At 68.6% G+C, this 57,671-nt stretch carries 46 protein-coding genes, 2 pseudogenes and 1 riboswitch (1 of these 49 running past the window's edge); of the genes and pseudogenes, 28 read left to right on the top strand and 20 right to left on the bottom strand.

Features of this window, described 5'->3' with window-relative positions:
* The 6 genes from boxC to ACTWQR_RS40000 form a co-directional block, all read left to right on the top strand.
* Positions 1 to 862: the 3' end of a 2,3-epoxybenzoyl-CoA dihydrolase gene (gene boxC / locus ACTWQR_RS40025; RefSeq protein WP_443232176.1), read on the top strand. The gene continues 869 nt to the left of window position 1, outside the view; only the last 862 of its 1,731 coding nucleotides appear in the window; its start codon lies beyond the left edge, outside the window; the stop codon is at positions 860 to 862.
* A 4-nt stretch (positions 863 to 866) separates the two neighbouring features.
* Entirely contained in the window at positions 867 to 2,288 is a 1,422-nt protein-coding gene (boxB, locus tag ACTWQR_RS40020; protein WP_443232175.1) for a benzoyl-CoA 2,3-epoxidase subunit BoxB, read from the top strand.
* A 10-nt stretch (positions 2,289 to 2,298) separates the two neighbouring features.
* On the top strand, positions 2,299 to 3,897 hold the full coding sequence (locus tag ACTWQR_RS40015; protein ID WP_443232174.1) for a benzoate-CoA ligase family protein: 1,599 nt from the start codon (positions 2,299 to 2,301) through the stop codon (positions 3,895 to 3,897).
* Positions 3,898 to 3,968: 71 nt separating this feature from the next.
* Positions 3,969 to 5,000 (top strand): NAD(P)/FAD-dependent oxidoreductase, encoded by a 1,032-nt coding sequence (locus tag ACTWQR_RS40010; RefSeq protein WP_443232173.1) that lies wholly within the window; start codon positions 3,969 to 3,971, stop codon positions 4,998 to 5,000.
* Positions 5,001 to 5,022: 22 nt separating this feature from the next.
* Positions 5,023 to 5,364 (top strand): ferredoxin, encoded by a 342-nt coding sequence (gene fdxA / locus ACTWQR_RS40005; protein WP_443232172.1) that lies wholly within the window; start codon positions 5,023 to 5,025, stop codon positions 5,362 to 5,364.
* 27 nt (positions 5,365 to 5,391) lie between these two features.
* The gene (locus ACTWQR_RS40000) at positions 5,392 to 6,249 is read left to right on the top strand and encodes an amidohydrolase family protein (protein ID WP_443232171.1); all 858 of its coding nucleotides are present in this window, start codon (positions 5,392 to 5,394) and stop codon (positions 6,247 to 6,249) included.
* 135 nt (positions 6,250 to 6,384) lie between these two features.
* Here the strand turns inward: ACTWQR_RS40000 and ACTWQR_RS39995 are convergent, their stop codons facing one another.
* On the bottom strand, positions 6,385 to 7,284 hold the full coding sequence (locus ACTWQR_RS39995) for a PaaX family transcriptional regulator (protein WP_443232170.1): 900 nt from the start codon (positions 7,282 to 7,284) through the stop codon (positions 6,385 to 6,387).
* A gap of 222 nt (positions 7,285 to 7,506) precedes the next feature.
* On the opposite strand from ACTWQR_RS39995, the gene ACTWQR_RS39990 reads away from it, so the two are divergent.
* The 4 genes from ACTWQR_RS39990 (at position 7,507) to ACTWQR_RS39975 (ending at position 14,642) form a co-directional block, all read left to right on the top strand.
* Positions 7,507 to 8,031, top strand: a complete 525-nt coding sequence (locus tag ACTWQR_RS39990; protein ID WP_443232169.1) for a gamma carbonic anhydrase family protein — start codon at positions 7,507 to 7,509, stop codon at positions 8,029 to 8,031.
* Between the two features lie 39 nt (positions 8,032 to 8,070).
* Positions 8,071 to 9,663 (top strand): phenylacetic acid degradation bifunctional protein PaaZ, encoded by a 1,593-nt coding sequence (gene paaZ / locus ACTWQR_RS39985; RefSeq protein ID WP_443232168.1) that lies wholly within the window; start codon positions 8,071 to 8,073, stop codon positions 9,661 to 9,663.
* A 375-nt stretch (positions 9,664 to 10,038) separates the two neighbouring features.
* Positions 10,039 to 10,758 (top strand): transposase, encoded by a 720-nt coding sequence (locus tag ACTWQR_RS39980; RefSeq protein WP_443232167.1) that lies wholly within the window; start codon positions 10,039 to 10,041, stop codon positions 10,756 to 10,758.
* Between the two features lie 317 nt (positions 10,759 to 11,075).
* Positions 11,076 to 14,642, top strand: a complete 3,567-nt coding sequence (locus tag ACTWQR_RS39975) for a CHAT domain-containing protein (RefSeq protein WP_443232166.1) — start codon at positions 11,076 to 11,078, stop codon at positions 14,640 to 14,642.
* 686 nt (positions 14,643 to 15,328) lie between these two features.
* Here the strand turns inward: ACTWQR_RS39975 and ACTWQR_RS39970 are convergent.
* On the bottom strand, positions 15,329 to 15,712 hold the full coding sequence (locus ACTWQR_RS39970) for a hypothetical protein (protein WP_443232165.1): 384 nt from the start codon (positions 15,710 to 15,712) through the stop codon (positions 15,329 to 15,331).
* A 396-nt stretch (positions 15,713 to 16,108) separates the two neighbouring features.
* Here ACTWQR_RS39970 and ACTWQR_RS39965 point away from each other — a divergent pair.
* The 6 genes and pseudogenes from ACTWQR_RS39965 to ACTWQR_RS39940 form a co-directional block, all read left to right on the top strand.
* A pseudogene (locus tag ACTWQR_RS39965) lies at positions 16,109 to 16,186 on the top strand (hypothetical protein); the annotation flags it as partial.
* 207 nt (positions 16,187 to 16,393) lie between these two features.
* Entirely contained in the window at positions 16,394 to 16,663 is a 270-nt protein-coding gene (locus ACTWQR_RS39960; protein ID WP_443232187.1) for a hypothetical protein, read from the top strand.
* A gap of 572 nt (positions 16,664 to 17,235) precedes the next feature.
* Positions 17,236 to 17,913: a PIG-L deacetylase family protein gene (locus ACTWQR_RS39955; protein ID WP_443232164.1), complete on the top strand. Its 678-nt coding sequence runs from the start codon at positions 17,236 to 17,238 to the stop codon at positions 17,911 to 17,913.
* A gap of 8 nt (positions 17,914 to 17,921) precedes the next feature.
* Positions 17,922 to 18,575, top strand: coding sequence for a WbqC family protein (locus ACTWQR_RS39950; protein WP_443232163.1), 654 nt, complete (start codon positions 17,922 to 17,924; stop codon positions 18,573 to 18,575).
* 77 nt (positions 18,576 to 18,652) lie between these two features.
* The gene (locus ACTWQR_RS39945) at positions 18,653 to 19,246 is read left to right on the top strand and encodes a hypothetical protein (RefSeq protein WP_443232162.1); all 594 of its coding nucleotides are present in this window, start codon (positions 18,653 to 18,655) and stop codon (positions 19,244 to 19,246) included.
* Positions 19,246 to 20,121 carry a Gfo/Idh/MocA family protein gene (locus ACTWQR_RS39940; RefSeq protein ID WP_443232161.1) on the top strand — a complete coding sequence of 292 codons (876 nt, stop codon included), beginning with the start codon at positions 19,246 to 19,248 and terminating at the stop codon, positions 20,119 to 20,121. The genes ACTWQR_RS39945 and ACTWQR_RS39940 overlap by 1 nt, the downstream gene beginning before the upstream one ends.
* Here ACTWQR_RS39940 and ACTWQR_RS39935 read toward each other — a convergent pair.
* Together ACTWQR_RS39935 and ACTWQR_RS39930 are read right to left on the bottom strand one after the other, a co-directional pair.
* Positions 20,074 to 20,304, bottom strand: a complete 231-nt coding sequence (locus ACTWQR_RS39935; protein WP_443232160.1) for a hypothetical protein — start codon at positions 20,302 to 20,304, stop codon at positions 20,074 to 20,076. The genes ACTWQR_RS39940 and ACTWQR_RS39935 overlap by 48 nt on opposite strands.
* On the bottom strand, positions 20,261 to 20,746 hold the full coding sequence (locus tag ACTWQR_RS39930; protein ID WP_443232185.1) for a glycosyltransferase family 25 protein: 486 nt from the start codon (positions 20,744 to 20,746) through the stop codon (positions 20,261 to 20,263). Before ACTWQR_RS39930 ends, ACTWQR_RS39935 begins: the two co-directional genes overlap by 44 nt.
* Before the next feature lie 331 nt (positions 20,747 to 21,077).
* On the opposite strand from ACTWQR_RS39930, the gene ACTWQR_RS39925 reads away from it, so the two are divergent.
* The 3 genes from ACTWQR_RS39925 to ACTWQR_RS39915 are packed head-to-tail and all read left to right on the top strand — an operon-like array spanning position 21,078 to position 26,081.
* Positions 21,078 to 21,662, top strand: coding sequence for a hypothetical protein (locus tag ACTWQR_RS39925; RefSeq protein ID WP_443232159.1), 585 nt, complete (start codon positions 21,078 to 21,080; stop codon positions 21,660 to 21,662).
* Positions 21,659 to 22,006, top strand: coding sequence for a CU044_2847 family protein (locus tag ACTWQR_RS39920; protein ID WP_443232158.1), 348 nt, complete (start codon positions 21,659 to 21,661; stop codon positions 22,004 to 22,006). Before ACTWQR_RS39925 ends, ACTWQR_RS39920 begins: the two co-directional genes overlap by 4 nt.
* A gap of 1 nt (position 22,007) precedes the next feature.
* Positions 22,008 to 26,081, top strand: a complete 4,074-nt coding sequence (locus ACTWQR_RS39915) for an nSTAND1 domain-containing NTPase (RefSeq protein ID WP_443232157.1) — start codon at positions 22,008 to 22,010, stop codon at positions 26,079 to 26,081.
* Positions 26,082 to 26,088: 7 nt separating this feature from the next.
* On the opposite strand, the gene ACTWQR_RS39910 is transcribed toward ACTWQR_RS39915, so the two are convergent.
* A complete protein-coding gene (locus ACTWQR_RS39910) occupies positions 26,089 to 26,277 on the bottom strand; it encodes a DUF397 domain-containing protein (protein ID WP_443232156.1) in 189 nt (62 codons plus the stop codon).
* Positions 26,270 to 27,532, bottom strand: coding sequence for a cytochrome P450 family protein (locus ACTWQR_RS39905; protein WP_443232155.1), 1,263 nt, complete (start codon positions 27,530 to 27,532; stop codon positions 26,270 to 26,272). The genes ACTWQR_RS39910 and ACTWQR_RS39905 overlap by 8 nt, the downstream gene beginning before the upstream one ends.
* 705 nt (positions 27,533 to 28,237) lie before the next feature.
* On the opposite strand from ACTWQR_RS39905, the gene ACTWQR_RS39900 reads away from it, so the two are divergent.
* A complete protein-coding gene (locus tag ACTWQR_RS39900; protein WP_443232154.1) occupies positions 28,238 to 28,411 on the top strand; it encodes a hypothetical protein in 174 nt (57 codons plus the stop codon).
* A 300-nt stretch (positions 28,412 to 28,711) separates the two neighbouring features.
* Here the strand turns inward: ACTWQR_RS39900 and fxsT are convergent, their stop codons facing one another.
* From fxsT to ACTWQR_RS39880, 4 genes are read right to left on the bottom strand one after another with little or no spacing between them, the layout of a single operon-like run.
* Complete coding sequence (gene fxsT, locus ACTWQR_RS39895; RefSeq protein WP_443232153.1) at positions 28,712 to 32,572, bottom strand: FxSxx-COOH system tetratricopeptide repeat protein; 3,861 nt, start codon at positions 32,570 to 32,572, stop codon at positions 28,712 to 28,714.
* Entirely contained in the window at positions 32,556 to 33,833 is a 1,278-nt protein-coding gene (locus ACTWQR_RS39890; protein ID WP_443232152.1) for a TIR-like protein FxsC, read from the bottom strand. The genes fxsT and ACTWQR_RS39890 overlap by 17 nt, the downstream gene beginning before the upstream one ends.
* Before the next feature lie 27 nt (positions 33,834 to 33,860).
* Positions 33,861 to 34,736, bottom strand: a complete 876-nt coding sequence (locus ACTWQR_RS39885; protein WP_443232151.1) for a macro domain-containing protein — start codon at positions 34,734 to 34,736, stop codon at positions 33,861 to 33,863.
* A complete protein-coding gene (locus ACTWQR_RS39880) occupies positions 34,733 to 35,479 on the bottom strand; it encodes a TIR domain-containing protein (RefSeq protein ID WP_443232150.1) in 747 nt (248 codons plus the stop codon). Before ACTWQR_RS39880 ends, ACTWQR_RS39885 begins: the two co-directional genes overlap by 4 nt.
* A 164-nt stretch (positions 35,480 to 35,643) precedes the next feature.
* On the opposite strand from ACTWQR_RS39880, the pseudogene ACTWQR_RS39875 reads away from it, so the two are divergent.
* Positions 35,644 to 37,710, top strand: a pseudogene (locus tag ACTWQR_RS39875) (KGGVGR-motif variant AAA ATPase); the annotation flags it as partial.
* A gap of 585 nt (positions 37,711 to 38,295) precedes the next feature.
* On the opposite strand, the gene ACTWQR_RS39870 reads toward ACTWQR_RS39875, so the two are convergent.
* The 4 genes from ACTWQR_RS39870 to ACTWQR_RS39855 form a co-directional block, all read right to left on the bottom strand.
* Positions 38,296 to 38,946 carry a thymidine kinase gene (locus ACTWQR_RS39870; RefSeq protein WP_443232149.1) on the bottom strand — a complete coding sequence of 217 codons (651 nt, stop codon included), beginning with the start codon at positions 38,944 to 38,946 and terminating at the stop codon, positions 38,296 to 38,298.
* Between the two features lie 224 nt (positions 38,947 to 39,170).
* Positions 39,171 to 40,358, bottom strand: coding sequence for an alkaline phosphatase family protein (locus ACTWQR_RS39865; RefSeq protein ID WP_443232148.1), 1,188 nt, complete (start codon positions 40,356 to 40,358; stop codon positions 39,171 to 39,173).
* Entirely contained in the window at positions 40,358 to 40,945 is a 588-nt protein-coding gene (locus ACTWQR_RS39860; protein WP_443232147.1) for a DUF5998 family protein, read from the bottom strand. Before ACTWQR_RS39860 ends, ACTWQR_RS39865 begins: the two co-directional genes overlap by 1 nt.
* 41 nt (positions 40,946 to 40,986) lie before the next feature.
* Positions 40,987 to 43,791: a bifunctional acetate--CoA ligase family protein/GNAT family N-acetyltransferase gene (locus ACTWQR_RS39855; protein ID WP_443232146.1), complete on the bottom strand. Its 2,805-nt coding sequence runs from the start codon at positions 43,789 to 43,791 to the stop codon at positions 40,987 to 40,989.
* Positions 43,792 to 43,967: 176 nt separating this feature from the next.
* Here ACTWQR_RS39855 and ACTWQR_RS39850 point away from each other — a divergent pair, with 176 nt between their 5' ends.
* Positions 43,968 to 44,249 (top strand): HPr family phosphocarrier protein, encoded by a 282-nt coding sequence (locus ACTWQR_RS39850; protein WP_443232145.1) that lies wholly within the window; start codon positions 43,968 to 43,970, stop codon positions 44,247 to 44,249.
* 222 nt (positions 44,250 to 44,471) lie between these two features.
* On the opposite strand, the gene ACTWQR_RS39845 is transcribed toward ACTWQR_RS39850, so the two are convergent.
* The 4 genes from ACTWQR_RS39845 to ACTWQR_RS39830 all read right to left on the bottom strand — a co-directional run bounded on the left by ACTWQR_RS39845 (position 44,472) and on the right by ACTWQR_RS39830 (position 49,400).
* Positions 44,472 to 45,167 carry a GntR family transcriptional regulator gene (locus tag ACTWQR_RS39845; protein WP_443232144.1) on the bottom strand — a complete coding sequence of 232 codons (696 nt, stop codon included), beginning with the start codon at positions 45,165 to 45,167 and terminating at the stop codon, positions 44,472 to 44,474.
* A 255-nt stretch (positions 45,168 to 45,422) separates the two neighbouring features.
* A complete protein-coding gene (locus ACTWQR_RS39840) occupies positions 45,423 to 46,211 on the bottom strand; it encodes a M23 family metallopeptidase (RefSeq protein ID WP_443232143.1) in 789 nt (262 codons plus the stop codon).
* A gap of 13 nt (positions 46,212 to 46,224) precedes the next feature.
* Positions 46,225 to 46,390: riboswitch (cyclic di-AMP (ydaO/yuaA leader) on the bottom strand.
* A gap of 239 nt (positions 46,391 to 46,629) precedes the next feature.
* Positions 46,630 to 48,033: a M16 family metallopeptidase gene (locus ACTWQR_RS39835; RefSeq protein WP_443232142.1), complete on the bottom strand. Its 1,404-nt coding sequence runs from the start codon at positions 48,031 to 48,033 to the stop codon at positions 46,630 to 46,632.
* Positions 48,030 to 49,400 carry a M16 family metallopeptidase gene (locus ACTWQR_RS39830; RefSeq protein WP_443232141.1) on the bottom strand — a complete coding sequence of 457 codons (1,371 nt, stop codon included), beginning with the start codon at positions 49,398 to 49,400 and terminating at the stop codon, positions 48,030 to 48,032. Before ACTWQR_RS39830 ends, ACTWQR_RS39835 begins: the two co-directional genes overlap by 4 nt.
* Before the next feature lie 236 nt (positions 49,401 to 49,636).
* Here ACTWQR_RS39830 and ACTWQR_RS39825 point away from each other — a divergent pair, with 236 nt between their 5' ends.
* Positions 49,637 to 52,087: a DNA gyrase/topoisomerase IV subunit A gene (locus ACTWQR_RS39825; RefSeq protein WP_443232140.1), complete on the top strand. Its 2,451-nt coding sequence runs from the start codon at positions 49,637 to 49,639 to the stop codon at positions 52,085 to 52,087.
* 20 nt (positions 52,088 to 52,107) lie between these two features.
* Here ACTWQR_RS39825 and ACTWQR_RS39820 read toward each other — a convergent pair whose 3' ends face one another.
* The gene (locus ACTWQR_RS39820; protein WP_443232139.1) at positions 52,108 to 53,184 is read right to left on the bottom strand and encodes a CobW family GTP-binding protein; all 1,077 of its coding nucleotides are present in this window, start codon (positions 53,182 to 53,184) and stop codon (positions 52,108 to 52,110) included.
* A 352-nt stretch (positions 53,185 to 53,536) separates the two neighbouring features.
* Here ACTWQR_RS39820 and ACTWQR_RS39815 point away from each other — a divergent pair, with 352 nt between their 5' ends.
* The 4 genes from ACTWQR_RS39815 to ACTWQR_RS39800 all read left to right on the top strand — a co-directional run bounded on the left by ACTWQR_RS39815 (position 53,537) and on the right by ACTWQR_RS39800 (position 55,552).
* On the top strand, positions 53,537 to 54,070 hold the full coding sequence (locus tag ACTWQR_RS39815; protein WP_443232138.1) for a DUF6082 family protein: 534 nt from the start codon (positions 53,537 to 53,539) through the stop codon (positions 54,068 to 54,070).
* Between the two features lie 80 nt (positions 54,071 to 54,150).
* Positions 54,151 to 54,387 carry a hypothetical protein gene (locus ACTWQR_RS39810; protein ID WP_443232137.1) on the top strand — a complete coding sequence of 79 codons (237 nt, stop codon included), beginning with the start codon at positions 54,151 to 54,153 and terminating at the stop codon, positions 54,385 to 54,387.
* A gap of 84 nt (positions 54,388 to 54,471) precedes the next feature.
* Positions 54,472 to 54,744 (top strand): hypothetical protein, encoded by a 273-nt coding sequence (locus tag ACTWQR_RS39805; RefSeq protein ID WP_443232136.1) that lies wholly within the window; start codon positions 54,472 to 54,474, stop codon positions 54,742 to 54,744.
* Between the two features lie 100 nt (positions 54,745 to 54,844).
* Positions 54,845 to 55,552: a DUF6082 family protein gene (locus tag ACTWQR_RS39800; protein ID WP_443232135.1), complete on the top strand. Its 708-nt coding sequence runs from the start codon at positions 54,845 to 54,847 to the stop codon at positions 55,550 to 55,552.
* Between the two features lie 32 nt (positions 55,553 to 55,584).
* Here ACTWQR_RS39800 and ACTWQR_RS39795 read toward each other — a convergent pair whose 3' ends face one another.
* Positions 55,585 to 56,736, bottom strand: a complete 1,152-nt coding sequence (locus ACTWQR_RS39795; protein WP_443232134.1) for a citrate synthase/methylcitrate synthase — start codon at positions 56,734 to 56,736, stop codon at positions 55,585 to 55,587.
* Positions 56,737 to 56,834: 98 nt separating this feature from the next.
* Between ACTWQR_RS39795 and ACTWQR_RS39790 the strand changes: the two genes are divergently transcribed.
* A partial coding sequence (locus ACTWQR_RS39790; RefSeq protein ID WP_443232133.1) for a citrate/2-methylcitrate synthase occupies positions 56,835 to 57,671 on the top strand: 837 nt, incomplete at its 3' end.

The raw sequence follows: 57,671 nt of genomic DNA, 5'->3' as shown, positions 1-57,671 counted from the left end.
CGGCCTGGTCCGCATCACCGTACGGGGCCCCGGCGAGGACGCCCCCGCCGACGCCGCCGCGATCCACGACGAGGGCGCCGACGGGTGGCTGCTGGCCGTCACCCGCGAGCTCGACGACCTGATCCTGCGGCTGCGGGCGAACGAGACCGAGCTGGGCACCTGGGTGCTCCGCACGGAGGGCGATTCCGCGCTCGTACTGGCCCATGAGCAGGTCGTGTTGGGCGCCGCCGCCCAGGGCGACTGGCTCAGCAACGAGATCGTTCACTACTACAAGCGCACCCTGAAGCGGCTCGACGTCACCAGCCGCAGCCTGGTGGCGCTCATCGAGCCGGGCAGTTGCTTCGCGGGCCTGCTGCTGGAGCTGGCCTTGGCCTGCGATCTGCAGTACATGCTGGACGGCCCGCCCATCGAGGACCCGGACAGCGACGAGCGCGCCCAACTCACCCTCTCCGAGGCCAACTTCGGCACCTTCCCCATGGGCAACGGCCTGTCCCGCCTCCAGTCCCGCTTCTACCAGGAGGACGACCACGTCGAGTGGCTGCGCCGCGAGGCCGGGCAACCCCTGAGCGCCGCCCAGGCCCGCGAGCTAGGCCTCGTCACCGACGCGCCCGACGACATCGACTGGGAGGACGAGATCCGCATCGTCCTGGAGAGCCGGGCCGCGCTGAGCCCGGACGCCCTGACGGGCATGGAGGCCAACCACCGGTTCGTCGGCCCGGAGACGATCGAGACCAAGATCTTCGGACGGCTCACCGCCTGGCAGAACTGGATCTTCATACGCCCCAACGCCGCTGGCCCCGAGGGCGCGCTGCGCCGCTACGGCACCGGCCAGAAAGCGGTCTACGACCGGAAGCGAGTGTGACCCGATGCCCACGAAGATCGACTACGACTCCAAGATCCCCAACAACGTCGCTCTCGCCGACGACCGCCGTCTGCAGCGGGCGCTGGAGGGCTGGCAGCCCAAGTTCCTCAACTGGTGGGGCGAAATGGGCCCGGAGCTGGAGAACCGAGGCGTCTACCTGCGCACGGCCGTGTCGGTCGGTCGCGACGGCTGGGCCCACTTCGACCACGTCAACGTGCCGGACTACCGGTGGGGCATCTTCCTCGCCGAGCGCGACCCCGACCGCCGCGTCGCCTTCGGCGAGCACAAGGGGCAGCCGGTCTGGCAGCAGGTGCCCGGCGAGTACCGCGCCGACCTGCAACGGCTGATCGTCATCCAGGGCGACACCGAGCCGGCCTCGGTCGAGCAGCAGCGCCTCCTTGGCCTGACCGCCCCGAGCCTGTACGACCTGCGCAACCTCTTCCAGGTCAATGTGGAGGAGGGCCGGCACCTGTGGGCGATGGTGTACCTGCTGCACGCCTACTTCGGCCGGGAGGGCCGCGAGGAGGCCGAGGCGCTGCTCCACCGCAACTCCGGCAGCCCCGACTCGCCGCGCATCCTGGGCGCGTTCAACGAGGAGACCGCCGACTGGCTGGCCTTCTTCATGTTCACGTACTTCACCGACCGGGACGGCAAGTACCAGCTCGGCTCGCTCAAGGAGAGCGCCTTCGACCCGCTGTCGCGGACCTGCACCTTCATGCTGAAGGAGGAGGCGCACCACATGATGGTCGGCACCACCGGCGTCGACCGCGTGGTGACCCGCAGCGCCCAACTGGTCCGCGAGCACGACACGTTGGACATCGCCGCCTGCGGTGGCATCCCGCTGGACATCATCCAGAAGTACATCAATTTCCACTACACGGTCTCCCTGGACCTCTTCGGCAGCGAGACCTCCACCAACGCGGCGAACTACTACACCGCCGGGCTCAAGGGCCGCTGGCAGGAGGAGCGCCGCAAGGACGACCACCGGCTCACCGACCACAGCGCCTTCCTGGACAAGCCGCAGGCAGACGGCACCTGGTCGCAGGACGAGGTCCCCGTGCTGCTCGCCCTCAACCTGGACCTGCGCGACGAGTACATCTCCGACTGCGAGAACGGCCTCAAGCGCTGGAACCGGATCCTTGAGGAGCACGGGATCGACTTCCGGCTGAGGCTGCCGCACGCGGGCTTCAACCGGAACGTCGGCCTCGCCGCCGGCCACCACGTCACCCCCGACGGCACGATCGTCGACGAGCGGACCTGGGAGGCGAGCCGCCATCACTGGCTGCCCACCGCCGAGGACCTGGCGTTCGTACGGTCACTGATGCAGCCTGTGTACGAACGCGGCAAGATCGCGAGCTGGGTCGCGCCACCGGTCAATGGCATCAACAGCAAACCGTTCGACTACGAGTACGTCCGACTGGTGTGAGGTGAGCCGGATGCCTGAGGCGTTCAACACGGCGGAGTACCTGGTCGACCGGCACGTGCGGGAGGGCAACGGCGCCCGCACGGCGCTCGTCACTCCCACGCGGACGCTGACCTACGAGCAACTGTCGGCGGAGGTCCGCCGCGTGGCGGCCGGGCTGCGGGCCCTCGGCGTACGTCCCGAGGAGCGCGTCCTGCTGTGCATGGTGGACGACATCGAGCTCTTCACCGGCATCCTCGCCGCCTTCCACATCGGCGCGGTGGCCGTGCCCGCGTCGACCATGCTCACCGGAGGGGAGCTGGGCAAGCTGGTGGCCGACGCGCGCTGCCGGGTGGTGCTGGGCTCCGCCGAGTTCGCGCCGGTCGTCCGCGCGGCGCTCCAGCAGGCGCCGGAGGTCGAGCACGCCGTCCTGACCGGAGAAGACAGCACAGGACTGCCCGGCCACGTCCAGGGCCGCACCTGGCAGCAGCTGCTGGACGGCGGCACCGGCAGGGACGACGGGCCGTATCCGACCTGGCCGGACTCGCCCGCTCTGTGGCTGTACACGTCGGGCACCACGGGCACGCCCAAGGCGGCCATGCACCGCCACGTCGACATCAAGTTCGTATCGCAGAACTACGGGCAGCGGGTGCTGGGCATCGGCCCGGAGGACCGCTGCCTGTCGGTCGCGAAGCTCTTCTTCGCCTACGGCATCGGCAACTCGCTGTTCTTCCCGCTGGCGGCGGGCGGGACAGCGCTGCTGGAACCTTCCAGGCCGTCTCCCGCGCTGTTCGCGAAGCGGGCGGCCGGCGACCGGGCCACCGTCTTGTTCGGCACACCCAGCTTCTTCGGGCCACTGCTCGCGAGCGCCGACATCCCGGACGACGCCTTCGCGACGGTGCGGGTGGGCGTCTCGGCCGGAGAAGCGCTGCCCTCGCGGATGTACGAGGGGATGCTGAAACAGTTCGGTGTGGAGGTGCTCGACGGCATCGGGTCCACCGAGATGCTGCACATCTTCATCTCCAACCGTTCGGGCCGGGTCCACCCGGGCTCCTCCGGCGAACCCGTTCCCGGGTACAAGGTGGAGCTGCGCGACGTCGACGGCAGCGTGGTGCAGGGCGACGGCACACCCGGCGAGCTCCACGTCCGCGGTGAGTCCGCGGCCACCGGCTACTGGTGCCGGGCCGAGACCACACGTCAGGTCTTCCTCGGCGACTGGGTACGCACCGGAGACACCTACATCCGCAACGCCGACGGCACCTACACGTGCATGGGCCGCACCAACGACCTGCTCAAGGCGGGCGGCATCTGGGTCGCGCCCGCCGAGGTCGAAGAGCGCCTCCTCGCCCATCCGGACGTGGCCGAGGTCGCCGTGGTCGGCGTACCGGACGCGGACGGCCTGGACAAACCGGTCGCCTGCGTGGTGCCCAGGCCCGGGCGTGAGGTCGATCCGGACGCCCTCGTCGCCTGGTGCCGGGAGGGCCTGGCCGCCTTCAAACGCCCGCGCGGGGTGATCGGGCTGCCCGAGCTTCCCCGTACGCCCACCGGCAAGATCCGCCGCAACGTGCTGCGCGCCATGGTCCGCGACGGTTCCTGGGCGGAGGCGCCTCCGTCGCCGACGACATCAAGCTGACGTCCTCCCTGCCAGTCGCTCCCCGCCACTCGGCAAGTCACTCTCTTCCCCCTGCACCAAGGAGGACGTGCATGTCCCCGTGCCCCGCGGATCACAGCACGGATCTGCTCATCGTGGGAGCCGGCCCCACCGGCCTGTTCGCTGCCTACTACGCCGGTTTCCGCGGTCTGTCGGTGACCGTGCTGGACTCGCTGCCCGAGCCCGGTGGCCAGATCAACGCCATGTACCCGGAGAAGCAGATCTTCGACATCGCCGGATTCCCGGCGGTACGGGGACGCGAACTCGTGGACCGGCTCCTGGAGCAGGCCGCACCGTACGACCCGTGCTATCTGCTCGGCCACCGGGCCGAGACGATGGAGCGGATCCCCGGGGCCGGCGGCGGGCCGGACACGTTCACCGTGACGACGCACCAAGGGGCGCGGGTGCGGGCCAGGGCCGTGCTCATCACCGGCGGCATCGGCACCTTCACACCCCGCCCTCTGCCGGCTGCCGCCGCGTACGAGGGACCCGGGCCGGCGTACTTCGTGCGCAGGCCGGACGACTACGCGGGCCGGGACGTGGTGATCGTCGGGGGCGGTGACAGCGCCTTCGACTGGGCCCTCACCCTGCACCCACTGGCCGCCTCCGTGACCCTGGTCCACCGCCGCGACACCTTCCGTGCGCACCCGGCCACCGTGGCCGCCGTACGGGCCGCGGGCGTGGAGATCCTCACCGAAGCCGAGCTGTCGAAGGTCATCGGCGACGGCGGGGACATCGAGGCCGTGGAGATCACCCGGCGCGACGGGCAGACGCACCGCCTGCCCTGCCGGGGGATCATCGCCGCCCTCGGTTTCACCGCCAACCTCGGCCCGCTGCTCGGCTGGGGCATCGACATCGCCCACCGGCGCCACATCCCGGTCGATTCGGCCATGCGGACCTCTCTCCCGGGGGTCTACGCGGCCGGGGACATCAACGACTACCCCGGCAAGGTGCGGCTGATCGCGGTCGGCTTCGGGGAAGCGGCGACCGCCGTCAACAACGCCGCGCACCACATCGACCCCGAGCAGCCGGTGTTCCCCGGCCACTCCACCGACGTATCCACGCCTGCCCCCGCCGTCGCGTAGCACCGAAGAGGACCGATAGCCCATGCCCTACGTCATAGCCGAGCCGTGCATCGACGTCATGGACCGCTCCTGTATGGAGGAGTGCCCCGTCGACTGCATCTACGAAGGCGACCGCAAGCTCTATATCAACCCGATGGAATGCATCGACTGTGGCAACTGTGAGCCCGTCTGCCCGGTCCAGGCGATCTCCCAGGACCGCCGGGTGCCACCGGAGCTGAAGGACTTCGTCGCCGACAACAAGCGGTTCTTCACCGAGTCCCTGCCGGGCCGCGACGAGCCGATCGGCCTGCCGGGCGGCGCCGCCGGCCACGGCCCGGTCGGCGCGGACACCGAACTCGTCGCCGGGTACGACCCGCGCGGCTGACCCATCGGCACATCCCGAGGAGGCGCAGTGATCGACGGCGAGATCGTGGTCGACGCGCACGTCCACGCCCCAAGGTTGTCCACACTCAAACCGGCCTGGTTCGAGTGGGCGGACACGTTCTCCGGCGACCACCCGTGGCGCGACGCCTACGACGAGCGGGGCGACCCCGTTCCCGAGCGGCTGGACGCCCTGCTGGAGTCCGAGGGCGTGGACCGTGCGCTGCTGTTCTGTGAGTACAGCCCACGCGCCACCGGGATCCAGCCGATCGAGGACCTACTGCCGATCGTCGCGTACAACCCGGTCCGCTTCCGCCTGGTGGCAAACGTCAATCCGCACCTGCACCACCCGCTGGTGGCAGAGGCCGAACGCCAGCTGGACTTGGGCGCGGTCGCGCTCAAACTGCACCCCGTGCACGGCGGATTCGACCCGGCCGACAAGGAGTTCTACCCGCTGTACGCGCTCTGCGCCGAACGCGGCGTCCCGGTCGTCGTGCACTCGGGCACCTCCAGCTTCCCGGGTGCCCGCGCCCGGTACGGTGATCCGCAGCTCCTGCTCGACGCCGTGGAGGACTTCCCGGACGTGCAGTTCGTCTTCGCCCACGGCGGGCGGGGCTGGTGGTACGACACCGCGGCGTTCCTCGCCCTGGCCAGGCCCAACGTCTGGCTGGACCTCGCCGGACTGCCGCCGCGGAAACTGCCCGAGTACTACGCCCGGTTCGGCCTGGCGAGGCTGGCCACCCGGTGCATCTTCGGCACCGACTGGCCGGGGGTGCCCGGCGCCTCCCGTAACATCGCCGCACTGCGTGCGCTGGGCCTGCCCGCGGACACCGTGCGTGCCGTGCTGTCCGGCAACGCGGCCAAGGTCTTCCCGGGCCTCGGAGTGTAAGGACATGACGATGGGTCAGCAGACAGGCGTCATCGGCGCCGCCCCGCGCCTGCCGACCGGCGGGGCCTAGCGCCATGCCCCGTACCACGCCACCCCGGTAAGCCGGGCGGTACGGTGCGGTGCGCCCGCGCGATCTCACCTCTCGCCGTGCCCCTCGGCCAGCTCCTCCCAGCGCCGCAGCGCCACCGGACTCCACTCGGCGTGCCTGCTGTGGAAGAGGTCGGCCGCCCTGGCCCCGCTCCAGCCCGGGGGCAGCAGCTTCGACGGAAGCCGCGGATCGAGGAACGGGAAGCGGCGCCACTCGTGCACCAGCATGGTCTGAGCGTGCAGGACGGCGTCACCGTCGGCGGGGCGCAGCCCGGTGAACTCGTCGATGAACGCCTCGTAGCGGTCCTCCACCTCGCTGAGGTCCCAGGCGCGGGCCACCATGGCCGCCTCGCTGCCCACGGCACCGTACGTCGCGGAGAAGGACATCGCGTCGTCGGCAAGCCCGAGTTCCTTCAGGACGCCGAGCGCCTCCGCCTCGCGGTCGGCGTGGGGCGTGATCCACACCCCGGGCTCCGGGGAGCCGAAGCCGGCCCAGGTGAGCCGGGTGCGCACCCGGTGCCGCAGGTCCCGCTTGGCCTCCGGCACCGAGACGAGGACCACCAGCCAGGTGCCTTCCCAGGGGCGCTCCCCGCTGCCGAAGTCGTAGATGCGCTGCGCGCCCTCGGTCAGCAGCCGCCGCCCCGGTGGGGTGAGCGCCCAGCGGACGCGGCGTCCCATCCGCTCGGAGACCAGCCAGCCCTCTGCCGCGATCCGGGCGAGCGACTGACGGGCCGACTTCTCCTCGACACCGAACATCGCCAGCGCGTCCACCAGCGCGGAGGTCCACACCGGGGTGCCCTTGGGCAGTACGTACTCGCCGAGCATGGTCGTCAGCAGCGACCGTGCGCTGACGTCACCGACCTCCCGGCGCCGGCTGACCACCGGCCGTGCGCTCCCCGCGGCGGCCCGGTCGGCACGGCCCGGTCCGCGCGACGCACGATTCACCATGGTCCTTCACTTCCCTTGCTGCCGGCCGATCCGATGTATCACGCCGTCGCGTGACATCGACGTGATCAGCGTATCCAGGACGCTCCGGCATTACGGCCCGGAGCCGCGCCTCCCCTCAGGGAGCCCGCCCCTCCTTACACAATATCTTGTCGTTACGGAAAATATCAGTAGAGTGTTGCCGCGTCGGCGGGTCGGCCGACCAGGACGAGCGAGGTGGCAGCCATGCCGGTCTACGCCCTCGGACCCGACGAGCCGGACATCGATCCCAGCGCCTTCGTCCACCCGGATGCCGTCGTGATCGGGTGCGTGTCGATCGGCGCGGAGGCCAGCGTCTGGCCCGGGGCGGTCCTGCGCGGAGACCTCGGCGGTCGTATCGAGGTCGGCGCCCGCACCAGCATCCAGGACGGAACCGTGCTGCACACGACCGAGCAGTGGCCGACCGTGATCGGACCCGAGTGCGTGGTCGGCCACAACGCCCACTTGGAAGGCTGCACCGTGGAGCGCCGCTGCCTGATCGGGTCCGGTTCCATCGTCCTGAACCGGGCCACCGTGCGCGAGGGTGCGGTGGTCGGCGCCGCCGCACTGGTCCCGGAGGACTTCGAGGTCCCGCCCAGGACCATGGCGCTCGGCGTCCCGGTACGGCTGCGCGGGACACCGGTCGATCCCTCCTGGGTGGAGTACGCCGTACGCACCTACCGGGACGCCGGCGCGCGCTATCTGCGTGATCTCCGGCGCATCGACCGTTGAGAGCCATCGACCGCTGAGAGCACGAAAGGTGGGCCCGCCGTGGCCGCGAAACTGCACAGCTACCTTGCCGGTGACTGGTATGAGGCACCCGACGAGGGGCGTCCCCTGCTGGACGCTGCGACCGGCGCCGAGGTGGCCCGGCTCTCGGAGCGAGCCGTCGACGCCGCAGCCGTGCTGCGCCACGCGCGGGAGGCGGGCGGCCCGGCCCTGCGCGAGCTGACCTTCCACCAGCGCGCCGGCCTGATCAAGTCGTTGGGCAAGCACCTGGCCGCGCACACGGACGAGTTCCACGCACTGTCCACCCGCACCGGAGCGACCCGCCGCGACTCCGTGCTCGACGTCGACGGCGGCATCGCGGTGCTCTTCGTCTACGGCGGCAAGGGCGCCAAAGAGCTGCCCGACGGGCATGTCCTGCCCGACGGCGACATGGAACCGATCGGCAAACAGGGCACCTTCGCGATACGCCACGTCCATGTGCCGCGGCAGGGCGCGGCCGTGCAGATCAACGCGTTCAACTTCCCCGTGTGGGGCATGCTGGAAAAGCTCGCGCCGGCTCTGCTGGCGGGCCTGCCGTCCGTGGTGAAACCCGCGGGCCAGACGGCCTACCTGACGGAGCTGGTGTTCCGCCGCATCATCGAGTCCGGCATCCTCCCCGAAGGCGCCGTCCAGCTGATCTGCGCCCCACCGGACGGCATCCTCGACGCGCTCACGGGACAGGACGTGCTCAGCGTCACCGGATCCGCCGCGACCGCCCGCACCCTGCGCAGCCACCCGGTCGTCGCCGGCCGCGCCGTCCGCTTCAACGCCGAAGCCGACTCCCTGAACTGCGCGGTCCTGGGGCCCGACGCCACCCCTGGCACCCCCGAGTTCGACCTGTTCACGCAGACCCTGGTCACCGAGATGACCGTCAAGGCCGGGCAGAAGTGCACCGCGATCCGCCGCGCCCTGGTGCCCGCCGGCCTCATCGACGACGTACAGGACGCGGTGTGCGCGGCGCTCGGCGGCGTACACGTCGGCAACCCCGCCGATCCCGCAGTGACCATGGGCCCGCTGGCAGGACTCGGGCAACGGGAGGAGGTGCTGCGCGCAGTCAAGGCGCTCACGGCGGCGGCCTGCGTCGTCCACGGCGACCCCGACCGGTTCGAGGTGCTGGACGGTGACAGGGAACGCGGTGCCTTTCTCCCGCCGCTGCTGCTGCGCTGCGACGACCCCGACCGGGCCGAGCCGCACGAGGTCGAGGCGTTCGGCCCCGTCAGCACCCTTCTGCCGTACGACGGAACCGCCGCCCATGCGGTCGCGCTGGCCGCACGCGGAGAAGGCAGCCTCGTCGGCTCGGTCGTCACCCACGACCCCGGCTTCGCCCGCGAGGCCGTGCTCGGGGCCGCCCCATGGCACGGTCGCCTGCTGCTCCTCGACCGCACCGACGCCGGGGAGTCCACCGGCCACGGCTCGCCGCTCCCGCACACCGTGCACGGCGGCCCCGGCCGGGCGGGCGGCGGTGAGGAGCTCGGCGGCATCCGCAGCGTGCTGCACCATATGCAGCGCACCGCCGTCCAGGGGCCGCCCGCCATCCTCTCGACACTCACCGGGCCCCACCCGGTCACGACCACTGAGCCACCGGGCGAGGAGTAACACCATGCCGATCGCGACGAGCGCACTTCGGGAACGCACGAAGCCGCCGGCCGGGTGCCGATGGCGAAGTGGGCGGACGGGGCAGGCGTCTCGTCCAGCCCGGCCGGCTCGGGTCGGGTCGGGTCCACCGACTCACCGTCGTCTCCGGACACAACCGTCAGCTACATGGCCACCTGTTCCGCCTCTTCGGAGAGATCTGGTCTGCATGCGTCTTCTTGCTCGGGTATCCGCCATGTCTGGGTCTGGGCTGGGCTCTGCGGCTCCCCGTAGAAACCGACGACGAGCCAGAAGGTCACAGCTGCCGGGCAACGCGACTGGATCGGCTACCGCGACCACCAAAGCGGGACCTGCACCAAGGCGGGTCCCAACGTCGTCGTGCAGGTCGTTACCCGCCCGGCGCCCGAGCAGGACATCGACGCTCTCGACCGCATCCATCAGGGCCTGACCGGCCAGGGCTTCACGCATCTCGAGCATGTTGTCGATGGCGGCTACAGCGGCCCAGACAGTATTTATCGAGCCCAACAGCGGTGGGGCATCACCCTGTTCGGGCCCGTCCGCGACGACCCGAGAGCCGGACAGCGGCCGGGCTTTGCCAAGGAAGACGTCCAAATCGACTGGCAGGCCCGCACCTTGACGTGTCCGCACGGCGTGACCAGCCTGCCCTGGAAGCCCACCCTCGGCGACGGTCATCTCCGGCTGTCCGTGCTCTTCCCGCGCAGGGCCTGCCGCGAGTGCGATGACCGGATTCGGTGCACCGGCAACGTCGACGGCAAGGGACGCCACATCTTCCTGTTGCCCCAGCCTCAACAGGAGATCCAGACCGGAATCCGTCGCGAGCAGAAGACCGATCAGTGGCGGCGGCGCTATGCGATCCGCGCAGGATGCGAGGCGACGGCCTCCGAGACGGTTCACGCCCGCGGGCTGCGGCGATGTCGCTATCGAGGCTTGGCAAAGACTCACGTTCAGCACGTCCTGACCGCCGCCGGCGCCAACATCATCCGCCTCAGCGATTGCTTCCCACCCGGCACATCCACATCATGCCGACCCCGCTCACCCGGCCAATTCCTGCAGCTCTGCCAGCGGTTGGCAACTTAGAGATCACCAACAGCATCCGGAAAGTGATCCAGAACCACGATCTCACCCGTCGCCGACAGAAACGGCGCACCGGTAACCGGAGTCGCTCAACGACTAACGATCAACTACTCATCCTTTTCAGCCTCAGGTTGAGACGTTGAGGTAGAAGCGCGCGGGCGGCCCGGACGAGGCTGCTGATGCGAGCGATACTGCCGCGCATTTTATGTAGGAGCCACCAAGTTTCGAGGGTGGCCCTCACCTGTTCACCGCGTCTGCGGATCCGTATGATTTCCTCACTCCGCCCGTCCATCACTCCGGCGGACAGTGGAGGCGCCACGATGCTCACTCTCCGTATCTCGCTCACTAGAGCCCAGACGGGAATCTCCGTCAATCTTGCCCTTGCGGATTCCGGTCAGATCGAGATAGCGAATTCAGATTTCACTTTCGGTACCACCGGGCAAGACGACCAGAATATTCGCTGGTATCTCGAAGATTATCTCAAGTACCCTGCCGATCCGGCTCCTGCAATGGCGAAACGAATTGAGGAACGACTGCGCAAGATGGGGCAGAGTCTATTCTCTGAGGTGTTCGGATCGCCGAGGGCGCGATATATCTGGTCGATCATACGACCTTGCCTCGGCGAGACCAGGATTGAGGTTACCGAAGGCAGTCAGACCCCTGATATTCCCTGGGAATGCATGCTCGATCCAGAGACAGGCCGGGTTCTCTCGCTGTCCGTAGCAGCTTTCGTCAGGACCTATCCCGGATCCTCCCCGGCGCGAATATCAACCCCCCAGGGCGAGCACATCAGAATCCTCCTGGCCATATGCCGTCCAGCCGGAAAGAGTGACGTGGGTTTCCGCGCCGTGGCCAGGCACATAGTGGATCAGTTCCATGCAACGCCCTCAGTCGCCATCGACGTCCTCCGCCCACCGACCTTCGCCCGGCTGGCATCGATCCTTCAAACGGCCTCGGAAAGCGGGCGACCGTACCATGTCGTCCATTTCGACGGCCACGGTGGCTGGGAGAATCCGGGCGATTCTCCGGATAGCCTGCCGCGCGGGCTTATAGCGTTCGAGAGCACGTCCCCTCGTATCGGGGAATTCATCGATGGAAGCACAATGGGCCGGCTACTCCGGCACAACGAAGTTCCCATCCTTCTTCTCAACTCCTGCCGCTCCGCTCGGCGCGATTCCTTCGAGACTGCCGGACCCGACAAGGATGAGGGTGACGACAGCGTCGCTCACATCTACCGATCGTTCGCTCAGGAGGTGTGCGAAGCGGGTGTCGCGGGTGTGTTGGCGATGCGTTACAACATCTACGTTGTCACGGCGGCCCAATTCATCGGCGATGTCTATGCCGCGCTCCTCGGTAGCGAGACTCTCGGCGAGGCCGTGACCTCCGGCCGGAGGCAGCTGGCAGAGCGCCCACTACGGGAGGTGACGTCCAGCGCCCGGCCGTTGCAGGACTGGATCGTGCCCGTGGTCTATGAGGGCAGTCCGCTCGCCCTGTTCGAGATCGCCGGGCGCGCACCCGTGACACCGCCCGAGGATGCTCGGTCCCCGGAACTCACCGCCCGGCCCCGTTTCGGTTTTCTTGGCAGAGACGATGCCCTATTCGATCTGGATCGTGCCTTCACCTCGCATCCGACCGTGCTACTGCATGGCTACGCTGGCGAGGGGAAGACCGCCACCGCCGCGGAGTTCGCCCGATGGTACGCACGTACGGGCGGTACCAAGGGGCCCATGCTCTACACATCCTTCGAGTTGGGGCAATCCGTCCGCAGCCTCGCCGAACAAGTCTGCACGGCTTTCGAGCACGTACTTGACGCCCGTGGCGTCAGGCCCCATCTGTTCACGGAGAACCGGCGGGAGCTCGCGAAGAGCCTCGTGGCCGAGTTCCGGCCGTTATGGATCTGGGACAGCTTCGAGCTGGCCACGGATCGTGAGGACGACCTGACACTCGAGTACGGCCCGCGTTCCGAGCTTGTGGACTTCCTTGCCGAGCTCCGGGGCGCCGGAGGAAGGACGCTCATCGTCTCCCGCCGTCCTGAGCCCTGGCTGCAGGATGCGGTGTTCCGGGTGGCACTCGATCCCATGCCTCTGATGGAACGTCTTCAGTTGGCCCGGGCCGTGGCCCGCAGCCTTGGTGCAGACTTCGGCGGGGCGGCGAAATGGCTGGATTTCCTGCGCTATACCCAGGGCAATCCCTTCACCATCATCACCGTGCTGTCCCAGGCGCTGAAGTCGGACTCGCTGACCAAAGAGGACATCGACGGGCTCGTCTCCCGGCTACGCTCGGGTGAGGCTTCGGTCGGGGACGAAGCCGATTCTTCGGAGAGGGCTGCGGCGGCCGTCAATGAGTTCCTGACGAAGGAGTTCTCGCCGCCGGAACGACGGTTCCTCGCTACACTTTCCCTGTTCCGGCAATTCGTTGATGGCACCCAACTCCTCGCCATGAACCCCGTCCTCGCGGAGCATTATCCCGGAAACGAGCCTCCCGAGTACAACTTAAGGGAAGTTGTGCTCGACGAAGATCATCCGCTCCATTCCCTTACCAACCTCCACCCTGAAAGTATCGCCCCCCTTTTGTCTCGCTGCATGGAGGGCGGACTGCTGACCCCCTGGAAAATAAACGACCAACCACTGCAGAATGCATACTATATCCATCCAGCGTTCGCATGGCATTTGGCAAAGATCTTTAAGGACACCTTCGTTTCCACCGCCTCCGGATCGGGCCGCGACGTCGTCTACTGCTTCGTGGGCGCATACGCCCAGATGGGATCCACAGCGCAGTACGCCATGGCGGAGGAGTCCTCCATGCGATCGATGTTCCTGACGATATTCCAGGCGGAGGAACACAATCTTGGCCACGCCCTGAAGCTCGCGATCAGGCATCAGTGGTGGGGCTTCATCCCGGATATCGCAGAAGGGCTGCGGCTGCTCTACCGGTCCAACGGACGACTCGAAGACTGGGACCGGGTCGTCACCGAGATCACCCCTTTGCTGCTCGATGAAGAGCTGAGACCTCTGCCCGGACGTGAGGATCTCTGGAAGACCCTGATCCACTACCGGATCGACGTCGCCGCAACCAGGCGTGACTGGAGGCAGATAGTGAGCCTCGCAGGTTCACTTGTAGACCAACTGCGCACCCGGCCCGCCGATGCGGACGCCGTTGCGCATTCCTACTCCTTGGCGAATGCCCTAAAGGCGCGAGGCGAAGCACTGTCACTCCTGGAACAGGAAGGTGAATCACTGACAGCCATCCGGGAGGCCGTCGAGATCTACCGCAGCGTCAAGGACCCGAAACAAGAGGCCAGCGCTCTGTTCATGCTCGGGAACGTCCATCGTCGCAGAACGGACCCGGTGGGTTTGAATGAAGCCGAACACTGCTACTTACAGAGCACTCAACTGGGTGACCGCGAAAATGGAATCAACTGCCTCGAGCAGCTCGCCGCGGTCTCCTTCAAGCGCTTCATCAACCTCTCCAAGACGGTCGAGCCGGACTCAGAATTGATGATCCGCAACTACTTGGAGGCTACGCAGAGGTACACCGCGTACATCGCACTGCAACCTGAGGGGGACGTGCATCATCGTGCCGTCGGCTACTCCCAACTCGGCATGCTCGCCGCACGGGTGACGACCGAGACACCCCTGGCTATTGCTCATTTTCATCGTGCGATCGAACTCTTCGAGTTCGAGGGTGACCGCTATCAGGCCGGGCATATCAAGCAGGAGATCTCTACTCTCTTCGGCGTCGGGGGTCACTATGAGGAGGCACTCCTCTATGCGCGGGCAGCACTCGCAGACTTTGAGACCTATGGGGCGCACGCCAGGGACAGCGTGGAGTCGGTCATGCGTATGATCTCTGGAATCGAGCGGCTCATCTCGCAGCGTGACGGCTGATGGTGTCCAAGAGGTCTCCCGCGGTGAGTGCCTGGCCGATGTCCGGAATGGAGCGTGCTGCGCATCGCGCCCGATGGACGGGTCCTCCTCCGGGACCGTGCAGCCGCCCTGCGCAGAGCGGACAGCATCGGTTGTCTGCGGTAACGCTCGCTGCTAGCGCCGAGGCGGCGGCGCGGATGTCCTGGAGCGCGTTAGAAGACGACCACCTCCGTACGGGAAGTGCATTTAGCAGGTCCTCCGGCACGGCCTGACCGCTGAGGTGCAGTCCGGCCACTCCCGACACAGGAACCAGCACCAGCGGGCAGTCGCCCGTGTGTTCAACGAATGCCAGCGCGGTGTGCAGTCGCCTCCCCGCCGGGACCAAGGCGGTCACGACGGGTGCCACACAGCAGGGGCACTCGTATCCCGCCGGCTCCCGCTCGATCATGTTGGGCATCGGCCCCAGCGCATCGCCGTAGTGCAACGCGCAGTCCAGCACGTATCCCTTGGTGTAGGGAGAGATCATCCCGGCGGTCCAAGTGCACAACCACCCGGGCAGGTGCCCAGCCAGACAGCGTGGATCATGGCGGTTACCCAGGGCGTCGACGCGGTGGTCGCACAGATGGCAGCGGGACTCGGCATTCGTGTAGGCCGCGTTGAACGAGATGTTCGGATCGCGAAAGGGTTGGCTCACGGGCCCTCCCGCATCAGCTCCCGCCACGGTGCCTCTTCCACATCGCCCTCACCAGGGCTACGGCTTCCCATCCTGTGCCGAGTGTGGCCGCGCCGACACCCGCCCAGCGGGACCACGCGTGTTGGACCGAGGCGCTCTCCGGCGGCGCCAGAAGGCCCAGCATTCCACAGCCGAGCAGGACGATCCCCAGGTTGTAGGCAGTGGCGGCCCGGTGCATCCACCGCAGCCACAGTGCGAAATCATCACGCTGCTCCTGCCGCAGCAGTTCCTCCGCCGGCGCCGACTCGTCGGTCCACCAGCCGCGTAGCTCGCCCGGGCTGTAGAGATATCCCCTCCCCCGAAAGGCCAGTTGGACGCTCGCGATGAGCGCAATCGCAGAGACCGTCAGAAAGAACATCGAGGGACCAGGCCACCTGAACCGCGACCCGTCCGCCCCGAGCACACCAGCAGTCGCGATGGCAGCCCCGGCAAGAAGCGGCGCAGCGACGAAGTGAATCTGCTCGGTAGCCTGCGGCGCACCGAGCGGCAACGGTCGACTCCAGCCGTTCATCGATGAGGACAGAGCCGCTCCTCGCTAGGGGGAATCGGGCGAAACCCGCGACGCCCCCATGATGGCACCCCCGTCACGCACCGTCATCGGTTCTGCGCAACCTCGGCGGAACCAGCCAAGCGCCGCGTGCTGATGTGCTCGCCATGGTTACGGCCCCAAGTGCGGCAAGGTGGCACGTCAGGCAGAGGAGCATGAGCGTGTCGCTCCCCTCGTAGCTGAAGCCCGTGACTGTAGGGGAAGTTGATGGTCACGGCAGAGAAGAGTCGGAAGTTTGAGCCGGAGTTCCGAGTAGGGGCTGTGCGGATCATCGCGGAGACGGGGAAACCGATCGCTCAGTTCGCGAAAGACCTCGGGATCAACGAGACGACGCTGGCGAGCTGCATCTCGCGGACTCGTCGGCCGGGCGGGGACGGCGAGGTTTACCGAGAGCGAGCGGGAGGAACTGGCCCGGCTCCGCAGGAAGAACGCAGAACTGGCCAAAGAAAACAAGGAGTTGGCGATGGAGCACGATGTCCTCAAACGCTGCATGTGCCTCTGGGTGAAGTAGCTGCGGCGGCCCCCGCCACCGTGGCCGGGGTTATCAGCAACCAGAGGACCGAGTACGGCATCCCGCACACCGTTTCCTGCCGCGCGCTGGGCGTGAGCCAGTCATGGTTCTACAAGTGGCGCACGCGGCAGCCCGCCCGGCGTGAGCTGCGCGGGCCGCGCCTGAAAGACGAGGTCAGGGAGGTCTTCGACCGCTCCGGCGGCACCTACAGCTCGCTGAGGGTCTTCATCGAACTGGTCCGCCAGGGCTGACCGGTGTCGGTGAACACCGTCGCCGCTGTGATGGCCGGGCTCGGACTGTTCCCGGAACTCAGCCTCGGACACCGCCGTTACGGCTTGCACGCACCAGATCCACCTACGTCTCGACCGGTCCGCACCGACCCGCAGCTCTTTCCGCAGCGACTCAGCCGAGACCGGGCGTCGATGCAGCTCCCGATGCCAGGCGTCCGCTCGCCGAGCAGGTTCCAACAGCGGATCACCGAGGACACCTTCACGGCCACCACCGCCCTCGGCGCCCTTCCCACCAACGCGAGTCGCTTCCACGTAGCCAGTCGACCGGTGAGCCAACAGCTTCGCCGAGACTCGAGGGTGATGACGAAGAAGCCGAGCACAGCAGCCGCTAGCGCAGCGGTGGTGAGCCGTGCGGTCTGACGGTGCCCGCAACTGTGGACCGGGTGGCGGCGAGTGGGGCGGACATGGCCGACGATCTCCCGAGGCGGAGGAAGGGAAGGTACAGGGAGCAGTGTGGTTCTGGCCCCGAACACCCAGTAGGTGGGCCCTTTTGACATAGGCCAGACGGGTGGACGGCCGGTTCCCGGTGCGGGATGGTGATGCGGGACAGCCGGTCCGCCGGGACTTCGGGAAGGCAGATGGCCGACTTGTTGGTGCTCGCCCCTCATATGGACGACGAGACGCTGGGCTGCGGAGGAGTGCTGGCCCTCGCCGAAGACCCCCTGGTCGTCTTCGCGGTCGCACCCCGGGACAAAGACATCGAGATCGACGCCGTGGCGGAGCTGCTCGGCTTTCGCTATGTCGTTCTCCACAGTGCCGAGTGGGAAGCTCGGCTGCTCTCGCTGGACCGCCGGGAACTGGTGCGCCGCGTTGAAGGCATTCTGCATGCCGAGCGACCCTCACATGTCCTGATCCCGGCCCCCTCTCATCATCAGGATCATGTAGTCGTCTTCGAGACCGGAGTGAGTGCTACCCGGCCCATGTCCCGGTACGGGTATGTCGCACGGATGGTGGCCTCGTACGAATATCCGGGATCCGTCTGGGGGCAGGATGGACACGAGCACGAACTCAACTGCTACGTGGATATTTCCGAGGTCTGCTCTCGCAAGATCGAAGCGGTGAAACGCTATCAGGGATCGCAGGCCGGACGGCCCGTGGCGGAACCGGAGGTCGTCACGGCCTGGGCCAGGCTTCGGGGCAGCACGATCGGAGTCCCGTACGCCGAGGCTTTTCGCATCCTGCGCCTGGTCGACGAAGGCTTCCCGCGATGAGGGTGGCCATGCTCCAGCCCACCTATTGGGCCAGAACCCATGTATGGAACCGGATCATGGCCGCCGATGTGTTCATCTGGCTGGACAACGTGAAGTTCGCCCGGTCCTCGACGAAGTGGGAGGACCGGACCCTGGTCGAGACGCCTGACGGGCGGCCGGTCGTCCTCAGACTGCCCGCCAGAGGATCGCGTGACGTGCCCTGGCGTGAGGCTGGGCTCAACAACGGGTGGGCCAAGCACCGCCGGACGCTGCAGAGTTGCTATGGCCGTCGCCCCCACTGGCGTACCGTGTCGCCTTTCGTGGAAGAGGTCTACGCCGATCGCGCCGACACCATCGAGGCGGTGTGCTGGCGCCCGCTCTGTGCCACGTTCGCGCTGCTGCAGGTGTCCCGGCCCGTGGTGCGCGCATCCGAGCTACCCGTGCGAGGAGCCAAGGGCGAACTGGTGCTCTGGCTCGTCAAGGAGGTCGGAGGCACCATGTATCTGACTGGCCGTCCGGGCGCCTCATACCTGGACCTCGCTCGGTTCACCGCCGAGGGGGTGACCGTGGAAGTCCAGAACTGGAAGGCGCCAGTGACTCGGCACGGCCTGGTTAACCCCTCGATCATCCATGTGCTCGCGGAATACGGGCCAGTCGGCGCCAGGAGTCTGTTGGTCGCCTGAGCCATTGACGGGGCCCGATATGAGAAGCACGCTCCCCCAGAGAGAGTCCAAGGCGTCGGCCAGCCAAGGAGCAGACGATGTCAGTGTCATCGGTGGCGCACGGGTCCCCGCTCTGCATGGTGTCAGATGATCTGATCGCCGAGGCCGAGAGGAACGACCTCCTTGCCGAGGCCACGTGCCACCGCGCGCAGGCCCGCAGGACGGACCGACCCGACTGGCGCGTGGTGGACGGACAGCAGTTTCTCGGCCCTGCGCGTTTCTGGTACAGCCTTGAAGGGCCGCGCAGGGAAGCGTTGCACGAGCGGCTGGAACCCCGGGTGCACGCCCTGACCGGTCGGCCGCTGCGACCAGTGCAGTCCAACTACCTCTACTACGAGCAGGGGGACTTCCTCGGTCTCCATCACGATCAGGTCCGCTGCCCGTACACCGTGATCGCGCTGCTCGACGGACCTGCGGAACCCCTGTGCCTGCACCCTGAGATGGTCGGCGTCCCCGCCGAGCGGCTGTCCAGGTTGGTAGAGCCCGGAGGGCACACCGGGGGCTCCGAACTGTCGCTGAACGACGGCGTACTCGTGTTCGCAGGAGCCGTTTTGCCGCACCACCGCAGGCCGCACCGAACGGCAGTACCCATCACCGTCGTCACCTTCTGTTTCACCGATCAACCCGATTGATGGGGGCGCTGCCGGTCGGCTTGCTCGGTGCCGGCGCCTGGGCGTGGCGGGCCCATGCCCCCGCACTCCGCGCAGGACCGAACACACGCCTGGCTGGTGTGTGGTCCCGCCGAGCTGCGTCGGCCGAGTCGCTGGCCGCCCGCTTCGGCACGACCGCTTTCGCCCGACTGCCGGACTTGTTGGACGCATGCGAGGCGGTGGCCTTCGCGGTACCGCCATCGGTACAAGCCGAATTGGGCGTGCTCGCTGCCAAGGCGGGCCGGGCACTGCTGCTGGAGAAGCCTCTCGCCGCTGACCTAACCGGTGCCGAGAGGCTGGCCGAGGCAATCGGAGACGCCCGTGTGAGGTCCCAACTCGTGCTGATCCTGCGGTACTCGGGCACCGTGCGGTCCTACTTGGCCCGTACAGCGAAGGTCGAGCCGTTCGGGGGACAGGCTGCCTGGCTGTCGGGCGGCGCTCTGCACGGGCCGTCCGCCACACCCTGGCGGCGCGAACTGGGCGCGATCGGCGACTTGGGGCCACACGTCATCGACCTGATGGACGCAGCCCTGGGCCGGGTACAGGGCGTGCGCGCGCACGGCACGGTGGAGCACTGGAGCGGACTGCTACTGGAACACGAGGGAGGTGCCGTGAGCGAGGTGTCGCTGTCCCACCGCGTGCCGGTGCGAGAACCGGTCTGCCGTTTCGTCGTCTGCGGTCGCCGCGGTGCGGCGTCGCTGGACCCACCTGTGGTCGGCCCCGACTCCTGGGCGACACTGACCACGGAGTTCGCCCGATTGGTGCGTGGCGGCGAAGAGCATCCCCTGAACGCACAGCACGGCCTATACCTACAGCGGATCATCACCGCCGCCTGCGGGCAGCTGGGCGAGGGCTGAGTCCCGGGTGTCGCTGTCCTCCCCGTCCGCAGGCAGGTCCGTCACGAGCGGCGGGTCGAAGGCCAGGGCGGTCAGCCGCCGGGGAAAGCGTGCCCGGACGTCGGGCCGCGGATGCTCGGTGTACAGAGCGGGCAGGAACTCATCCACGGGCAGGATCGCCTGGTCGAGGCGTGCGTTGAGCATCGTTTCCAGGCCGGTGCGGCAAACGAGATAACCGATGGTGGCGTAACTGAACCCAGGGAACACCAGGCCCGGTCGCACCGGTCGGACAACGCCCGAGATACAGGAGGTCGAAGACGGGACCATGCAGGGCCAGTCGGTTCAGCTCGTCGAGGAGTACGTCGAGGAAGTCGGGTATCAGGACCACGTCGTCCTCCAGGACCATCGCATAGGGCTCCGTCTTCGCGGCGGCGTCCCGCCAGCAGGCGAGGTGGCTGAGGGTGCAACCGATCTCGCCGAATCTGAGCGAGCGATTCCACCACGCTCGGTCGGAGGGGATCCGCCACGGGAACAGCCGGTAGCCGTGCTGCTGCAAGCCGACGACGGTGAGGTCGCGCCCATCGAAAGGGCCTTGCCAGTCAGAGGTGAAGGTGACGCGCAGCTCCGGCGGGAGCACGGCCTCCATACATCGTCGGCGATCCTTTCGGCGTGTCAAATTCACTACATAGGTCCGCAGATGGGAAGCAGTGATCACAACGCTCCTGGTTTCTGTTAGAGATGGACACACACGCCCGGAACATGACTTACCCGGCCTATTGTGGGATCGCCTCCACCGGAGGCGGCTTCGGCAAACCGGCTTTCGGGATCGTTTCGCGGCATTGGGGGTATCGGTGTTCACCGAAAGGTTGCTGTGTCGGCCTGCCCCAGTCGAACCACGCGATCTTGCGGGCGACTACGCCTTCTACGACGACGGTTGGCGCTGTCGGCTAAGCCTGCGAGCCGGAACCGGGGACGAGGTGCGGGCGCGGTTCGTCAGCTACGACCGCACGGAGGGCGAGTTCCCGGCCACCGTCTCGTTCCGACCGGGACCCGCGCTCGGTGTGAGAATCACCGTCGCCGACTTCAATGAGCTGGACGAACAGCTCTTCACCGGATACGCCTTCGGGCGAGGCGGCATCGGCCTGGCCGGAAAGTCGGACTGGAAGGGTCAGCCCTTCGGATTCTTCGCCCGACGACACCCCCCGTACACACTGGGACCGTTGCTCCCCGGACCGGTGCGGCCCGCCGACTTCGCCGGCCGGTTCAACCTGTACTGCGACGGTGCCCACGGCACCTTGACACTCACCAAGGTGCCGGGCGGGACAATCCGCGGCGTCCTGCGCGAGGACGGCGGGGCCGAGCTTCCAGTCACCGTCCGCGTCGATCAGCAAACGCCGTACCAGGCACTCATCACGATCCACGGCCCCGAGCCGGAACCCACCCTGTCCGTGTGGATGTTCTCCCGCCAGCGCTGCGCCCTCACCGGCTGGCTGGACTGGGACGGCGTACGGCTGGGCTGTTACCTCACCCGATGCGCATGGCGACAGGAGTTCTCCCGATGACCCAGTACCTTCAGTTCGACACCCACGGCGCGGGACACCTCCTGGTGGAGGTCGAGAACGAAATCGACGACGAGGTCGAAGACGAACTGATCAAGGCCGGTCTCGGCGACCGAATTCGTACATCGGTGGCGGCCGCCAGATCCAGCCTGGAGGAGGCGCTCGTTCAGGTGATCCAGGCCAACGCGCGGGTCTTCGTCGAGGCGGCCATGGGACTGGAACGGCGCCCGGCCGAGATGGAGCTGACATTCGGGGTCAAGGCCACTGGCGAAGTCGGCAATCTCGCGATCTCCAAGGCCGGCGGCGAGGCCAACTACACGGTCCGTCTGCTGTGGAAGGGCGAGTGAGGTGCCCGAGCAGGACCCCAGATCGGCCGTCGTCCGCATTCTCGGCCCGGATGCGAGCACCCTCGGGACGGGTTTTCTGCTCACCTCGGACGGGCTCGTCGCCACCTGCGCTCATGTGATCGCCGAGTCCGGGTCCGAGGCGGGCAGCACGGTGCGAGTCGAGTTCCTGATGACCGGCGCGGGGCGGGATGCCCTCGTGATCCCCGAGTACTGGCGCGACCCCACCCGTGAGGACGTAGCGCTGCTCCAGATCCGGGGCGAACCACCCGCCGGTGCCAGGCCGCTCGGACTGCGGCGGGCAGCCGGCAGCGCAGGCAACCGATTCAGCACGTATGGCTTCCCGCGTCTCCGGGCCACGTCCGGGTTGTGGGGGTACGGAATTCTGGGCGACCTCGTCACGGATCCGGCCGGGGTGACGTCGCTCCAGCTCACCGAAACAACCGAAACCTCGAAGGGGTTCAGCGGAGGACCGGTGGTCGACGTTGCCAGCGGCAGGGTCGCAGGCATGGTGAGCGCAATCGCCCCGGTGGATCGGTACGGGCGCATGGGCGAGACAGCCTTCGCCACACCGACAGAGGTCCTGCGGTCCATCTGCCCGCGCCTGAGCATGGTCGACGTCTGCCCGTACCGCAGCCTCGACTACTTCGAGGAGGAGCACGCGCCGTTCTTCTTCGGTCGCGACCGGGTCACCAAAAGCCTGATCAGCGCGCTGGCTGCCCGGCCCGCCTTCCTCGCCGTTCTCGGCCCGTCGGGCAGTGGAAAGTCCTCGCTGCTGCGAGCAGGACTGATCGCCGGCCTACGCCGTGGCGACCTGCGAGGCAGCGAAGCGTGGACGATCGTCGTCCGACGCCCAGCCGAGCTCGGCTCGGCAGAGGAGGAACTGGCGGGGCGAGAAGGCAGCAGGCTGATGCTGGTGATCGATCAGTTCGAGGAGCTCTTCGCGCTCGACCCGTCCGTGGTGCAGCACCGCGGGAGGGAGCTGGCGCGGCTCGCCGCGACGGGCGGTATCAGCGTAGTCCTGGCCATGCGCGACGACTTCTACAGCCATTCGGCCCGCGAACTGCCCGACCTGATGAACAACTGGATGGTTCCACACCTGGTCAACGTCCCGGCCGATCTCGAACACCAGGACCTCGTCGACATCATCGAGGGCCCGGCGCGCAGCACCGGGCTGACACTGGAGGCCGGCCTCACCCAGGCCGTCGTCGGTGACGCCATCGCCGCCTCTGGCGGGGGCGGCGTCCGCAGCACGCTGCTTCCCCTGATCGAATTCGCGCTGTCACAGCTGTGGCAGCTCCAGGACGACGGGGTGCTCGGTCTGGCGCGCTTCCGTGAGATGGGAGGGGTGGCCGGCGGGCTCAAGCGCTGGGCCGACGACTCCTACCACGCGCTGCCGGGGAGCTCCAGAGCGATCGCGCGGCGTCTCTTCACCTCCCTTGCACGGCTAGGTGACGAAAGCCACGGCACGCCCGACAGCCGCCGTAGGCGTTCCCTGGCCGAGCTGGTCGAAGGTGTGTCGGCACCCGAGACGCGTGAGGTGCTGGGCTCGCTGGTCACCGCGCGCCTGGTGGTCACGGCCCGCGACACGCGTTCGGGCGAGGTCTGGGCCGAGCTCATCCACGATTCCCTGCTGCGCGAGTGGGGACAGTTGACGACCTGGCTCACCGAGGACCGCCAGTTCCTGGCCTGGCGACAGAACTTGGAGTATCGACTCGCCTCGTGGCTTGGCAGCACAGATGACGATCAAGACGACACCGACTGGCTGCGCGGCCGCGAACTCGCCCAGGCGGAGCACTGGCTGCGCACCAGACCGGCCGACCTGGAGGCCCGGCAGCGCGCGTTCGTGGAGGGCAGCCTGTCAGCTCGCGAGCGGCAGCGTCGTCACGAAGAGGACCTGCGCAGCCAGGCAGAGCGACAGGCACAGATTGCCGAGACGCGCGGACTCATCCAGCAGCTGCGGGTCGACGCCGAGAACGCGTCGGCACTACAGCAACTCGACCCAGCCCGTGCCCTGCTGTCCGCGATCTCGGTCACCGGCGCCAATCTCCATGCGTTCGGCGACGAACCGCTCCCGTTCGTGCAGGCCAGCCTGTTCTCGTCGGTACGCGCGGTAAAGGAGCGCGCAGTATTGCGTGGTCACTCCCAGCTGGTGACGGGACTGGCGATCGACCCGTCGGGCCGCTGGGTGGTCAGCGGTTCACAGGACCGCACGGTGCGGCTCTGGCCGATGTCAGGCAATGCTCCATCCACGGTGCTGGGAAGCCACGACGACGATGTACTGAGTGTCGCGGTCAGCCCGGACGGCGCCGTAATCGCAAGCAGTGGCGCCGATCGGACCGTGCGGCTCTGGTACCCACACGGACGGCCGGTCGGAGCACCGCTGGTCGGATCGGAGGATGCCGTCTTGGAGGTGGCCTTCGCCCCGGACGGCAGGTCGGTCGCCGCCGGGTGCGCCGACGGCACTGTCCGGCTGTGGTCCGTCCCGCAGGGCGGAACACCCGTCTGTCTGACGCACGACAGCTATATCGCCTCCTTGGCGTTCCACCCCGACGGCGATCGACTCGCGACCGGATGCGGCGACGGCTCCGTGTGGTTGTGGCGACTTGGACAGGACATCAACCCGGAGCGGCTAGGGGCTCACGACGACTTCGTGACCTGTGTGCGTTTCAGCCCGGCGGGCGACCTGATGGCCACGACGTCGGCGGATGGCACCATCCGCCTGGTTTCGACGCCATCAGGCACGGAGCGAGTGCTCACGCCGTCGCGTTCCCGCCACCGTGGACTGGTCACCTCACTCGCCTTCGCTGCCCACGGGACCGCTCTCGTCTTCGGGGACGAGGACGGCACAGTCCAGGTGTGGGACCTCTCCGGAAGCCCTGCTCATCCGCCGATGCTGTGCCCCCGCCAGTCCGTGCGTGGAATCGCGGTGAGCGCGGACAGCCGCTGGCTCACTGGAGCGGTAGGCCAGGACGTCCGCGTGTGGGACTGGCTGCCGTACACACCGGCCGTGTCGGACGGCGCCCCGGCAGCCGTCGCACTGTGGGATAGCGACGGCGATCAGGCCGGGCCCGCACGGGTGGCTCACGACTTTGTCGCGGCGGTTGCCTTCACCCGGGACGGACTCGGCGTGGTCACCGCGGGTGGCGACCGGGCGTTGCGCATATGGGACAGGGACGGACGCGTCCGCGCGACGGTGCCGAAGGCGCACGAGGGTGGCGTCACCGCAGTCGCTTGTTCTCCGGAAGGTTTCGAGCTGATCGCCAGCGGTGGTCGCGACAACCTGGTACGCCTCCACGACCTCTCGGGGAGGCCGCTCGGCTCCCCCCTCTCGGGCCACAGCTCCGATGTGATGGCCGTCGGGTTCCGCCCCGATGGAGGAATGATCGCTTCGGGAAGCCGCGATGGGACCGTGCGGCTGTGGAGGCCGGACGGCAGACCGCAGGGCCCACCGCTCGACGGGGGCGGCGGCGAGGTGCTCGGGGTCGCGTTCAGCCCCGACGGCACGCTGCTGGCCGCGATCGGTGAGGACGGCGCGGTACGGCTGTGGGCCGCCGACGGCAGTCCGTACCGCCCGCCGTTCACCGGGCATACCGGGCACGCCTGGGACGTGGCATTCAGCCCATCCGGGCAAACCCTGACGAGTTGCGGTGACGACGGCACCGTACGGCTGTGGAACCTCGACGGAGAGGCGCTCGGCCAGCCGCTACGTGGCCACACGGGGGGTGTGCGGGCAGGACGCTTCCATCCCGGCGGGCGCATGCTGGTGTCCGCCGGGGAGGACGGCACGTTGCACACCTGGCACCGGGATGGCGGGCGGCTGACGCGGCCGATGCGAGGGCACGAGGGAGCCGTGTTCGCGCTGGCGCTCGATCCCTTGGCCGAATATGCCGCCACCGGTGGCGAGGACGGTACCCTGCGCATCTGGCGGCTCGGGGACTGGCAGTCATGGCTGAGCGAGGGCTGCAGGCGCCTGGCCGGTCACGACGTCCTGGTTGGGTCCGACGACGAAGTGGCGCGGGCCGCCCGCGAGGCGTGCCGCATGCGCGCTGAGGGTGACGGTCCCGCAGCCCTCTGAACAAGCGTCAGCCACTGAGCCCGCTGGCCTTCACCTCCGTGACGAACGTGCTCCACTCGTTCCGGCCGAAAGTCAGCCGAGGGCCACCGGCCTCCTTGGCGTCGCGGACCTGTACGGCATCGCGTGCCTTTCCCACCTCCACACAGCCGTGCGCATCCGTGCAGAACGACGACTTGCGGAACTTGATTTCATCCATGCCGCTTCTCCTCTTGTCGGTCTCGTACGGTGAACGTCACGGGAAGGGTCTCCGGGCGTCGCAGATGCGGATTGGGACGCCATTCGAGTGCATCGGGGTCCACTGCCAGTGCCAGGTCGTCCAGGCGCTGGATGAGTACCTGGAAGGCGATCCGCGCTTCGAGTCGGGCGAGGTGTGCACCCAGGCAGTAGTGGGCGCCGTGGGCGAAGGCCAGATGCCCCGGACTGTCGCGCCGCAGGTCGAGAGAGTGGGGGCGGGCGAATCTCGCCGGGTCGCGATTGGCCGAGGCGAGTGCCAGGAGCACCGGCTCACCGCCCCCAGGGATGGTCACTCCACCGAATCCGGTCGGCGCGGTCGTGAAGCGTACGGTGGCAATCTCCATCGGCGGATCGAACCGCAGCAGTTCGTCGACGGCTGCGTCCATAAGCCCGGGATCGCTCTTCAGTTCTGCCAGCGCGTCCGGTTCGCGCAACAGCGCGAGCATGCCGTTGGCGATCAGCCCCAGCGTCGTGACATGGCCGCCCTGAAGCAACTGGAAGGCGCTGGAGAGCAGTTCGGCCTGATCAAGCGTGTGATGCTGGTAACGGGCGACCGCCAGGATGTCCAGCAGAGCCTCTCCTTCTTCAGGCTGCTCGGCCATGTCCTGCTTACGTTCCAAGAGGTCGCGGAAGAAGTCGCGCATCCGGGTCAGCGCCGCGACGACATCGTCCTCGGTGGACGCGGCGCCGGCAGACAGAGCGTTCGACCAGCCGTACAGCCGCTCTCGATCGGCGGGCGGGATGCCCAAAATCTCCATGATGATCATCAAGGGCAATGGAAAGGCGTACATGGAGATCAATTCGGCGTTCCCGCGCTCGACGAACCGGTCGACGAGTTCGTGGGCGATCTGCTCGATCCGAATCTGCAGGCGGGCGACACTCCGCGGCGCGAAGGCATGACTGACGAGTCGGCGGATCCGAGTATGACGGGGTGGGTCGGAGCGCAGCATGTGGTGCTGAAGATCGAACGCCTCGTCCGCGAACAGCCAGGCAGCACTGCGCGCGGCGGGGCACGCCGCGCGCCTGTCGTTGCTCAGCGAAGGATCGCTGAGTGCCTGGCGCACATCGTCGTACCGGGTTACCAGCCAGCCCCGCAGCCCATGCATCGTGACGCGGCAAACGGGATTTCCGGTCCTCAACTCGTCGTAGACGCGATAAGGGTTGCGCGTGAATCCCGGCTCGAACACAGATAAGTCGATCGGATCCTCTGGGCTCAACAAAGCCACCTCCGCGGTCCGCGTCCCTCTCAACATGCTGGCTGGCCGGTCGGCGGTCAAGCTGTCCGACTGGCCAGCTTCTGCCCTGCGGGCCTGCTCCTTCGGCTGCGGTAGCCCTCCAAGGCTCTCCCCTAGGCGATCACGGTCGATGAGGCGCTCGGCTGCTGCTGCGCCAACCCACGAGGAGCGGACCAGCATCACGAAGCGGACACAAACCCGTGGGCGGGACCACAGTCCCGACCGTTCAGGGAGGCGAGTGTCCGCGAGCGCAGGCGTGCACTTCGACGTCGTACTTGGGGTCCCGGGAGACGGAATCAAGTCCGGGGAATCGGCCGTTCGCTGGACAGAATCGTGGTTCGGCAGCATCAATCTGGAATGCAAAGGACAAGATGCGGACTGGGCTCTTTTCGCGAACGTCGACCAGGTACTCAACTTCGATCGCTGCCGTTGCGGCTCGCTCGCACCGACGCAACCAGCTGTCTCGACCGGCGCGCGCCGATCCGTAGTTCCTTGCGCAGCGACTCGGCCGACACCGGGCGCTGATGCAGCTCCCGGTGCCGGGCATCCACCCGTCGGGCACGCTCCAGCAGCAGATCCCCCAGGTGCGGCTCGTCTGCGCCGCTCGCGCTGCGGCACCAGCAGCACCGCACGGCCCGCGACCTGCCCGGCAGCTTGCGTCGGCGTCGCTTCCCGTTCCGTCTCGGCGTGCAGCTGTTCGACCAGCTGGCACGCGACCCGCTCGGCGACGGCGAGCTCCTCCAGCTCGTTGCGCACCTCCTGAAGCTGCTGGCTCAACTTCTCCGCCTGCACCTCCAGTTCGGCCCTGCGGGCCGTGATCAGCTCACACGAAGGCCCGGTTCCGCATCCCTGGCCACCTGACGCAACTCCCGCCCGGATCGTACGGAAAGGCGCCTCGCTCACGCCGGGGCACCCGTGGATCCGTGATCACCGAAGCGGCAGACGATCTTGAGTTCCGACAACCGCCCGTGACCAGTACGAGAACACGATCAGCGATTCACACCAGCCCGTGACCAGCGACTTCAAGATGGTGGATCTTCACTGGTTCCAGGGTGGAGGGAGCATCCATTCCAGCCGTTTCTTACTGGTGTGGGACATGGAAATCCCGTCGTGGCAGTGGGGCCATCTCCCTCTGACCCGTGATCGCCCACTACGCGGTGGCTATGCAGGCAACAGCGGTTCGAGATCCCGGTCGACGCGCCGCCATTCCCGAGCCGCCACGGTCCATGCATGTCCGTTCCCGAGGCGTTTGGCAAACGTGGCCACGACCTGGTCCCGAAGTCGGCCGGCCTCCGCCATGCGGTCGAGCGAGCGCAGGGTTACTGCCAAGCCCAGGTTGGCGATCAGAGTGTCCGGATGGTTGTCCCCAACTCGGTCACACAGAGCCTTGGCGCAGGACCGCAGCAACTGCTCCGCCCTGCCGAACTGCTCCAGATCACCGAGGGCGTTGGCCAGCGTAAGTCTGCCGCACAGCGTGTACGGGTGACTGTCGCCGAGGAACTCGCCGAGCCGCTGCACGGTCCGGGTGGCCGTCGCCAGCGCTTCGTCCGCCTCCCCGGCCGTGCGCAAACAGACCGCGAGATTGTGCTCGCAGACGGCAGTGTCCGGGTGCTCGCCACCGCGGGCCCGAGCGAAACGGTGCTGCAGACGGCTGACGGCGGTGCGCGCGACAGCAGGGTCGCCCGTCCCGGCCGTCACGAGCGCGAGGTTGATCCCGCAGGCCAGCCGGTCAGGATCGTCTCCGTCCCACGCGGCGCGGTACCCCTTGTCGGCGGCCAGAGCGAGCGCTTCGGCCTCGTCCCACTCACCCATGCGGCGCAGGGACACCGAGAGGCTGACGGTCGCGCGCAGCGCGCCGGGTGTGTCCCGGCCCCGCGACTCCTTCAGGGCGGAACGCAGCAGGGATACGGAACCGGCGTAGTCGCCCACCTCGCGCAGGTCGCGGGCGAGGGCCAGCGCCGACACGAGAGCGGACGGGTGCCCGTGCCCCAGCACATCGCGCTGCCGTTGCCAGGTGGCCAGGCTGCGCTCCCGCGCGGCCGCGTAGTGTCCTACCAGACGCAAGGACCGGGCCAGGCCCCCGGAGGCGGTCAGCGTCTGCGGGTGTTCCTCGCCAAACGACTCCTGGAACCCGGCCGACACCTCCCGTGCCAGTTCCAGTGCCTCGGCGAACCGGCCCAGCGTCCGCAGGTCCTCCGCCAGGCCCGCCGCGGTCATCAGAGTGTGCGCGTGGCCCGTCGGCAGCAGCTTCCGCTGTCGCCGGAGCGTGTCGGAGTCCAGGTTGTACGCCTCGGCGTACGCGCCCAGGTCCCGCAGCGCCGCAGCCTGGTGACTGCGCAGCAACAGCACCTGGTGGTCGGCGCCCTCGCCGCCCTGGGTCCAGCGCCGGTCGAGACGACGCCCCAGTTCCAGAGCTTGCTCCGGCATGCCGCACTGCGCGGTACGGCGCAGCCGCTCGATGAGGACGGCCCGGGTGTCGTCGTCCCGGCACTCGTCGGCCCCGGAGTGGTCGAGATGGGGCCACAGCTTCTCAAAGGCCCGGGCGTCCGCGTCGGTTCCAGAGCCGTCGCGTCGTGGCCCTGCGGCACTGAGCAGCCGGTGTGCCTCGTGCCGGACCTCTTCGATCTCGTGGGCGGGGAGAGCGGCCCGTACCCGGCTCTGCACGATGGGGTGCACCTTCAGAGTGTGACCCGCCTGGTCGACCTCGGCCAGGCCGAGCCTGCTGATCTCCTGCACCACCCGGCCCAGCAGCATCGGCTCGTGCAACGTGCCGTCGTGTGGACGCAGGACGTGCAGGGCCGCGTCGGCGTACACGAGGGCCAGCGGCACCGGCAGCGGCGCGAAATGGCTGCACAGCGCGAGCAGCCGCAGCGCCGCGGGGGCGCGTTCACCCAAGGTGGCCAGAGCCACCCGCGTACTGGCGGCGACCGCGGGGTGGGCAGGGCTAGTCGGAGGGGCCGCGGTGGAGGCATCGCTCTGCTCGGCCAGTTCCCGCAGATACAGTTCGGCCGACGCCGTCTGTGCCAGCCACGACCCGGCCTGCGCTACCGCGAGCGGCATGTCCTGCACCGCCGCCGCGATCCGGTCGGCGTCGTCGACGGTCAGCGCCGGAACCCGCCTGCGGAGCAGCTCGATGCTCTGCTCTCGGGTGAACGCGTCGACCTCCACGACGTCCATCGCCTCGCTCCAGCTCTGGTCCTGGGAGGTCACCAGCACATGCCCGTGCGCGCTGGAGGGCAGTAGTCCGGACAGGCTCTCCGGGCTGTGCGCATTGCCGTAGATCAGCAGCCACCGGCCGTGCGGTGTGCCCCGGTCCAGTGCGTCCAGGGCCCGGCGCGCCGCCTCGGGCACACCGGTGCCGTTGCGCAGTTCCAAGCGGTCGGCCAGCTGCGCCAGCGACAGCAGGGCCGACTCCCGGCTCTCCGCACGGATCCACCACACCAGGTCGTACGCCGCCTGGAAGCGGTAGGCGTACTCCACCGCGAGCTGTGTGCGCCCGGCCGCGCCGAGCCCGTCACGGGGGAGGATCACGGCCCGCTGGCGGCTGACGTCGAGCGTGGCGTGCAACCGGTCCAGCAGCCGATCACGACCCACGAACAGCGGATTGCGCGGCGGGGCCTCCCAGACGGCCGGCACATGTCCGGGAAACCGGGGCCGCGCAGGCGCCAATGGCCGCAAGGCCGCCTCGCCGAACAGTCCAACACCACGCAGGACGGCTTCGGCCGTCCGCGGCTCGTCGAGGGAGGTGAGGTCGACGGGGTCATAGTCGTTGAACGACGCCGTCAAGGTGACGGATTCGATGCGAAGGGGGATCAGCTGTCGCGGGGCGCTGGGGCCGGCGTCGCCGACGCTCTCCCACAGCGTGCGGGACTGCGGCGAGCGGAGGAAGGACGAGGACAGCAGCGCCACCGTGCGGAGCGCTCTGCCCGGGGTGGACGGCTCTGCGCCGACGGCGGGCGCGAGCACCTCGAAGCCGGAGCGCGTAAGCAGTGCGTCGATCCATTCCGCCCACATCCTGTCCTGGGGCGCGTACCACAGCCTCAAGGGTGTCGCGACAGGGGACATCGGACGGACGTACGAGGCGAGGTGACGTCGGCGCAGATCGTCGTCGAGGGCCGGGAAACGTTGCGCGTGTCCTTCGGTGATCCGGTCCGTCAGCCGCTCGAAGGCGGTCAGCAGACTGTCCGGGTCGTCCGGCGGGTCGCCGAACGTGGCGAGGGTCTCCTCGTAGGTGTATTCCGGCTGGTGCGGGATCTCCATTCCGGCCCAGTAGTTGGCAGGCAGACCCGGAAAGGAGGAGCGGACCAGCTCTCGCGCGGCGGCCAGACGTGTGCCCCGGCCATCGCCGACCCGCATAGCAACCGGCAGCATGCGCAGTGAGCGTGGATGGGCTTCCCGGGCAATGGACCGGGCCATGACGGCGGCGCCCTCAATACTCTGCGAGCTCAGCGTGAAGCAGTTCACCAGTACGTCCGGCAGGTCGATGGTGCACAGGCCGACCAGATCGCTCACCCCACACCGGCTGTCGATGAGCGTGAAATCGTAACGGCTCTTCATGTCGTGGCGTAATGCGTCCAGGAACCGGGTGCCGCCGAACAGGTCGGTGAACTCCCGCCAGCTGAAGTTCATCAGATGTGTCAGGTACTCCCCGTCCTGCCGCCCCGCGGGCATGTAGTCGAGGGTCCCGCCGCCAGGGAAGGTCCAGTCGACCGAGACCGCATGCGGGAGCACCCTGGCGTGACGTTGCCTCAGGTCGGCCTCCGACTCGGTACTGGTGTGCCAGTCCGCGACGTACTCGGCGAACAGGTTGAGCACGCCCGTGGTGGCGCCGGAGGTCGTGGCGTCGAGGAACGGGTGGAAATAGCGGTGCAACCCGGGCGCCTCGATGTCCCAGTCCGAGGCCAGTACGCGGTAACCGTTGGAGGCCAGGATCCAGGCGACGTTCGCCACCGCCATAGTCCGTCCGGTGCCGCCCTTCTGGGAGTAGAAGGTGATGATCTGCCCGTCACGCCCGGCGGTCATCGGCCGCCTCCTCCACGGGTCCTCTCAGTCGGGGCCGAGCGATCGCGGGACCCTTGGGCGGATGGACGGGGGCGTACCGGATGAACTGCGCAGCCGCCCACTGGATCACGGTCGGCAGGATGGCGGCGAAATCCTCCAGCGACGGCACCCCGCCCGTGGCCGCCCGGGAGACGCTTCGGCCGCGTTGGAGAGTGCGTGGGAGGGTCTTCTCCAGGACGGTCTGCAGTTCGGACCCGAAGGACGCGTTGTCCGGGTCGGACTGGTCCCACGGCACGATCACACTGACCCACGGCCGTGCCGCCAGGTCCACCCGGGCCAGCAGCTCCCGCTGCCCGGGATCGGCCAGTGCCCACCTGTCAAGCAAAACCAGCGTCGGCCCGTCCGGCGGCCGCTCGGCGAGCAGACCACCTGCCGCCTCACCAAGCGACTGGATCGTCGTCAGGTAGTCGAGTCGGCGCACCTCCTCGGCGGCGAACTCCGCGAGCGGACGGGTGGCTTCCGCATCGCTCACCCGGAATGGATTCCAGTCGACGGCGGAGCGCCCGTAGCAGTGGGACGAGCGCCCCGGCGGCAGTTCCTGCTTGCTGGGTGCGGCCACGACGATGCGCAGCCGACGCGAGCCGGACTGCGCCCCGAAGGCGTTGGGCAGGTCGGCGAAGTCGAGCGATTCCCCAGTGGGGATCGGGTTCTGCCGGGCGGTGGCGACGATCGCCTGGGCCAACCGGTAGACGGCACGCTCGTACTCTTCACGGAACATACGCAGTTTCATCAGGGCGTACAGACCCTCCGCTGCGTAGTCCTGGCCGAACCGCTCGTGATCGTGGCTCAGGCTTACCGCCGCATCGGGAAGATGCTCGGACTGCACCGGCACCCAGAGCGCGGGCACGATCGCCGGGCGGGCGGTGGTGTCCCCTGACGCCCGGTACCGGACCTGGCGCTGGGAGAAGGCCCACCACTCCTTGCCGCACGCATCGCTGACGAAATAGCGCGGCGAGTAGAGCGGGACGAACACCTGGCAGGTCGCGAGCGCCTCCGACAGGCGGTCGCTCCAGCGTTCACCGGAGCGCATCTCCCGGGCCATGAAACCGATCGGCTGGCCCGCCGGATGGTCCGTCAGCGCCATGATGTGGTCGCACAGATCCCGGAACAACCGATGGACCCAGTGGTCGGGATCCGCGGATGAGCCAAACCGCGGCGTGTGCGCGTAGCTCAGAAAGAAATACGGCGCCCGCCGGTCCGCCCGGCCCGGTACCTGGCTCACACGAAGCCCTCCCAACTGAGCCAGCGGTCAGAGCGTCCGCAGGAACGCGGCCAGCTCCAGCATGTCGACGCGCTCATAATCCCCTGGGTGGACCACGATCGTCAGCTCCTTGCACACGACCGACTGCCGCGAACTGGTGACGAAGGACAGCAGGATCAGCTTGATCAGGCTCGCGTGGTCCATGCTGTCGATGCGGGCCAGGTCCGATCCGATCACGGGCATGGCCACCGCCTCCCGCCGGGCGTGCAGATGCACCGCCCGCCACAGTTCGCCCAGACTCTGCCAGAGCTGGTCCGGCCCCGAACTGACCGTGAGGTCGTTGCCCATGGTGCCGTACGCGGTGAGAAAGTACCGCTGTCCCGGAGAGCCGAGCACGGCGACTGTGCCGACGGGATAGCGGGAGAGCTTTCCGGCACGCTTCGACACCCGCTCCTCCACCCCGACCGGACGCGTGCCGGCCAGTGCAGCATCGAGCTCATCGTCCAGCCGGGCGACCTCGCCCGCGTAGACCCGGTGCAAGAACTGGCCCTGCACGCTGCGGCGGACGATCAGTAGATCGTCCCGAGTGTCGGTGTCGAATACGTCGTTGCCACCGATGACGAGATGGCACAACTGGTCAAACAGGTCGCCGACCGTGATGGTCACCCGGAAACTCGGACGGACGAACTCGTGGCTGATGCGATCTCGGGGCCAGGACCGCAGGATGCCGCCGGCCAGGGCCAGACAGGCGATGGTGAGAAACGTCGCGCCGCGCGGCAGGGAGCTGTCCGGCCAGAAGGTGAGATACAGCTGAGCAGCGCCCGACAGCAGGCCGAACTGCACGGCGGAGGCTCGGCCAGTCGTGGACAGGCCAAGTCGGGTGCCGAACAGTGTCCGCAGCCGGTGCCTGATCGCCGGTCTCATTCCGTCTCATCCGCGCTCGACATGTCGGCCGGCGGATCGACGAGGCGGACCGACTCGTCGTAGACACCGGTGAACCTGGTCCGCTTCCTGGGCGGATTGGCCTGGCCGTTACGCAGCGCGTCCACAGCCCGCTCCAGGTCGGTGATCCGGTTGATCTGCTCCCGCACCAGCGAACTCAGCTCCTCCAGGAGCTCCTCCGGCGATCTGCGCGGCGGACCGTGCTCGGCGCTGTCCGCCGTGAGGTCGATCGCGGCCAGGCCGTCCCGCAACTCGGGCCACACCTTGCGGAACAGGTTCTTGACCCGGGTGTCGTCCGGGTGGCGGTGGGCAGACTCACGCAGGACCGCATTGATGGTCTTGACCATTTTCAGCACATCCGCCTCGTCGTGCGCCCGCGTCGACTGGAACTGGCGCAGTGGGCTGCCCGCCGTCTCCAGGTCCTTATGGCTGCCCTCGAGCAGGAACGGCACAACCTGTCCCTTCCGCTCGTCGACCTCCTTCGACAGGGCTCCCGATTCGAAAGTGATCCAGGGAGCGTCGATGTTGGCCCGGGTGATGCAGGCGATTCCGAAGGAGCTCTCGTCGAGCTGCTCCTTGAGCTCGGTCTGCCCGCGCGCCCCCTTCCTGATGCTGTCCGAGGAGACGAACGGTTCGATCTCGTCGCTGAAGTAGAGCAACCATGAGGCGAGCAGTTCGGCACACTTCTGGGAGGCCGACCCGGACCAGCTCAGAAAGATCTTCACGATGCACCCCTGAGTCCGCGACCCCGCCGCGAGAATAGCGCAACAAGGATCAACTGCCCCTGGAACGAGGCAAGTAGCCGTACCAGTGGCTAGTCTGGACGGCTCGGGAGTCCTCCGATCCCGAGCGGCGACGCACATCTGACACGGCATGGCGGGGAGCGGCGATGACCGATGGCCGTGACGGACGCATCGTCACGTTCTACTCCTACAAAGGCGGTACGGGCCGCACCATGGCGCTGGCCAATACCGCGTGGATTCTCGCCGCCAACGCCAAGCGCGTCCTCGTGGTGGACTGGGACCTGGAGGCGCCAGGCCTGCATCGCTTCTTCCATCCCTTTCTCGACCCCGCGGTGCTGGGCGCCACCACCGGTGTGATCGACATGATCACCGACTACGCGTGGGCAGCCACAGAGCAGCCGGCCGCGCCCTCCGGGTCCTGGCATCTGCCCTACGCCCGGATCCGGACCCATGCCGTTTCCCTGGACTGGGAATTCCCCGACGGCGGAACTCTCGACTTCGTCTCGGCGGGGCGGCAGAGTCGCGACTACTCCGCCATGGTCAGCGCCTTCGACTGGGACAACTTCTACGAACGACTCGCGGGCGGTCTGTTCCTGGACGCCGTACGCGAGGACATGAAGCGGCACTACGACTACGTTCTCCTCGACAGTCGCACCGGCCTCAGCGACACCGCGGACATCTGCACGGTTCACCTGCCCGACATGCTTGTGGACTGCTTCACTCTCAGCGACCAGAGCATAGACGGCGCCGCTTCTGTCGCCCGCGAGATCAGTGAGCGCTACGGCGACCGAGGGATCAGGATCCTGCCCGTCCCCATGCGCATCGACGAGGGCGCGAAGGAGCGGGTCGACGCCGGCCGCGCCCTCGCCCGGCTGAAGTTCGAGGGTCTCCCCAAGGGGCTCACGGCGTCCGGTCTGGCTTCCTACTGGGCTTCGGTGGAGATCCCGTACCGGCCCTATTACGCGTACGAGGAGACGCTGGCGACCTTCGGCGACGAGCCCGGTGCCGCCACCTCGTTGCTCAGTGCCTTCGAACGTCTCACCGCTTTGGTCTCCGACGGCGAGGTAACCGCCCTGCCACCGATCGAGGAGGCCGAGCGACTGCGCACAGGTGACATGTTCGTGCGCCGTCGCCCCCTCCCGCCCTCGGATCTCTGGCTCGCGTATGCCCCCGAGGACCGCATGTGGGCGGACTGGGCTCAGAGCGTCCTACTCAGGTCGGGCTTCCGCGTTCGGACCTGTCCAGTGGGGATCCCGCCACCGGACAGCGACGCCGGTCGGGCGGTGGTCCTGCTGTCCCCGGCATACATGCGCTCCCCGTCGTGTCGCGCTCAGTGGGAGGCGCTGAATGCCCAGGACGTCACGGGCGTGTGGCGTCAACCCGTCCTGATTCGCGTCGGCGACGGCCCGCTCCCGGGCCCGCTGCCGGGCAGCGACCCGGTGTACCTGATGCGGCTGGATGAGGGCGACGCGGCCGCGGCACTCCTACGCGCTCTGGACCGCCCCGCTCTGTTGAACCACCGCGCAGCGCCGACTCACCGCTTTCCCGGCACGGTGCCGGCCGTGCAGAACGCGCCCGTACGCAACCGCTTCTTCACCGGCCGCTCTGTGCTCCTGGAGGCGCTGCGCGACCAACTCCTAAGGCTACCGACGCCGTTGGTGGTCCAGGGGCCGGCAGGCATCGGCAAGTCGCAGATCGCACTGGAATACACGCACCGCTTCCTGACCGACTACGACGTGGTGTGGTGGGTTCCCGCCGGGGAGGCCGAGCAGGTGGTCGCCTCACTGGCCGAACTCGCCGACGGCCTCGGCGTTCGGATCGCCCCCGACTCCCCGCCGGCTGCCCGGCAGGCCCTGGACGCGTTGAACGGGGGGATGCCGAACGTCCGTTGGCTCCTGGTGTACGACCAGGCGGATGATCCCCAGCAGCTGATCCCGTACATCCCCGAGGGCGGCCATGCCCTGGTCACCACCCGGAACCCGGGCTGGGGCCGACTCGCCGCCACGCTGGACATAGACGCCTTCCGGCGGGAGGAGAGCGTGGAGCACCTGCTGCGGCGCGTCCGGGAGCTGACGCCCGAGGACGCCCACCGCGTGGCCGACGCGGTGGGCGACCTGCCGTCGGCCGTCGATCGGGCCGCCGTCTGGCTGGACGAGACCGGGACACCCATCGACGCCTACCTTGATCAGCTAAAAACCGAGCCGGGAGAAGTTCGTTCACGTCAGGTCGCACAGGGAAAAACTGATGTCCGAGAGGTCCGAGGCGGGGCTGGGCGGCATCGCCTGTGACCGGGGCCGCTGGCAATGAATTGCGGGCGTGCGTACGGGGGTTGATGTGGGAGGCTGCTGTCAGCCGTGCGCGGGCCAGGGGCCGTGGCGGTGGTCGAGAGGAGCGCAGCATGAGTCAGGACGGCTTACGTGCCGATGAGATCGACACCAGCAGGCCGCACCCTGCGCGGATCTACCATTAGAGTTGAAGGTCGCCCCGATCCCGCGCCCACCAGCCGGGTCCGGCATGATGTATCGCGTCCCGCCAGCAAAGTTTCCAGAATTAACCGGGGACGTAGCGGTTCCCGGGTTGTTCAGAATGTCGTCCAGTAGATCCTGACCGGCCGATTTCAACTCCTTCCCTGGAACCACGGGCAGATCCCCGCGATTCATATGTTTCTGATACTCACGTGCCGCATGAGTCGTCTTCCCCTTGGCCGGACGTATCCCGCACCATGCCCCGAACGCTCGCTCCGCTGCGACGGGCACGAGCAGCGAGCAAGTCCGCTCGCCTCCCCCTCCGACCGGTAGTCACGCAGAGGAGACCGGCAGCACGTCCGGCGACAGCGTCCCCGCCCTCGACACGGCACTCGTCATCCGTCGACGGTGATGGCGTCGACACAGCACCTCGTACCCCACCTCGGCCGCCGACCGGGCCACATCCCCCACCACGACCTGCTCGCCCTCGACGACCATCTCCCCGCCCACGGTGCGGGCGTTGTGAGTCGCCCGCGCACCACACCAGCACATCGCCTCGACCTGTAGGGTCTCGACACGGTCGGCGAGCTCGATCAGGCGCTGGGAGCCGGGGAAGAGCTTGGTGCGGAAGTCAGTGGTGATACCGAAGGCGAAGACGTCCAGGTTCAGGTCGTCCACGATCCGGGCCAACTGGTCGATCTGCTCCGACAGCAGGAACTGGGCCTCGTCGACGATCACGTAGTCGACCTTGCCGCCCCGCGACAACTGCTCCACCACATACCCGTACAACTCCAGTCCCGGCCCCGCCTCCACCGCCTCGGTCACCAACCCCAGCCGTGACGACAGCTTCCCCTCCCCCGCGCGGTCGTCCCGCGTGAAGATCACACCCTGGAGCCCTCTGGCCGACCGGTTGTGGCCAATTTGCAGCGCCAAAGTACTCTTCCCGCAGTCCATCGTTCCCGAGAAAAACACCAATTCGGACATCAGGACCGCGGGACCTTCCGGATCGAACGAAGACGACACACACCACCAAGACGGACAACAACAGCAACAGACGACACAACCCCGCCCACAACACCACCGACACATGGCGAATGCCCCAGCAAATCGGTGGACTTCCCGCAGTCCATGGTTCCGGAGAAGAACACCAGCTCGGACATGGCGAGTTGAGCACCTTTCGGGAAGAGAGGGAGGGAGCGGAGGAGACGTCAGGAACGTACTTCCAGGAGCGGGACGTGTTGCTCCACCGACGTCATCGAGCCGTGGTTGCCGACCATCGCCGACTCCTTCGGCTCCCGCTCGGACGCGATGATCAGTACGTCGTCCCGAGCGGCCGCGACCACGTCACCGATCCGGGCGTACACCCGCTCGTCGATCCGCGGCCCGAACCAGCCCGCCGCGATCGCCTCGTCCCGTGAGGCCACCCAGAACTGCTCGCCGAGCACCTCGCGCCAGCAGGTCACGACGTCCGACTCGGCCCCCGGGACCGCGTAGACATGCCGGGCCCGGCCCTCGCCGCCGAGGAGGGCGACTCCGGCGCGCAGCTCCCAGTCCTCGTCGAAGTCGATGCGGTGCTGCTCGTCGAAGGGGATGTCGATCATGCCGTGGTCAGCGGTGACGTAGAGCGCTGTGCGCGGTGGCAGTTGTTCCGCCAGGCGCTGGACCAGCCGGTCCACGTACATGAGCTGGCCGCGCCAGGGGTCCGAGTCGACACCGAAGCGGTGACCCTTGCCGTCCACCTCGGCGTAGTACGTGTAGACCAAGGAGCGGTCCCCGGCGGCCAGTTGCTCAGCCGCGAAGTCCATGCGGTCCTCGCCGGACAGCCGCCCGTGAAACGTTCCGCCGCTGAGCGCGACCTTGGTCAGCGGGGTGTTCTGGAAGCCCGGCGACGAGACCTGGGCGGTGTGCACACCCGCCGCGTCGGCCAGCTTGAAGATCGTGGGGTACGGCTGCCACTTGCCCGGCGCCGTCCACGGGTTCCACCGGAGCTGGTTCATCAGCTCGCCGGTCTCCGGGTTGCGCACGGTGTAGCCGGGCAGACCGTGTGCGCCCGGCGGCAGTCCCGTACCCACCGAGGCCAGCGAGGTCGCGGTGGTCGCGGGATAGCCCGCCGTGATCGGCCGGCCGGTGCCGCCGCGCGAGCTGTTCAGCAGGGCGCTCATGAACGGGGCCTCGTCCGGATGCGCCTTCAGCTGCTCCCAGCCGAGGCCGTCGATCAGAAAGACGCAGTTCCGGTCGGCCGGGCTCAGTTCGGTGAGCGAAGCGGTCGTATCCGGTACGCCCATGCCCGCGGCGAGTGTGGGCAGCAGGTCGGCGAGCGAACCGGTGCCGTACTCGGGGACGGGGGCTGAGTCGAGAGCGAGCGGTTCCGGGTGGTCCCAGACAGACTGGGACATCAGCGCGTGACGTCCGCGGTCGCCTCGGACAGCGACTGCGCGAAGGCGAGCGTCTGCCGCACGGCGTCCGGACCGTCGCCGGCCTCGCTGACGCGCAGGCTCAGGTCGTCCGCCGTCGAACTGCCCGTGTACCCGTGGTCCGCCTCGCAGTTGGGGTCGCCGCAGGCGGCAGGCTCGAGGTCGATACGGGCGACCGCACCCCAGCCGATGGTGAGGACGACCTCGCGGGGCAGCGTCCCCACAACGTACTTCTCCGGATTGGCGACGACCCGGCTGAGAACGACCGACGAGATCCGGCCGAGCTTCACGGACTCGGTGGACGTGGTCGCGTACGGCGTCGGCGACGTGCTGTCCGCCGCCTGCTCGTCGGTGTGGCTCACGATGAAACGGTTGCCCGTGAGAACGAGCACCGTCACGTGCCGACGCACCTCGTTGGCGTCGAACGTCGTCTCCTGGTGGACCAGAAACGACCGGATGGGCTCACCGCCGACAGCGGCCTCCACCGCCTCGGCCACGAGGGCCGGGTAGTAGCCGCTGCGCTCGATCGCCGCTCGCAGCCCCTGGGTCGATGTACTGGTCTTGGCCATGACGTCCATCCTACGGGGACCCAGTGACTGCGAGGCACCGCTCAGTACACAGGAAGCGTGCGCGGACCGAGGTCGTCGCGGGCGGGCGGCGGTGCGAGCCGCACGGAGGCGCCGAGCACGCTCAGCCCGCGCGGGGCGACGACGACGGGCTCCAGGGCCGCGGAGACGACCTCGGGATGGTCGTCGACAAGGCGCGACAGGCGCAGCAGCAGTTCCTCCAGTGCCGCCGTGTCGGCCGGTGCCGAGCCACGCCAGCCGAAGAGGAGCGGCGCGGTCCGGATCGACCGGACCAGCGAGGCCGCGTCCCGGTCCGTGACCGGAATCAGCCGGTGGGCGGTGTCCCCGAGCAGCTCGGACGCTGCTCCGGCGAGCCCGAACGAGAGCACCGCTCCGGCCGCCGGGTCGATGACCGCGCGGACGACCGTGTCGACGCCTCGCGGCGCCATCCCCTGCACCACGGGACGCAGCTCCTCGGGCTTCCCGAAGAGGCTGGTCAACTCGGCGTAAGCCCGGCGCAGTTGCTCCTCGTCCGCCAGATCCAGCCGTACGCCGCCCAGGTCGGCGCGGTGCCGCAGGTGCGGAGCGGTGGTCTTGAGTGCCACGGGGTAGCCGAGGCGCTCCGCCGCGGCGACGGCCTCGTCGGGCGTGGGAGCCGGCAGGGCCCGGCGTACGTCGATGCCGTACCGCCCGAGCAGCGCGCAGGTGTCGTCGGGGCCGAGCGTGAGCCCGCCCAGGTCTCCGTTGCCGAGCAGTCCGTCGATCTGTTCGGCGGCTCCCTTCTCGTCGATGTCCTCGTATTCGGGGACCCGGCCCGGGTCGGCGGCTTCGCGTCGCCACTCGCCGTACCTGACGGCTTCGGCGAGGGCACGGACGGCACGTTCCGCAGCGGGGTAGGCCGGGATGAGGCGGGACTCGTCGACGGGTGCCAGCGCCGCCGGCGGTTCGGCGGGGCGGGGCATCTGGGCCTCGACGGTCTGAGGTGCCGTGCTGGTGGCCGCGGACAGCGCCTCCGCGAGCCCACCGAGCTCGACGTGGACCACGAGCACCGGCTTGGCGGGATCCGCGGCGGAGGCCGAGCGGAGCGCCTCCGCGAGGGCCGCGTCCGCCACGGACGTCTCCCCCAACGCCGGGATCGCGGTGACGACCACGGCGTCACAGGCCTCGTCGGCCAGCGCGTGCGCCAGCGCCGCGTGGAAGTCCTCCGCGGAGGCCGCCGTGGTCAGATCCGTGGGCGGCAGCGGTCGCAGCCCTTCGGCCAGACAGGCGTCGTACGTGAGCAGTCCCAGTGACTCGGAGTTCCCGAGAATCGCCACCCGAGGCCCTGGAGGCAACGGCTGGCGTGCCAGCAGCAGCCCCGCGTCGACCAGCTCCGTGATCGTGTCCACCCGGATGACTCCGGCTTGCCTCAGCAGCGCGGAAACGGTCGTGTGCGGCAGCCGCGTGGCCCGTACGGCGTGCCCCTGGGGCGCGGCGCCGCCGTGCCGTGCGCCCTGGACGACGACCAGTGGCTTCGCCGCCGCCGTGCGCCGGGCGAGGCGGGTGAACTTCCGGGGGTTCCCGATCGATTCGAGGTACATGAGCGCGACATCGGTGTCGGGGTCGTCGTACCAGTACTGCAGGACGTCGTTGCCCGACACGTCCGCGCGGTTGCCCGAGGAGACGAACGTGGACACGCCGGTCACGCCCGTGACCCCGCCGCCGCGCCGGTGCAGCCGGGACAGCAGGGCGATCCCGATGGCGCCGGACTGCGCGAACAGGCCGATCCGTCCGGCCCGTGGCATCTGCGGTGCGAGTGAGGCGTTGAGCCGCACCTCCGGGGAGGTGTTGATGACTCCGAAGGCGTTGGGTCCGATGATGCGCATCCCGTACGTACGCGCCTGGCGCACGAGCTCTCGCTGGCGCTCCCGGCCTTCGGGACCGCCCTCGGCGTACCCGGCGGAGACCACGACGAGTCCCTGCACCCCGTGCTCACCGCATTCGGCGACGACTTCGGGGACGCGCTCGGCCGGGACGGCGACGACGGCCAGGTCGATGGGGCCGGCGATGTCGCGGACGGAGCGGTGCGCCGGGACCCCGGCGAGCCCCTTCTCCTGGACCGCCCCGTTGACCGCGTACAGGCGTCCGGTGAAGCCGGCCTCACGGAGGTTCTCGAGGACGCTGCGCCCCACTCCCCCTTGTGTGCGACCCACCCCGATGACGGCGACCGAGCCGGGCGCCAGGAGCCGCGCCACGGACCGCCCCTCCGCCCGCTGTTCGCGTGCGCGCTGCACGGCGAGCGAGCGGTCGGTGGGCTCCAGGTCGAACTCCAGGCGTACGACGCCGTCTTCGAAGCTGCGCTTCTGCTGGTACCCGGCGTCCGTGAACACCTTGATCATCTTGGTGTTGGCGGGCAGTACCTCGGCGGCGAAGCGGCGGATGCCGCGCTCGCGGGCCACGGCCCCGACGTGTTCGAGGAGAGCGGAGGCGACACCGCGCCCCTGGTGGGCGTCCTGCACGAGGAAGGCGACCTCGGCCTCGTCGGCGGGCGCGGAGGCGGGCAGCCCATCGGCGTTGATGCGGTCGTAGCGTACGGTGGCGATGAACTCGCCGCCGACCGTGGCCGCGAGTCCCACCCGGTCCACAAAGTCGTGGTGGGTGAAGCGGTGGACGTCCTTGGCGGACAGGCGCGGGTACGGCGCGAAGAAGCGGTAGTACTTCGACTCGTCGGACACCTGCTCGTAGAAGCTGACCAGGCGGTCGGCGTCATCGGCCGTGATGGGCCGGATGCGCGCGGTGCCGCCGTCGCGCAGCACTACGTCGGCCTCCCAGTGAGCGGGGTACTCATGCCGGTCCGGCTCGGTCTGCATGGGCCCCAGAGTACGACTCAGGTCCGACAACGACGGGCTCGCGTGCGACAACGGCGCGAGGCAGTCTTGGGTCCGAAGCCCGTCCCCGGCGGGGATTTGCGCCCCGCTCAGGCCACCGCTTCACGCTATGGAACAATGGTCTAGACAACCGTGAGACACCTGAAGGGCAGCATCACATGGCTGAGCGCCGCGTCAACGTCGGCTGGGCCGAGGGCCTCCACGCCCGTCCCGCCTCCATCTTCGTCCGGGCGGCCACCGCCTCCGGCGTCCCCGTGACGATCGCCAAGGCCGACGGCACCCCCGTCAACGCGGCTTCCATGCTCGCGGTCCTCGGCCTGGGCGCCCAGGGCGGCGAGGAGATCGTGCTGTCCTCCGCCGCCGAGGGCGCGGACGTGGCGCTCGACCGCCTGGCGAAGCTGGTCGCCGACGGCCTCGATGAGCTTCCCGAGACGGTCTGAGCGCGCCTCTGCGCCTGAGCCGGCGCCGCTCTCGCGGAGGTGGTTGCGCACCTTCGGGGTTACTCAATTGATGGTGGCCGTGGCCTTCGTTTCAAGATGCCGCTCCACCCGCACACACTGAAGGGCTCGCCTCTAATACGAGGCGGGCCCTTTGCTTTTTCGGATTATAGGCAGCAGAAATAATCCCCCGCGAATTACTTCTCTTTGTATACGGCGGCACTGTTAATAACGCAGGCTCGCCGTGTTTACGGGATGTTGCGAAGTCCTCACGCGTTCCGCGCGCTCCCCGCCACCGGGAAAGCGCAGCCGGTGCGCGCCCGACGCCCGCTCCGCGTGCAGCGTCGTGATCGCCCGGGCCCGCTCGCTGTCGCCGCGCGCGACGGCGTCCACGATGGCGCCGTGCTCGCCCCAGGACTCGGTGGGATGGGCCGGCGACTCGACCGCGTACATCCACGCGATCTTGTGCCGCAGCTGGGCCAGCGTCGAGGTCAGCGCAGGACTGCCGGAGGCCTGTGCGAGCGTCTCGTGGAACCAGCCCCCCAGCGAGCGCAGATCCTCGCTGTTGCCTTTCCTGGCCCGCTCCTGCCCCAGCCTGACCAGGCCTCGCAGCACCTTGAGGTGCGCCTCGGTGCGGCGCTGAGCGGCCCGCGCTGCGCCCAGCGGCTCCAGCAGCATGCGCATCTCCAGCAGGTCGGCGGCCTCCTGCTCGGTGGGCTCCGCGACGCACGCGCCCGCGTGCCGGCGGGTCACGACGAAGCCCTCCGCCTCCAGGGTGCGCAGGGCCTCGCGCACCGGAACCCGGGAGACGCCATAACGGCGCGCGAGCAGTTCTTCGGTGAGCCGGCTGCCGCGCTCGTAGACACCCGCGACGATGTCGTCACGGATCGCCGTGCATACCGAGTGCGCGGGAATACGCATGACCGGACCTCCGCCTTAACCCCCGCGAAACGCGGTCGATTGACGCTTGTTCAGTGACTCTATTGCAGAGAGCCGGAAATTCCGATGTCAGGCCGGAATCCATGGCTATTTTTTGGACACACCGCGCCACTGAACAGGTAGTCGTCCGGTCAGGAAGCAGTCACGAAGAGGGCAGCAAGCGTCAGGACGCACGAAAGCCCCGGCTCGGTGAGCCAGGGCCTTCGGGAGAGATGCCGCGAGCCGGACGTCAGGTCTTCAGACGTTCACGCCGTGCGAGCGGAGGTAGGCGGTGGGGTCGATGTCCGAGCCGTACTCCGCGGATGTGCGCGCCTCGAAGTGGAGGTGCGCCCCGGTGACGTTGCCGGTCGCCCCGGAGAGGCCTATCCGCTGCCCCGGGGTGACCGTCTGGCCGACGGAGACGCCGATGGACGACAGGTGGCCGTACTGGGTGTACGTGCCGTCGTTCATCTTGATGACGACCTCGTTGCCGTACGCGCCACCCCAGCCTGCCTCGACGACGGTTCCGGAGCCCACGGCGCGCACGGCGGTGCCGCTTCCGGCGTGGAAGTCGATGCCGGTGTGGCTGCCGGAGGACCAGACGGCGCCGCCGGTCTTGTAGCCGGTGGAGACGTACGAGTCGGCGACGGGGGCGACGTACGTGCCGAGGAGGCGTTTGCGCTCGGCCTCGCGGGCGGCACGGGCCTCGGCCTCGCGCTCCTTCTTGGCCCTCTCCTCGGCCTTCTTCTCGGCCTCCTCGGCGCGCTTCTTCGCCTCCGCCTCGGCCTTCTCGCGGGCGGCGGCCACGTCGGCGGCGTGCTGCTGGGCGGCGGCCTGGGCGTCGATCTGGTCGGCGACCGTGTCACCGATGGTGACGGCCTGGGTGAGGCCCGTCTGCTCGACCGACCTCTCGGCCGCGAGCGCCGGGGCGGCCAGTGTGCCGACGACTCCGGTGGTGGCGAGTGCGGCGACGCCCACGGTCCTGCGGGTCGTGCGCTTCATGCGGCTGGGACGACGGTGCTTCCCGGTGGCGCGGGTGAACGCCATGAAGTGGCTGGTCCTTTCCTTCCTTCTCGCCTACCGGGTTAGCTGACGGGTTCGGAGTTAGGAAGGTCTCCTACGGGCTCACTCCACTGCGTGGAGGTCGCCCGATTCACCCCAGGGACTTGGTGTGGGTCCCCGGCTCCCCTGGCTCGCGCCGTACGGGGACTCGGCGATGACTGTCCGGTGCCGCGGGTGCGGCGCACTGCCTGACGAACAGCCGGACCGACGCTAAGCGCGGGAACTTTCAATCAACAAACGGATCAAGGCTTTTGTAGCGCATGCCACAGGGCAGACAGGCAACCTCCCTATCAATACGGACAACCCACGAACCAGGGATGAAGTCCGGGCAAAAGAAGGCCCGGACGACTCTTCAGTCGCCCGGGCCCCAGGAGTTGCCTGTGTCCACTCCCCTACTGCGCCTCTACTCCGCCGGTACGACGCTCACTTCACCGATTCCGAGGGCCCTGACCGGCTCCTCGATCTGCGCGGCGTCGCCGACGAGGACGGTCACCAGACGGTCCACCGGGAAGGCGCTCACGGCGGCCGCCGTGGCCTCCACGGTGCCGGTGGCGGCGAGTTGCTGGTACAGCGTCGCCTGGTAGTCGTCCGGCAGGTACTGCTCGACCTGGTCGGCGAGCGTGCTCGCCACCGCGGCCGCGGTCTCGAACTTGAGGGGTGCGACGCCCACCAGGTTCTGCACGGCGATGTCGCGCTCGGAGTCCGTCAGCCCCTCGGCCGCGAGGGTGCGCAGCACCTTCCACAGGTCGTCGAGCGCCGGGCCGGTGTTCGGGGTGTCCACGGAGCCGCTGATGGCGAGCATCGCGGCGCCCGTAGCCCCGCCGGAGGGAGACGGGGGCGCGGAGCGCAGCACCTGGCCGAACGCCCGCACACCGTAGGTGTAACCCTTTTCCTCGCGCAGGACGCGGTCCAGGCGGGAGGTGAGGGTGCCGCCGAGGCAGTACGTGCCGAGCACCTGGGCGGGCCACACGCGGTCGTGGCGGTCGGCGCCGACGCGGCCGATGAGCAGCTGCGTCTGGACGGCTCCGGGGCGGTCGACGATGACCACGCGTCCGGTGTCGTCGGCGGTCACCGGCGGCACGGGGCGGGCCTGTGCCTGCGAGCCGGTCCAGGAGCCGAGCGTGTCACCGAACAGCCCGTCGAGGTCGACGTCGGTGAGGTCACCGACGACGACCGCGGTGGCCGTGGCGGGGCGTACGTGCCTCTCGTAGAAGGCGCGTACGGCTGCCGAGTCGATCGCGGCGACCGTCTCCTCGGTGCCCTGGCGCGGGCGCGACATGCGCGAAGTGGCCGGGAAGAGCTCCTTGGAGAGCTCCTTGGCGGCGCGTCGGGACGGGTTGGCGGTCTCGTGCGGGATCTCGTCGAGCCGGTTGCGCACCAGCCGCTCGACCTCGCTGTCCTCGAAGGCGGGGGCCCTGAGGGCGTCGGCGAGCAGACCGAGCGCCTTGGGGAGCCGGGAGACGGGCACCTCGAGGCTGAGCCGTACGCCGGGATGGTCGGCGTGGGCGTCGAGGGTGGCGCCGCAGCGCTCCAGCTCGGCGGCGAACTCCTCGGCGGAGTGCTTGTCGGTGCCTTCGGAGAAGGCACGCGCCATGATCGTGGCGATGCCGTCCAGGCCCTGCGGTTCGGCCTCCAACGGGGCGGCCAGGAGGATTTCGACGGCGACGACCTGCTGGCCGGGCCGGTGGCAGCGCAGCACCGTCAGGCCGTTGTCGAGCGTGCCGCGCTCGGGTGCCGGGAAGGCCCAGGGCCTGGCCTCGCCGGCCTGCGGCTGGGGGTGGAAGTCCATCGTGGCGAGCTCGGTCACTTGGCCGCCTCCTCGTCGGTGTCTTCAGCGGCGTCGGTGTCTTCGGCAGCGTCGGCGTTTTCCGCGGCGACCGGCTCGTAGACCAGCACCGCGCGGTTGTCGGGGCGCAGGCGGGCCTTCGCGACCTCCTGCACCTCCTCGGCCGTGACGTCGAGCACGCGCTGGACGGCGCTCAGGGCGAGCTGCGGGTCGCCGAACAGCACGGCGTACCGGCACAGTTCGTCGGCGCGGCCCGCGACCGTGCTGAGCCGGTCCAGCCACTCACGCTCCAACTGGGCCTGGGCCCGCTCCATTTCCTCGGCCGTGGGGCCCTCCTCGGCGAACCGGGCGAGCTCCTCGTCGACGGCGGCCTCGATGACCGGCACCTTGACGTCGCCGGACGTCTTCACGTCGAGCCACCCCAGGGAGGGCGCTCCGGCGAGGCGCAGCAGGCCGAACCCGGCGGCCACCGCGGTGCGGTCACGGCGTACGAGCCGGTTGTAGAGGCGGGACGACTCGCCGCCGCCGAGGACGGTCAGGGCCAGGTCGGCCGCGTCGCACGCGCGCGTGCCGTCCTCCGGCAGCCGGTAGGCGGCCATCAGCGCGCGGGCCGGGACCTCCTCCTCGACGACCTCGCGCAGCTGCTCGCCGATGATCTCCGGCAGCGCGCCGTCACGCGGGGCGGGCTTGCCGTCGTGGCCCTGAATCGAGCCGAAGTACTTCTCGACCCAGGCGAGCGTCTGCTCCGGGTCGATGTCTCCGACGATCGACAGAACGGCGTTGTTGGGCGCGTAGTAGGTGCGGAAAAAGGCGCGCGCGTCTTCAAGAGTGGCCGCGTCCAGGTCCGCCATCGACCCGATCGGGGTGTGGTGGTAAGGATGGCCCTCCGGGTAGGCGAGCCCGGTCAGCTTCTCGAAAGCGGTGCCATAGGGAACGTTGTCGTACCGCTGCCGGCGCTCGTTCTTGACGACGTCCCGCTGGTTCTCCATCGACTCGTCGTCGAGCGCGGCGAGCAGCGAGCCCATGCGATCGGCTTCCAGCCAGAGGGCGAGCTCCAGCTGGTGCGTGGGCATGGTCTCGAAGTAGTTGGTCCGCTCGAAACTGGTCGTGCCGTTGAGCGAACCGCCCGCGCCCTGCACCAGTTCGAAGTGACCGTTGCCCTTCACCTGGCCCGAGCCCTGGAACATCAGGTGCTCGAAGAGGTGGGCAAGGCCGGTGCGGCCCTTGACCTCGTGCCGCGAGCCGACGTCGTACCAGAGGCACACCGCCGCGACCGGGGTCAGGTGGTCCTCGGAGAGCACCACGCGCAGGCCGTTCGCCAGGCGGTGCTCGGTCGCTGTCAGGCCGCCGGAGCCGGCCTCAGCTGTGGCCGTGTGACCCATGGGCATGTACGTCCCTTCGATCGCGGAAAACTGCTGAATTCCTGCTAGTCATGCCACTGTATGCAAGCGCGCCGACAGCTGGCGAAGTTCCCGCGTCGCGTACGCCGAGAGCGAGCACGCGGGCACCCTCGGGAGCCCGTACGGATGGGCCGTGGTCCACGTTGTCAGTGGGCCGGTCCACAATGGAGCCCGTCAGAACCCGTTCATGCCCCGGCAGAGACTGTGAAGGAGCCGCAGCAGCGATGGCCCGCCGCAGCACGAAGACCCCGCCGCCCGACGACTTTGAGGAGCGAATCCTCGACATCGACGTCGTCGACGAGATGCAGGGCTCCTTCCTCGAGTACGCGTACTCGGTCATCTACTCCCGAGCCCTGCCGGACGCCCGCGACGGCCTCAAGCCCGTGCACCGCCGCATCGTCTACCAGATGAACGAGATGGGCCTGCGCCCCGACCGCGGCTATGTGAAGTGCGCCCGCGTCGTCGGCGAGGTCATGGGTAAGCTCCACCCGCACGGCGACGCGTCGATCTACGACGCCCTGGTGCGCCTTGCCCAGCCCTTCTCCATGCGCCTGCCGCTGGTCGACGGCCACGGCAACTTCGGCTCGCTCGGCAACGACGACCCGCCGGCCGCCATGCGGTACACCGAGGCCCGGATGGCCGACGCGACCTCCCTGATGACGGAGTCGATCGACGAGAACACGGTCGACTTCACGCCGAACTACGACGGCCAGGAGCAGGAGCCGTCGGTCCTCCCGGCCGCTTACCCGAACCTGCTGGTCAACGGCTCGTCGGGCATCGCGGTCGGTATGGCGACGAACATGGCGCCGCACAACCTCGGCGAGGTGATCGCCGCCGCCCGGCACCTGATCCGTTACCCGGGCGCCGATCTCGAGACGCTCATGAGGCACGTGCCGGGCCCCGACCTGCCCACGGGCGGTCGGATCGTCGGCCTCTCGGGGATCCGGGACGCGTACGAGACGGGCCGCGGTACCTTCAAGATCCGCGCGACGGTCTCGGTGGACAACGTGACGCCGCGCCGCAAGGGCATCATCGTCACCGAGCTGCCCTTCACCGTCGGCCCGGAGAAGGTGATCGCCAAGATCAAGGACCTGGTCGGCGCGAAGAAGCTGCAGGGCATCGCGGACGTCAAGGACCTCACCGACCGGGCGCACGGCCTGCGCCTGGTCATCGAGATCAAGAACGGTTTCGTGCCGGAGGCGGTCCTGGAGCAGCTCTACAAGCTGACGCCGATGGAGGAGTCCTTCGGCATCAACAATGTGGCGCTGGTGGACGGCCAGCCGCTCACGCTGGGCCTCAAGGAACTCCTGGAGGTGTACCTCGACCATCGCTTCGAGGTCGTGCGCCGCCGCAGCGAGTTCCGCCGCGGCAAGAAGCGCGACCGGCTGCACCTGGTCGAGGGCCTTCTGGTGGCCCTGATCGACATCGACGAGGTCATCCGCCTCATCCGCTCCAGTGACAACTCCGCGCAGGCCAAGGAGCGCCTGATCGAGCGCTTCTCGCTGAGCGAGGTCCAGACGCAGTACATCCTGGACACGCCGCTGCGCCGCCTCACCAGGTTCGACCGCATCGAGCTCGAGACGGAGCGCGACCGGCTCAACGGCGAGATCGACGAGCTGACCGGCATCCTGGAATCGGACGCCGAGCTGCGCAAGCTGGTGTCGGGCGAACTGGCCGCCGTGGCCAAGAAGTTCGGCACCGAGCGGCGCACGGTGCTGCTGGAGTCCGCCGGTTCCTCCGCCGCGGCCGTGCCGCTGCAGGTGGCCGACGACCCGTGCCGGGTGCTCCTGTCGTCGACGGGGCTGCTCGCGCGTACGGCCAACGGTGACCCCTTCGGGGAGGGCGACGGCAAGCGCGCCAAGCACGACCTGATCGTCTCCGCCGTCCCGGCGACGGCGCAGGGGGCGATCGGCGCGGTCACGTCCACCGGACGGCTGTTGCGGATCAACGTCATCGACCTCCCTCAGCTGCCCGAGACCGCCGCGGCGCCGAACCTCTCGGGGGGCGCGCCGATTTCGGAGTTCCTGACCCTGGAGGGCGACGAGGAGGTCGTCTGCCTGATGACGCTCGACGAGTCGTCGCCGGGTCTGGCCCTCGGCACAGAGCAGGGCGTCGTCAAGCGGGTGGTTCCCGACTATCCCTCGAACAAGGAGGAGTTGGAGGTCATCACGCTCAAGGACGGCGACCGGATCGTCGGCGCGGCCGAGCTGCGTACGGGCGAGGAGGACCTGGTCTTCATCACGGACGACGCCCAACTGCTGCGCTTCCAGGCCTCCCAGGTCCGCCCGCAGGGCCGGCCCGCGGGCGGCGTGGCGGGCGTCAAGCTCACGGACGGTGCCAAGGTGATCTCCTTCACGGCGGTCGATCCGGCGGTGGACGCGGTGGTCTTCACGGTGGCGGGTTCGCGCGGCACGCTCGACGACTCGGTCCAGACGACCGCGAAGCTGACCCCGTTCGACCAGTACCCGCGCAAGGGCCGTGCCACCGGTGGCGTGCGCTGCCAGCGGTTCCTGAAGGGCGAGGACTGCCTCAGCCTGGCGTGGGCCGGCCCCGCTCCGGCCCGGGCCGCGCAGAAGAACGGGACGCCGGCGGACCTACCGGAGATGGATCCGCGGCGGGACGGCTCGGGGGTCTCGCTGGCGAAGACGGTCTCGGTGGTGGCGGGCCCGGCCTGAGCCTCCCGGCCTGGCCAGGCCTAAGCCTCCGGGCCCTGGCCCTGCCCGTCAGGGTCCTGCTCCTGTACGTACCGGAGAACGCCCCACATGCTGTGCTCGTCGGCGTGTGGGGCGTTCTCTTTGCACGCTTCCAGTTCCTTGGCGAGGGCACGGGCGTCAATGCCGGAGCCGATGAGGACGAGCTGGGTGAGGCGTTCGCCCGGAGTCCAGGGCTCCGGGTAGAAGCGCAGGAACCGGCCCACGGCATGCACGGCGTACCGGTTGCGGGGGTCGGCGGCGCCGAAGTCGACGTACCCCTTGATGCGGTAGAGGCCCTCGGGCCTGCTGTCGAGGAAGTCCATCAACCGCCGAGGACTGAGGGGCACTTCGGACACGAAGTCGAGGGACTCGTAGGCGGAGTGCAGATGGCCGCGGTGGCCGTCATGGCCGTTGTCGCCGCCCTCCTCGTGGCGGTGGAGGTCGTCGAAGGAGAGCTGCCCGATGCGCTCCTCGTCCGGCCTGCGGTCGAAGAGGAACTCGGGGTCGATCCGCCCGTACGAGGCGGGCACGACGGCGGCACGGTCGGTGAGCGTCCGCACGAGGCGGAGTACACGCTCGGGGTCCGGCGCCCGGTCCGCCTTGTTGACGACCACGAGATCGGCGATGGCGAGGTGCCGGTCGATCTCGGGATGCTTCTCGCGGGTGGCGTCGAACTCGGCGGCGTCGACGACCTCCACGAGCCCGCCGTAGACGATGCGCGGGTTCTCGCCGGCGAGGAGCATCTTCACGAGCTCCTGCGGCTCGGCGAGGCCGCTCGCCTCGATGACGATCACGTCGATACCCGCGGCGGGCTGGGCGAGCCGGTCCAAGTAGACGTCGAGCTCGCTCGCGTCCACGGCACAGCACAGGCACCCGTTCCCGAGGGAGACGGTGGAGTCGCCGAGCGCGCCGGCGACCGCCATCGCGTCGATCTCGATCGCCCCGAAGTCGTTGACGACGGCCCCGATGCGGCTGCCTCCGCTGCGGTGCAGGAGGTGGTTGAGCAGGGTGGTCTTGCCTGATCCCAGGAAACCGGCGAGGACGAGGACCGGGATCTGCGGGGGGCTCGCCTGACTCAACGCGCGACCTCTCTCACACCAATGCGTACACCGGCTCACGGACCGGCTCTTGTTACGGGGAATGAATGCCGACCAAGGATACGAGCCGGTGGAAAGTCCGCGAAGTGAACGATTGTTAGCGGCGCTCGCGGGGCACACGTCTGGCATGGCGCCGAGTTGCGCGACCCGCGCTTCCCTCCGTGCGCCTCCTCTCCGCCTCCCCGCCGATCAGAGCCGCTCGGCACCCTGGGAGACGGCAAGCGCGCCGCCCACCGCTCGCCGGTCTGCTCCCTGTCGACCCGCACCGACGACCGGCGGACGGTCGCCTGATTCGGGGGTTGACATGGTCACACAGAAACATGGGATACGAGGGGTGGGATCCGCCGCAACGGCGGGGCTCGCGTTCGCAGCCGGGGTTCTGGTCGCCTTGGCCTCACAGCAACGACAGCACGAGGAGTTGCGGTTGCGAGTCACGCGGATGGAGCACGCCAACAGCAGGCAAGCCATGCTCGCGGAGCAACAGCGCTTGCAGTTCTACCTGTTGAGCAAGGCCATGGACGACCCGGATCTGGCCGCCGTGTTCAGTAGCGCAGACGCCGATTCACCCACTCAGCGGCGACAGTTCCTCTTCGCCAATGCCATGTACACCAACCATCTGCTCGCCTATCGCCTTGGCGTCGTCAACTGGGATGAGCTTCACGGCCACCTTCGCGTGATCTGCCGCAACCAGGTCTTCCGCGAGTACTGGGAGACAACTCGCCCCCACCGCGCAAGCCTGAATGACTCCTCGGTCGAAGCCCGGGTGGGTCGAATGACGGACTCCCTCATCCACGACTTGGAGGACGCCGACTCTGAAGAGTGGTGGGTGGTCGGTGAACCGCCCGACGATGAGGGCCAGTTGGGCTAAATCACGGCCTCATCAGTAACAGAAGGCGGCTAATCTTGCCCCGCCCTTATCGCCTACTGTTGCAAGGACCGGGATCCACTTTGAAGATCGTGCGCCGGCTTGGTGCGAGCCCCCGCGAACGTGGCAGCCTCAACGGGGACACCTGCCCTGACATCTTCGAACTCAGCGACGGAAACTTCGCTGTCATCGGGACAGACAGGACAGACGCGCTCGACGGCGAGCTCCCTACCGATGCTGCACGTGCCGACTACGAGCGCATCGTCGTCATCAGTCGCGAGACCCTCGTTCGAGCCAAGAGAGACATCCCGGACGTCTGAACCGGCCGCAACCCGGCCTTGATGCCTGGATCACATCTCGTCGCTCCGCCTCGCTCCACCCCTCACAGCACCAGGAGACACAATTTGACCGCACACATCGGGCGCCTGAACGCCCGCAAGCTGTCCATAGCCCACCGTGTGGGGCTGCCCCCGTGTAAGCGGGGCTGCCTTTCCGGGCAGACGTGTCCAGACATCTTCAAGCTCACCGACGGCGACTTCGCCGTCATCGGCAGGGACGAGACCGATCGCCTCGAATCCCTGCTTCCGCCGGGCCGCATCCGAGCCGCCGACGAACGCATCGTCGTTGTTGATCGCCACACCGTGATCTGCGCCAAGGACGACATCCCCGACGACTAGCCCAGGGGACAGACCACGCGGGCTCGGGCCCACAAGGCACCGGGCCCGTTTCGCCGTGGGGGACGAGGGAAGGATCCCGCGGACTCCAGGGGAGGGATCCATGGCGCGTGCTCGTACGTGGCGGTCAGCGATCTCCGTCTGTACGTGGCTGGCCGCAACGGTCGCTGGGATAGCCGCGGTTGGCGCGGCATCGGTCGCTCTCAGCGGCTGGCTGATACGAGGCGTCGAAGCGGCCAACGGCAATCGGCGGACGGCCGCGGAGCGCAGTGCCATTGGAGACTACTTCGGCGGCGTGAGCGCCGTCTTCTCCGGCCTGGCGCTGCTTCTGCTCATCGTCACCCTCCTCTTTCAGCAGCGAGAACTGCGGCTACAGCGACACGAGCTGTCTTTGCAACGCGACGAGCTGGCTTCCTCCCGCGCTGAGCTACGCCGGAGCGCGGAGGCAGACATGCGCAGCCTCCACATGCAGCTGACTCAGATGGCGATGGACGATCCGCTGCTCGCCGAGGTTTGGGGCGACTTCCCGGCGGAGCCGAACTCCGCGCTCCGCCAGAACCTCTTCGCCAACCTGACCTTCAACCACTACGTGCTCGCCTACACGTGGGGCAGCTACTCCGACGACGAGATACTCGTGCACGCGCGAAACCTGGTCCGGAGCCCGGCGTTCAACCGCTACTGGGCGGCGTCCCGCCCGACGAAGGCCGCCCTGCCGACGGACAGCGATGAGGGCCGGTTGTTCAAGATCTTCGAGCAGGCGATCGCTGAGGTGAACAGCCCTCGGACTCCTGCGCCGGGGTCCGGAACATAGAAGCCGGGGTCCGGAACATAGAAGGTGAGGCCTTACGCCACCTCCGGCACCGGCCCCACATACCGCGCCGCCGGCCGAATGATCTTCGGATCCTCCGCCTGTTCCAGGATGTTGGCGCTCCAGCCGACCACGCGGGCCGCCGCGAACGTCGGAGTGAACATCTCGCGCGGGAGGCCGCACAGCTCCATGACGACGCCCGCGTAGAACTCGACGTTCGTGTGCAGCTCACGGCCGGGTTTGAGCTCCGCGAGGATCGCCTCCACGTGGCGTTCGACCTCGACCGCGAAGTCGACCAGAGGGCCGCCGAACCGCTGGGCGATGCCCCGGAGCATGCGCGAGCGGGGATCCTCGGTGCGGTAGACGGGGTGGCCGAAGCCCATGATGCGGTCGCCCTCGAGGACCCGTTCGCGGATCCAGGAGTCGATGCGGTCCGGTGTTCCGATCGCGTCGAGGGTGTCCAGGGCCCGACTCGGGGCACCACCGTGGAGCGGGCCGGAAAGGGCTCCCACCGCGCCGACGAGGCAGGCCGCGACGTCCGCGCCGGTCGACGTGATCACCCGGGCGGTGAATGTTGACGCGTTGAATCCATGATCAATGGTTGCGATCAGGTATTGCTCGATCGCCCGTGCCCGCTCCGGATCCGGTTCCGAACCGGTCAGCATGTAGAGGTAGTTGGCGGCATAGGGCAGATCGTCACGCGGCTCGATCGGATCCAAACCCAGCCCAAGCCGGTGGAGCGCGGTCAACAGCGTCGGTACGGCCGCCGACGCAGCGAGCGTGTCCGCACGACGTTGATCGGCGTCAATGTCGTACACCGGCCGGAACCCCCGGGCCGCACCGAGCAGCGACAACGCGGTCCGCATCCCGGTGAGCGCCCCGGACCGCCCGCCGGCCGCGGCGATCGCGGGCAGCGCGGCCCGCACCTCCCCCGGCAGCCGCCGCAGGTCCGCAGTCCGCGCCATGAAGGCGGAACGCCGCCCCGCGTCCGGCAGTTCGCCGTGGACCAGCAGATGCCATACGTCCTCGAACCCGCGGGTCTGCGCGAGTTCGACGGCCGAGTACTGGCGATAGTGATAAAACCCCTCGAGCCCTCTGACATCACCGAGCACGGTGTCGGTGACGACGACGCCCGCGAGTCCTCGCGGCACATCTGCGGAGGCGATAGGGGCCTGGTTGATCGACATGCGTTCCTCCCTGTAATTGATTCGACTGTCCATGCTTGACTCAATCTCTGTCAATATTGATTGAATCAATATTCGGTCATACAGATATGGTGACGCTCATGAGGGATCAAGAACCGGCCTCCGCGCATGCAGGGCGGCGGATCAGCACCAAGGAGGCCGCGGAACTACTCGGCGTGAAGCCCGAAACGGTGTACGCGTACGTGAGCCGCGGCCAGCTCGGCAGCCGACGCAGTCCAGCCGGCCGGGGCAGCACGTTCGACGCCAAGGAGGTGGAGGCGCTCGCGCGGCGCAACAGGCGTGAGCCGGCCGAGAGTTCACCGGCCGCGGGCAAGCTCTCCGTCCGCACCCGGATCACCTTGATCGACAAGGATCGCTACTACTTCCGGGGCGTCGACGCGACCGAGCTGGCCGCGCGCCATTCCTACGAAGAGGTCGCCGAGTGGCTCTGGACGGGCGTTCTGCGCCCCGGCGTAATCTTCACCGCCCCGGACGCGTCCGTCGCCGTGGCCCGCCGCGCCGTCGACGCGCTGCCCGAGCACACGGGCCCCACTGACCGGCTCCGCGTGGCGGCCATCGCCGCGGCGACCGCGGACCCGCTGCGCTTCGACCTCTCCGAGGAAGCCGTGCTCGGCACGGCCCGCACCCTGATCCCCACGCTCGTCGCCGCCCTGCCGCCCAAGCGGCACGGCCACCGGGACGAGGGCCCGTTGGCGCACCGCCTGTGGGCCCGGCTCAGCGGCCGGGAGGCCGACGAGGCGTCCCTGCGCGCCCTGGACACGGCACTCGGGCTGCTCGTCGACCATGACCTGGCCGCCTCGACGCTCGCGGTCCGGGTCGCCGCCTCGGCCCACGCCCACGCGTACGCCGCCGTCTCAGCGGGCCTCGGCGTCCTTGAAGGCCCCCTGCACGGAGCGGCCAGCGGCCTCGCGCACAGG

This window comes from Streptomyces sp. 2A115 (assembly GCF_052245575.1).
Taxonomy (GTDB): domain Bacteria; phylum Actinomycetota; class Actinomycetes; order Streptomycetales; family Streptomycetaceae; genus Streptomyces.
The sequence above is the reverse complement of the archived record's forward strand: the minus strand, read 5'-3'. Positions and strand labels throughout refer to the sequence as shown.

Excerpts from the sequence above, each read along its gene's own strand:
- boxB (WP_443232175.1), top strand. The coding sequence starts at position 867 with ATGCCCACGAAGATCGACTACGACTCCAAGATCCCCAACAACGTCGCT.
- ACTWQR_RS40015 (WP_443232174.1), top strand. The coding sequence starts at position 2,299 with ATGCCTGAGGCGTTCAACACGGCGGAGTACCTGGTCGACCGGCACGTG.
- ACTWQR_RS40010 (WP_443232173.1), top strand. The coding sequence starts at position 3,969 with ATGTCCCCGTGCCCCGCGGATCACAGCACGGATCTGCTCATCGTGGGA.
- fdxA (WP_443232172.1), top strand. The coding sequence starts at position 5,023 with ATGCCCTACGTCATAGCCGAGCCGTGCATCGACGTCATGGACCGCTCC.
- ACTWQR_RS39995 (WP_443232170.1), bottom strand. The coding sequence starts at position 7,284 with ATGGTGAATCGTGCGTCGCGCGGACCGGGCCGTGCCGACCGGGCCGCC.
- ACTWQR_RS39990 (WP_443232169.1), top strand. The coding sequence starts at position 7,507 with ATGCCGGTCTACGCCCTCGGACCCGACGAGCCGGACATCGATCCCAGC.
- ACTWQR_RS39975 (WP_443232166.1), top strand. The coding sequence starts at position 11,076 with ATGCTCACTCTCCGTATCTCGCTCACTAGAGCCCAGACGGGAATCTCC.
- ACTWQR_RS39970 (WP_443232165.1), bottom strand. The coding sequence starts at position 15,712 with ATGTTCTTTCTGACGGTCTCTGCGATTGCGCTCATCGCGAGCGTCCAA.
- ACTWQR_RS39955 (WP_443232164.1), top strand. The coding sequence starts at position 17,236 with ATGGTGATGCGGGACAGCCGGTCCGCCGGGACTTCGGGAAGGCAGATG.
- ACTWQR_RS39950 (WP_443232163.1), top strand. The coding sequence starts at position 17,922 with ATGCTCCAGCCCACCTATTGGGCCAGAACCCATGTATGGAACCGGATC.
- ACTWQR_RS39945 (WP_443232162.1), top strand. The coding sequence starts at position 18,653 with ATGTCAGTGTCATCGGTGGCGCACGGGTCCCCGCTCTGCATGGTGTCA.
- ACTWQR_RS39940 (WP_443232161.1), top strand. The coding sequence starts at position 19,246 with ATGGGGGCGCTGCCGGTCGGCTTGCTCGGTGCCGGCGCCTGGGCGTGG.
- ACTWQR_RS39935 (WP_443232160.1), bottom strand. The coding sequence starts at position 20,304 with ATGCTCAACGCACGCCTCGACCAGGCGATCCTGCCCGTGGATGAGTTC.
- ACTWQR_RS39930 (WP_443232185.1), bottom strand. The coding sequence starts at position 20,746 with ATGGAGGCCGTGCTCCCGCCGGAGCTGCGCGTCACCTTCACCTCTGAC.
- ACTWQR_RS39920 (WP_443232158.1), top strand. The coding sequence starts at position 21,659 with ATGACCCAGTACCTTCAGTTCGACACCCACGGCGCGGGACACCTCCTG.
- ACTWQR_RS39910 (WP_443232156.1), bottom strand. The coding sequence starts at position 26,277 with ATGGATGAAATCAAGTTCCGCAAGTCGTCGTTCTGCACGGATGCGCAC.
- fxsT (WP_443232153.1), bottom strand. The coding sequence starts at position 32,572 with ATGACCGCCGGGCGTGACGGGCAGATCATCACCTTCTACTCCCAGAAG.
- ACTWQR_RS39885 (WP_443232151.1), bottom strand. The coding sequence starts at position 34,736 with ATGAGACCGGCGATCAGGCACCGGCTGCGGACACTGTTCGGCACCCGA.
- ACTWQR_RS39870 (WP_443232149.1), bottom strand. The coding sequence starts at position 38,946 with ATGTCCGAATTGGTGTTTTTCTCGGGAACGATGGACTGCGGGAAGAGT.
- ACTWQR_RS39865 (WP_443232148.1), bottom strand. The coding sequence starts at position 40,358 with ATGTCCCAGTCTGTCTGGGACCACCCGGAACCGCTCGCTCTCGACTCA.
- ACTWQR_RS39860 (WP_443232147.1), bottom strand. The coding sequence starts at position 40,945 with ATGGCCAAGACCAGTACATCGACCCAGGGGCTGCGAGCGGCGATCGAG.
- ACTWQR_RS39855 (WP_443232146.1), bottom strand. The coding sequence starts at position 43,791 with ATGCAGACCGAGCCGGACCGGCATGAGTACCCCGCTCACTGGGAGGCC.
- ACTWQR_RS39850 (WP_443232145.1), top strand. The coding sequence starts at position 43,968 with ATGGCTGAGCGCCGCGTCAACGTCGGCTGGGCCGAGGGCCTCCACGCC.
- ACTWQR_RS39845 (WP_443232144.1), bottom strand. The coding sequence starts at position 45,167 with ATGCGTATTCCCGCGCACTCGGTATGCACGGCGATCCGTGACGACATC.
- ACTWQR_RS39840 (WP_443232143.1), bottom strand. The coding sequence starts at position 46,211 with ATGGCGTTCACCCGCGCCACCGGGAAGCACCGTCGTCCCAGCCGCATG.
- ACTWQR_RS39830 (WP_443232141.1), bottom strand. The coding sequence starts at position 49,400 with ATGCCCATGGGTCACACGGCCACAGCTGAGGCCGGCTCCGGCGGCCTG.
- ACTWQR_RS39825 (WP_443232140.1), top strand. The coding sequence starts at position 49,637 with ATGGCCCGCCGCAGCACGAAGACCCCGCCGCCCGACGACTTTGAGGAG.
- ACTWQR_RS39800 (WP_443232135.1), top strand. The coding sequence starts at position 54,845 with ATGGCGCGTGCTCGTACGTGGCGGTCAGCGATCTCCGTCTGTACGTGG.
- ACTWQR_RS39795 (WP_443232134.1), bottom strand. The coding sequence starts at position 56,736 with ATGTCGATCAACCAGGCCCCTATCGCCTCCGCAGATGTGCCGCGAGGA.